Raw genomic sequence first — 57,671 nt, forward strand, 5'->3', positions numbered from 1 at the left:
CATTGTTGGTTAGGAATAGGAGTCCGTGCGTATCAATATCCAAGCGTCCAACAGGAAAGACACCCTTATGATGGGCTGTATCGTCCAACAGATCTAGAACCGTCCGGTGATGACTATCTTCTGTTGCTGAAACCACTCCTTTTGGCTTGTTGAGCAGGTAATAAACAAAATTTTCATGAGTCAAGGCCTGACCTGCTACCATAATCTGATCCACCTTCTCATCAATCTGGTGTTTGGGTGAGGTTTCCACTTGATTGTTGACCATCACCTGCTTACTTTTTAAAATCTTCTTGACTTCTGTTCGACTGCCAACACCACAATCAACCAAATACTTATCTAATCGCATGTCATATCCTTTTCCATTCTAACACAATCATACTGACTTCCATTAGCAGTTTGAAGAAACTGTTTCTTTTCGACAAAGCCGACTGCTCGATAGAGAGCCTGTGCCCGCTGATTGAATTTGGCCACCGCTAGGCAGATGCTATCTGGGGCATACTGTTCTTTTATATAATCTTCAATGGCCTGATAAAAAGCTCTGCCATTTCCCTGACCTGTCAAGGATGGTTTCATCCCAAGACCAATCTCTAAGCAACTTCCAACTAACTCCAGACGAAAATAGCCCATGAGAGCAGCATTACGGATAACAGCAAAAAAGCAATTCTCACGTGCCTCTGGCGAGATCAGCTCCGCATAAGCTTCTGGATTGGCGCTGACATTGTAAACATCATAGGGAGCTTCATAGCGCCACTGATTGGCAATCTCTAAAGCCAGATCCTGCTGCAGGGGCATGATGTAAAAATAGTCCATTCTACGGAAGTTTTTTATCAGATTTTTAATGCGCCGATTCTGAGTTGCATTGTTATCCGTTTGATAGACATAATCCACATAGCCTAATTGGTAGGAAGAAATCATGTTCTTAAAAATGAGCTGCACATCTTCTGGAAATCGGAGTATTAACTCATTTAACCGATTGTTTTCTAACATACTAAACCTCCTCTTCACCTATTATAACAAAAGGAGTCGAAAACGACTCCTACTTCCTCAACTGAACTTGTTTGTAAAATAAACTAGCACTAATCAGAGCACAGCCGATGGCATAAATTCCAAAGGCTCCTGTAGTTGTCGGATTGAGCTTTTCCAGATAAATAGGCAAAATTGCAGAGGTCGCTCCGCCTGTACAACATCCCATCAAAACAATTGTCATGACGGTATTAAGCAGAGACTTAGGAACACGATCTGCTACCTGACTAAATACAATCGTTAAAATAATACTATAGAAAAAACCCGAAATCATACTGCCTAGACCTAGAAGCCAGAGGCTACCAGCAACTGTAATACCGATGACAGCCAGACCATAAATCGCATAAGATACAGCCAGTAACCACCCCTTTAAACGCCCCATCAAAAAGCCAAAGAGTGTTCCAGCCACAATTCCCATAACCTGCATAAGACTGAGAATCAAACTAGCCTGTTGGGCTGTTCCTATCCCTTTTTCCAAAACGATTTGCGGAATACGGATGGTTAAAAAGGTATTGACATTGATAACAAAGAAAGCTAGAAAAGCTAAAATAATCCCCAGTTGCCACATGTATCTATCCAATTTTATTTTTGTCCCTGGCTCTTCAAGTTTGATTTCGCTGTGGGCAGCAAACTCTTCTTGTGGAACAAAAAGCACAAATAAAGCTAAAATCACCATAGCAAACAAATAGACCATGAATGCACGTTGCCAACCAAATTGAATCAGCCAACCAACCAGCAGGGTTAAACCAGCACTTCCTAAAACTTCTGCAGAACCACGTAGCCCCATCATCTGTACTCGTTCTTTTCCAGCAAAAAAGGTCCCTATGATATTGATAGCACGCGCATTGATCAAACCAATTCCCAAGCCTAGTAAAATTCTAGCGAGAAAAACAAGTGGGAAAGCTGAGAAAAGAACAGGCATAGATCCACCTGTTGCCATTAACAAAAGTCCTATGATGATGATAGCTCGTTCTGACAGGATACGAACGATGAAACCATTCAGTAAGAGGGTTACCATGATAGCAAAAGAGGTAATGGTCACCAAATTTTCTACCTGCCCAGCAGAAATTCCCTCCTTAGCAAAATGCTCAATCATTTGAGGTATGGCAGGTGAGACAGCAAAGGTTGATACCAACATGGTTGACAGAGCCAAGAGGCTCATTTTTTCTAAAATCCTTTTCATGATTTCTCCTTTTCATGATTCGTCTATTCATCCATTATTAGTATAACAGATTTGAGGCAGAATGGATAAAATCTCCAGTAAAAATCAACAAACAAGTAAAACAATCTACCAAAGGTTTGGTCAATTATAGGATCCGTATTCAATCTGTGTAGAGTATGGCTTTTATTCTCCCCTGTTTCGTGCTATACTTATCTAAAAAATAAATCCAAAGGAGAGAAATATGTCTGTACTTGAAACCTTAACAAAACCATCCCATCTGATTGATATGGACGATATTATTCGCGAGGGACATCCGACCCTCCGTCAGATTGCTGCCGAAGTCCAATTTCCCCTTTCCGATCAGGAAATCATTTTAGGAGAAAAAATGATGCAATTCCTCAAGCATTCGCAGGATCCTGTCATGGCCGAAAAGCTGAACCTTCGCGGAGGTGTTGGACTGGCAGCGCCACAAATTGACGTATCTAAGCGTATCATCGCAGTCTTAGTCCCAAATCCGGAGGATGAGGAAGGGAATCCACCTACCCAAGCCTATTCCCTCCAAGAGGTTATGTATAATCCAAAAATCGTAGCCCACTCCGTTCAGGAAGCAGCTATTGAAGGGGGAGAAGGATGTCTATCTGTTGATCGTGAAGTTCAAGGCTATGTCGTCCGCCATGCTCGTGTAACAGTAGATTATTTTGATAAAAATGGCAACAAACACCGTATCAAACTCCGAGGTTTCAATGCCATTGTAGTTCAACACGAAATTGATCATCTCAACGGAGTCATGTTCTATGACCGCATTGATCCCGAACACCCATTTGCAGTGAAAGAGGGAATGTTGGTCATTAAATAAACAAAAATTGACTGCATAAACATTCAGCTTGCTAAATAAACAAAAGACTTAAAACCTTGACTCCTAGAATCATGGCTTTAAGTCTTTTATTCGTTTGTTTATCTAAAATCACGCTTTTCTTATTGCAATATGACAGGAGAAATTTTATCTCCAAATAAAACAACATACAGTAGCAATGATAAGCCATATTTAATCATTATCTTTTTCATTTGTTACTGACTCCTTTTCTAATAGATCTATCAATAGAGACTGTGCTAAGTTTTTTAAAAGGTCATCTCCCTCTAAATCATATACAACTATTGCTTTCCGGACAATTTCTACCGCTTCAATATATTTTTCATATAATTATTTTAATAATGATTCAAACAATCTTTTGTTACTTAAACACATGAAAACTCCCCAAAGGGAATCAATCTGACTAAATCCACCATTCTTTTCCAATAGAACTGTTACAACAAAAAAAACGACCCTTTCGAGTCGTTTACTGGGGGGGTTATTCCACCCATTTTCTATTGATATGCTGACAAATACATCACGAGATTCTCAACAGTCTCTCTGTCCGAAATTGTTTTACTGATACCACTTGCCAGACTAATGGTGCTTTTTCAGCTCCTAACTGCTGCGACTTCGACCAAAAATCGCTATCAATAATATGGCGCCAAAAACAGAGGGCACTAAAGCCATACCTGCCAGTTGTGGTCCCCAATAACCAAATAGTAATTGTCCAATCCAAGAGCCCGCCAATCCTAGGATAATATTTCCCAAACAACCTCGGCGGTCACCTGAGGAAGTAATAGCTCCAGCAATGAGACCAATAATAGCACCTGCGATAATACTTGTAATCATAATATTACCATTCCTTTCATAAAAGATGGCCGCTCCCCCAGCCTCATACTACTTGCCATAATCTATCCATTTCCCTTAGATAGCCCATTCACCATCACGGAAAATTGGTACACGAGTACCGTCTGCACGGATACCATCAATATTCATCTGATTTGAGCCGATCATAAAGTCCACGTGGACATCTGAGCGGTTGAGTCCTGCTTCTTTCAACTCTTCTTGACTCATTTCTGTACCACCTTCAATAGAGAAAGCATAAGCAGAGCCGATTGCTAAGTGATTTGAAGCATTTTCATCAAAGAGGGTATTGAAGAAAGTCACGCCTGACTGAGAGATTGGACTCTTATCAGGTACAAGAGCTACTTCGCCAAGACCACGTGCACCAGCGTTATCAAAAACTAATTTTTTCATGACTTCATCACCTTTTTCAGCCGATACGTCAACGATTTCACCATCTTTAAAGGTTACCTTAATCCCTTCAATGATATTTCCGTTATAGCTGAGTGGCTTAGTAGAAGTGACATAACCATCCGCTACACGATAATCTGGTGCTGTAAAAACTTCTTCTGTCGGCATATTAGCAATAAATTTCTCACCTTGGGCATTGATAGAGCCAGCTGCTTCCCACAAGTGGTTTTTCGGCATACCTAGGGTCAAATCTGTGCCCGGCGCAGTGTAGTGAAGCTTAACGAACTGCTCGTCGTTGAGGACTTTGGCCTTGGCTACCAAACGCGCCTCATGTTCTTCCCAAGCCTTGATGGGGTCTTCTTCGTAGATACGGCATGTCTTGAAGATTTGATCCCAAAGAAGATCTACAGCTTCCTCATCAGAGGTCGCATTAGGAAAGACTTTCTTAGCCCATTCCAAGCCAGAAGCTGCACCAAGAGTCCAGCTGACTTTATTGGCTTGTGTTGCCTGGCGCATCGGATTGAGGGCTTGACTGAGAGCGCGTGCGTTGCGAGATAGTTTTTCTGGTTCAACTCCATCGTAGGCTCCTGGATCATCTGACAAAACAACCAGACGACTAGCCTTACGCTCCAAGAGGTAGTTCATCTCTGTGATGCGCTGTGGATGTACCTGTTCCAATAATTCCACATCAACATTCACCAACCGTTCACGCGCAATGACATCGTCCTGCCAATTGACAAGAACTTCTGCTGCACCGTAGGCATAGGCTTCTTTCACAATTAAACGAGCTAATTCAGCCTGTTCCACACTGATAGTCAATTGGACAGTATGACCCGGTTGTACATTGATACCAGTCGATACTAAGAGCTTTGCATATTTTGCTAGATTTTCTTTAAAATGAGGTAATACCATGATATTCTCCTTTGGCTATGATACTAGATTATTATACCATATTTTAAGATTGAACAAGTAAAAAAACTTCCCCGAGTAGGAGGAAGTTGAGCAAGGAGCTATATGTTTGCAAATGTTATCGAGTCATCAAGATGCCTCACCATTAAAAACATAATTGTCAAAACATGCTAGTTGCCAAATACTTTTACACGGTCACCATCTGCTATATAGTCCTTATCTGCCGCTGGAGCAACAATGCTACCAAATGGTGCCTGAGCACGGAGTTTCCAGCTTGCAGGAATCCCATATTTTTCAGTGACCTGTGCATCAACCAATGGATTATAATGTTGCACATTCATTCCCATATTCTTCTCTGCAAACGCCAGCCACACTGCATACAAATTGATACCGTGAGCTTGTTCGGACCAGATTGGGAAATTTTCAGCATAAAGCGGGAAACTTTCCTGTAAACCTTTCACCACATCTTGGTCCTCAAAGAATAAAATGGTTCCAGCACCAGCTGCAAAGCCAGCCAAACGATCTTTCGTTGCTTCAAATGCTTCTGCAAGTGTTACCTTTTCTAATTCACTATAGACGATTTCATTCCAGAAAGTATCCGACTCAGCACCAAAAAGAATAACTGCTCGACTTGACTGTGAGTTGAAAGCTGATGGTGCTTCCTTCATGGCTTTTTCAACAAGTGCTACCACTTCTTCATTTGATACTGGCAATTCTTTACCAAGTGTATAGATCGAACGACGATTTTCTTGTAGAGTTGCAAAATGTGACATAGGATTTCCTCTTTTCCTTTTATTACTACTTAGTAATTTTTTGATTGTATATAAATTATACAATTATCACTAAGTAGTGTCAATTATTTGACTCAGCACTCTAAAAGAAAATTGTATTCGTTAACAAAGAATCTGAGTAAAAATATTTTAATTTTTGGCTCCCTATATTATCTATAATAAATTATACATATAAAAAGTGAGCTTGGGACAAAAAGATTTTCAATTTTGAAAATCTCAATTATCAAGTCCTTTAGATCTAGAATTGAACAAAAAAGCGAACAAACCAAGATTCTGATTGTCAGAAAACTAGCTTTGTTCGCTTTTTATATATGAGATTGAACCATTGGCCCAGGCTCGGTTTTTGAGTACAGAGCCATGCTTTTATTCCAGACTCTGTTTAAAATAAATCATCAAAGAGACTGAGCTGGTTATCCTCTGGCATCTTGCCGAGAATCCCCATTTCGTCCATCTTTTCAACCAAAGTACCTGATAAACCGCCACGTTTACGAAGTTCGGTCTTGGAAAGGAACTCCCCTTCTTTGCGGGCTGCCACCAATTGCTTAGCAACGTTTTCTCCTAAACCATCCATGGCAACAAATGGCGGAATCAAAGTATCTCCTTCAATGAGGAACTCAGTAGCATCTGACTTATAAAGATCCAGTTTACCGAACTTGAAACCACGCTCCAACATTTCATTGACCAACTCCAATGTAGTATAGAGATCTTGCTCTACATTAGAAGCTTCATTGTTCTTCTTCTTGATGGTAATCTCTTCCATTTTGGCCTTAACACGGTTCAAACCACCAGACATAGTCGCCAAATCAAATGCCTTAGCACGAATGGAGAAGTAGGCACAATAGTAGTAGAGAGGATGGTGAACCTTAAAATAAGCTACTCGTAGAGCCATCATGACATAAGCTGCCGCATGAGCCTTGGGGAACATGTACTTGATTTTTCCACAGGATTCAATGTACCAATCCGGTACCTTGTTATCCTTCATCGCCTGAATATAGCCATTTCGTTCTTCTTCGGAAATTTTCAGCCACAAGCCTTTCCGTACCCGCTCCATGATATTAAAGGCCATCTTGGGTTGTAAACCTGCGTGCATGAGATACACCATGATGTCATCACGACAACCGATAACAGTTGATAGGTCAGCAATGCCTGCCTTAATCAAGTCCTGAGCATTGCCCAGCCAGACATCTGTACCATGTGATAGACCTGACAACTGAAGCAGTTCCGAGAAGGTCGTCGGATGGGTTTCCTCCACCATACCCCGAACAAAGTTCGTTCCAAATTCAGGAATACCAAGCATGCCAGTCGGTGTACCGATCTGCTCTGGCGTAACCCCCAGAATCTCCGTACCAGAAAAGAGAGCCATCACCCCCTTGTCATCGGCAGGAATCGTTTGTGGATCAATACCAGATAAATCCTGCAACTTCCGAATCATAGTCGGATCATCATGCCCCAGAACATCGAGCTTAAGGACGTTTTCATCAATATCGTGGAAGTTAAAGTGAGTAGTCTGCCAGCTAGCGGTTACATCATCAGCGGGATATTGCACAGGAGTGAAGTCGTAAACATCCATGTAGTTTGGAATAACAACGATACCACCTGGGTGCTGACCAGTCGTTCGTTTCACACCGGCCGCTCCGGCTGCTAACCGTTCTACCTCAACATCGCGATAGAGTTTACCGTAATCCCGTTCATAACCACGAACGAAACCGTAGGCGGTTTTGGCTGCTACCGTACCAACCGTTCCAGCACGAAAGGCATATTCTTCTCCAAAAATCTTCCGTACATCCAAGTGGGCGGATGGTTGATCATCCCCGGAAAAGTTCAAATCAATATCCGGTACCTTGTCCCCATCAAAACCAAGGAAGGTTTCAAATGGAATATCCTGACCATCTTTTTTGTACTTGACACCGCACTTCTCACATTCTTTATCTGGCAGGTCAAATCCAGAGCCGTAGGAACCATCTGTGATAAACTCACTATGTTGGCAGTTCGGACAGACATAATGCGGCGGCATCGGATTAACTTCGGTAATTCCAATCATGGTCGCCACAAAACTTGATCCGACAGATCCCCTGGAACCAACCAGATAGCCTCGCTCATTTGATCGTGTTACCAACATCTGCGAAGCCAGATATATCACAGCAAAGCCATTACCAAGAATGGAGGTTAACTCCTTCTCAATCCGCAAATCAATGATGTCTGGTAGAGGATTGCCATAGATTTCAAAAGCCTTTTGATAGGTCAACTCAGCAACTGTTTCTTCTGCATTCTCGATATACGGTGTATAGAGGTCGCTTTTGACAACTTCTACCTCTTCAAAGCGCTCTAGCATGACATTGGGATTAGTGATGACAATCTCTCTTGCTAGACTATCACCGAGAAAGGCAAACTCATCCAACATCTCGCTGGTCGTTCTAAAGTGTGCTTTTGGTAGAGGGGCAGGTTGAGCATTTTCACCGTGACCAATCGTTCGGTTGATCATGGCTCCTTGACCCAGAGAACGAACAATAATTTCACGATAAATCTCTTCTTCGGGATCAATATAATGAACATTTCCTGTTGCTAGAACGGGCAGACCAGCCTTACGACCAACTTCAATCAGTTTTTTGATGGTATCTTCAACTTCTGCCATATCTTTAAATTGCTCCTTAGCAATCATTGGAGCATAGAGTGCGGGAGGCATCACCTCGATAAAATCATAGTAAGCTGCTATCTTGGCCGCTGCATCAATGCCCTTGGACAGGAGTTCATCAAACACTTCCCCTTCCTGACAGGCTGTTCCCAAAATTAGACCCTCACGGTGAGCGTTTAATACCGTTCTTGGAATCCTGGGAATGCCTTCAAAATACTTGGTATTTGATAGGGAAACCAACTTAAAGATATTTTTCAAGCCGACCTGGTTGGTAACATAAAGCGTCGCATGTTTGACTCGGGCTTTCTTATAAGAATCCTCTGCAATCAACTCGGTATTGAGTTGGTTGAGATTAGTCAGGATGTGTCTTTCCAGAGCTTCTCTCAAAAAGATAAAGAGCAAGCGTCCCGTCGCTTCCGCATCATAGTTAGCCATGTGGTGGTGCTCCAAGGCTACACCAAAACGCTTAGTCAACGGTCCCAAACCATGGCGCTTATAATCCGGATAGAGGTTACGAGCAAATTCAAGTGTATCAATAACAGGTTGCTCAATTTGTGGCAAACCTGCTCGCTCATAATTGACATTCATAAAACCAACGTCAAAAGTCGCATTATGAGCTACCAAAATAGAATCTTGACAAAAAGCTTGAAACTCCTTCAAAACCTGTTCCAACGGCTTGGAACCACGTACGTGTTCATCTGTGATCCCTGTCAAATCGGTTGTAAACTGACTAAGCGGGTGTCCCGGATCAATAAATTCATCAAACTCAGCTACAATATTACCTTTGTGCATTTTGGATGCCGCTATCTGGATAAGAGCATTATTGACCGCAGAAAGACCTGTTGTCTCCACGTCAAAGACTACGTAGGTCGCATCCGACAAAACCACATCCGCTTCGTTATAAACAATCGGCACTGAGTCTTCAACGATATTGGCTTCCATTCCAAAAAGAGCCTTGATACCAGCCTTACGAGCGGCATGATAGCCATGAGGGAAAGACTGAACATTCCCATGATCCGTAATCGCTACCGCCTTGTGTCCCCAGGCTGCTGCACGCGCAATCAGGTCTTCAACTGCAGGAAGGGCATCCATAGTGGACATATTGGTATGGGCATGGAATTCCACCCTTTTCTCACCTTCTGGCATCAAATCCTTGCGAATCTCCCTTTTGACTTCCTGAACTTCTTGAACATTCATAGTCAAATCACGGGTAAAATGATTGGTCTCGATATTGCCACGCACACGCAGCCAATTTCCCTTCTTCACCATATCAAACTTCTGGGCTTCCTCTTCATTCTTAGCCCATTTCTGCAGAGTGAAGGACGAAGTATAGTCGGTCATCTTAAAGTTAATAATCACTCGCCCAGTCTTGGTAGTCTTCTGCTCCACCTCAAAGACAAGCCCCTCAAAAACGATACGGTTTTCCTCACTATCCACTTCAATCATCGGCGTAATCTCTGCCTTTTCAATATTGACCTTGGTAGGGCGATTTTTCTTAAATTCTGGGACAAATGGCTGAGCTACCTCTGGCGGTGGTGTCATTTGAGCCAGTTGTTCAAGAGCTGCCAGATTTTCCTCATTGGCCTGCTGATAAATTTCTTCATTCTGCGCATGAAATAGCTCGGCTTGCTGCTGTGTCATCTCCTGACAAACTTCAATATCTACCACCAGATTTGCAAAACCAAACCGTTTGTATTGCTCCACTAGATTGGGCAAATGATTCTTCCGAAAATGAGGTGTATCAATTGTTTCAGGACCTTTTATCCATAGAACTCCATCTCGATACTGAACAGTTAAGGGTTGGAAAAGGGTTTTAAAGCCTGCACTTTGACAAAGATCCTCAGTAAAAACTTCTGGGTAATAAGCCTCCACCAAGTCAGGATTGACTTCATCCATATCTGTCACTAGGACAAAGGTAGCCTTATTGCCTGTCTTTTCAAACTCAGTCACCAAACGTGCTTTAAAGAGTTGGTAGTCTAACAGGGGAAGAGGCTTAACAAAGCGAAAGGTAAATTCCCAGACTTTGCTGACCTTATGCAAGACCACTTTCTCAATCTTTGCAGTCGAAAAAGCCTCTGACTGTCGAGTAGTGAGAGGTATTCCAATTTGTTGAAGCAAGAGCTGAAACTTATCTGACATGACCTTTTCCTTTGAATGTAGTTAGGAATATTCTACCATAAATAGATAAATTTTTCTTGCTAAGAAAGAACTAAAAACAAAGCCCCACCATTTACTCAGTTGAAAACAGTGGGGAAATCGCCTATTATAGCTATTCATGATCCCGAGAAACAAGCCACTCAGGGAGTGACTGATTAGTCCCAGAAAATATATCGTACGATCCATCTTTTTTAATATGGATAAGGGTTGGAACACCCGCTATAGGGGATGTTGCTAGCAACCGCTGTTTGGCTTCCTCTCCGATCCCCTCAACACCATAATAATAGATGGGGATGTTCAGATTCAGTTTCTGTATTGTTTCCTGAAAAAAGGTAGAAAATCTCTACAATGCGGACAGTTCACTCTTCCTAGAAATACTAAACTATTTTTAGAAAAATCGCCAGCTAAGATTTGCTCAGTTGTCAAGTGCTGATAATTCGATACAATATCCTGATACCGTATAGCACTATCGCTCTTATTATCTGCAGCACCTTCTACAAGACTTGAACCCTCTGAAGCAGAAGCAACCGTCACTTTCTTATTAGAGGAACAGCTCCACAGCATAAACAGCGAAAGTAGCAAAAAGATGACAATAAGCCATATATTCCTTTTTCTTTTGGGAACTTGCTCTGTTAAAGCCATAAAAAGTTGAAGCAACAGGACAGAAACTGCTAGTACAGTAATCCATATAGAACGCTGAAACAGTCCATCTTTGAAAAATAGGATAAGATTGAACAGAAATAGATAAAACAACGGATTTCTATAAAAACTTCTATTGAATGAAAGTCCCATAGGCTCTCCTTTCACTTAGCCAAGTACACAGTTAAGCAGCGCTGGTCCAAACGTTTTTACAACCTGTTTCCAGGTGACCGGATTAGACCAACCTAAAATACCAATACATCATCTGCTATGACAGACATCGTTGCATGAATAAAAAGTTTAAAAATAATTTTTGTCAAGCCCCAGATAAAATGGACAGTTAAAAAAGTTAGGTGTTTAGAAGGTATGCTTCCCTAAATTCTAAGGGAGTCATACCTTTTAATTTTTCTTGTGGTCTGTGGTGATTATACCAGTCAATGTATTCCCTGATTTGATGGACGAGGGTTTCTTTATTCTCAGGTGGAAATAGTCTCAAGGACTCACTCTTCAAGTGAGAAAAGAAATTCTCACATACTGCATTATCATAACAATTTCCCTTGCCAGAATGAGATATGGTCACACCATATTGGTCTAATTTTCGGAGATACTGTTGATTGGTATATTGAAAACCTTGATCAGAATGCAAGACACAAATGTGTGTGGCATCCCAATTTTCATTGAAGACGAGGTCTAAATTTTCAAAAACGAGCTGATTATCGCTATAATCTGAAAGAGTATATGCTAGAATAGAGTTGTCATAACAATCTTTTATGACGCTAAGGAACATCCTTCCCTGTTTGTGGTAAACATAACTGACATCCGTTGTTAGTTTCTGGAGAGGACGTTCTGCTTTAAAGTTTCGGGCAAGCACGTTGTAGTGGACGTGTCTTGCCTTTTCATTTATCTCACGCTGCGTGCAAGAATGATAGCGTTTCTTTCGAATTGGCGACTTCAAACCCAGAATACGCATATAGCGTAGGACAGTTTTAGGATGACAGAAAATATCGTATTTTCTTCTCAGTTGATAACAAATGAAACGATAACCTTTCTGAGTCTCATTAAAAATAGCTGTAATGACTTGTGCTAGGTCAGGGTTAAACCGCTTGTGTTCAGGTTTTCCATTGCTTAACCAGAGGTAGTATGATGACCTAGGGAAACCCAAATAGGCACATAAACGGGAGATGGAATAACGTTCTTTCAATTGTTCAACGACTTGATAAAGGTGGACTCTTCTCACTTTCTGAGGAGAGTCCTTAAGGTTTTTAAAATGTCATTCTCCATACGAAGAAAGGCATTCTGTTCCTCTATTGTCATTTCATCAAGATTGGTTGATTTTGGGCGACCAGTTGATTTAGCACCTCTTAAATCTTGGTGGAGCAATTGTGGATTTTCGTGATATTTTCTAGTCCATGTGAGGACTTGATTGTTTGATTTCAAGCCATACTTTTTTACAATTGAGTCCATACCACCACTTTTCCCACTAAGATAGTCCTCGACTACTTGTATTTTGAATTCAGGTGGATACTTTGTAAATTTACTTCCTTTTTTAGCCATGAGAAAAGAACCTCCTTATAAGAACAGTATAGTACTTTTTATACTGTCCATTATAAGTGGTTCTTTTCATTTTCTAACAGTCTTTTTTGTTCCGATGGAAACCAACCACCTTCTGACTAAGCCATGAAGTACATCGGATTTCCTCCTCTCAAATATAATTTGTATCCGCTTACATTTGTTGCCGAAAAACAAGACAACTCAACTGCCAAGATGGTCCCTTCTCCGAATCCTATCTTGACATTATTATTTTCTCTCTGCCTTATCCAACTGATCTGATTAGGCTTGAGGAACAATTTATTCAACGGCACAAAAGTAACAATCTTCGCACCTCTCAAGTATTCTCAATACAAGAATACCACTAATTTTCCAAAAAAATCAAGTAAAATATAATACTCCAAAATCCTTCCGTATCCATTCTGAAAATAATTCACTTAGAAATTTTAAAGTGAACATCAAAAAATCCCTTAAAGATAGGAAAAAGTCCACTGCCACTTCGTTCGTGTCAATATCTCAGAACAGTGGTTGATTGACAGATTTGGTCGTGTTTTACACTCCAAATCTAACCATTACGACTGCTGCGAACAGAGTTGCCAACCTCTAACTGTCTCCCAGACAGTTGGAGCTATGCGGAAGGTGGACTTCAAAAGGTCTGGGGATAGACTATTTCAGATTAACAACTTGAAACGAGGAATTGGTGACAAACTTTTTCAATATGTCACCCCAAAAGACTTGGAAATGAGGCCAAGACAAAAGTTGGTTCTAAATTAAAACTCCTTTTTCCTGAACTCACTTTATTGAAAGACATCCATCAAAGAAAAGAAACAACTGCCCTCTACCTCTTACCAAGCGACTGCATCTGTATCAACCTGCAAATAGTCCAACCATAGCCTATCCTTCACACGACAAAGAGTAACTGAAATACCTCCCATATCTAAACTAGTCATAAACCGACCTGTCTTAACATAGGAAAGAATTAGCCCTTCCAACTCTAGAAATTGACAAATATCACTTAGGAAGATTCCCTGCTCAATCTCAGACATGGTTCCAAGATTGTTCACCAAGAGGATATATTCCTCTCCTTCTTTCCAACGGAATTTTAATTTTAATTTATTGACAATTTCATTGGCCAGTTGCTCTGAGGATTCAAAGGCTACTGTGCGATAGCCCTCTTCACCATGAATACCAATACCATAAGATATTTCACCTTCTTCCAAGTCAAATAACGGTAGTGCGGCATTCGGCAAATAAGCTGATTTGGTCGCAAATCCAATCGTTGCTATCTCTGTTGCCAGCGACAATCCTAATTGTTCCAAGGCATCTAAATCATAACCAGCAAGTGCAGCAGCTCCCAAGATTTTATGAAGGAGGATTGTTCCAGCCAGTCCTCTGTGCCGCATTCTAAAATTGTTTTTAGTATCCACTGAGATGTCATCATGAGAAATGATGTATTTAACAGCTATTCCCTCGTTTCTAGCTGCCTCTATTGCCTTACCAAAGGAAAGAAGATCAGCTTCAAAGTTTTTGACAATGAGAAAGACACCTCTTCCCTTATCTACCTCACGGATTGCTGTTATAATTTCTTCCTCAGTTGGAGGTGTAAAAATTTCCCCATAAACCGCAGCCGTCAGCATTCCTTTACCAACAAAGCCGACATGAGCTGGCTCATGCCCTGAGCCTCCGCCTGAAACAATGGGAACAAGTCGGCAGTCCTGATTCCTTTGTACGATAATCGGAAAATGTTCCACCCTCCTCAATTTGGAGTTGGTCCGACAGACACTTTCCATGTAATGCTCAATCATTTTTGCTTGTCTATTCTTAATAAAAACCATACGATACTCCTACAAGGTTGAAAATGAGGCTAAAACTACTGCTACCATTTGTTTCCAATAGCTCTGAATCTGGCAAGGTGACTGGGACAGACCTTCCTTTATCATTCCAATCCATGCACTGGAATGATAGGATATCAAAAACTGTCTCTCCTTTTCAGAAACATGCTTCCCTCCTTGGAGCTGATATTCGTTGATAATCTTTTCCATCAAAATTTTAAAATACCCTTCCAAATAGCTCACAAAATCATTCTGCCCCTTAATCTCAAAAAGCTGTTTGTAAAAAACCTGATTGTGCTCAATATAATAGAGCAACTCATCCAATAATTTTAGCCCACTGATGTAGGTCAAATTATCCGTTACCTGTTCCTGTAATTCTGTTTCAAAAATCCAGTCCAGTAACTCGTACTTATCCAAGAAATGATTGTAGAAGGTTTGACGACGAATCTCAGCTTCTTGCATGATATCAACAACCGAAATTTTATCAAAAGACTTGATTGATAACTGCTTTTTAAAAGCCTTGGCTATCCTTTTTTTAGTAATTAACGAAGTTGGCATGAGTCACCTCCTTTCGATACCTCTTCATTATAACCTATCATGCCTGACTTGAAAACAAAAGGGACACATTTGATAATCTGTCCCTTCCATTTTTATTTGGAAAACCTTATAATGAAAGCGCAATCAAAACAAAGGGGTTTTCTGATGAAAAAAATTATAAACCAACCTGAACGGGTCGTAGATGACATGTTGAAAGGGTTCGCCTTTATGCACCAAAATATCATAGAGCGCATCGATGGATTTGACATTATTGTTCGAAAGGATAAAAAAACGGGTAGAGTCGGTATTATTTCAGGTGGTGGCTCTGGGCATGAACCTTCTCACGCAGGCTTTGTTGGCAAAGGTATGCTTTCTGCCGCTGTCTGTGGCGCAGTATTTACTTCTCCAACACCAGACCAAATCTTAGAAGCTATCAAGGCTGCCGACGAAGGTGCCGGTGTGTTTATGGTGATTAAAAACTACTCTGGTGACATCATGAACTTTGAAATGGCTCAAGAATTAGCTGAAATGGAAGATATTGAAGTTGCTAGTGTCGTGGTAGATGACGACATTGCTGTAGAAAATAGTCTCTATACCCAAGGTCGAAGAGGAGTGGCAGGCACTATTTTCGTCCATAAAATTCTCGGCCATGCAGCAGAGCAGGGAGCATCTTTAGCAGCTATCAAAGCTCTAGCTGATCGTCTTGTACCACAGATTAAAACAATCGGTCTCGCCTTATCCGGTGCAACTGTCCCAGAAGTTGGAAAACCTGGTTTCATCCTAGAAGAAGACGAGTTTGAATATGGTGTAGGTATCCATGGCGAACCGGGCTATAAAAAAGAAAAGCTACAATCATCTGCTAAACTAGCCGAAGAACTGGTTGAAAAGTTAACTCAAGATTTCGATATTCAAACAGGTGAACACTATGGTATCCTCATCAATGGACTTGGTGCTACACCGCTGATGGAACAATATATCTTTGCCAATGATGTCGCTACACTACTAGCGAAAAAAGGTATCCTTGTTGACTATAGAAAAATTGGCAATTATATGACATCCATTGACATGGCAGGTCTTTCGTTAACGCTGATTAAATTAGAAGACCCAAGCTGGCTCGAAGCCCTACAGGCTCCTGTTGATGTTGTTGCTTGGTAGGAGACAGACTATGGAGACAAAAACTGCATTACTTTGGATGGAGAAATTTAACGAAAAAATACAAGCCAACAAAGATTACCTGAGCGAACTTGATTCTCCGATCGGAGATGGTGATCACGGTGGCAATATGGCACGTGGCATGGCAGCAGTCATGCAAGAGTTATCTGTAAAAGAATACGAAACAGCCGATCAGGTCTTCAAAGTCGTTGCCATGCAGCTACTCAGCAAGGTAGGAGGTGCTTCTGGTCCACTTTACGGTTCTGCTTTTATGGGAATTACCAAAGCTTGTCAAACTGGAGCTAGTTTAGCTGATACCTTACAAGCCGGTTTAGAGATGATTCAAAAAAGAGGAAAGGTCGAATTGGGTGAAAAAACAATGGTGGATATTTGGATTCCAGTCATCAGCGCCTTGCAGGCAGAAAACCTCTCTCTTAATGTTATCCAAGAAGCTGTTGAAGGCACACGAAACATCATTGCAACCAAGGGTCGAGCTTCCTATGTCGGCGAACGTTCAATCGGTCACATTGACCCTGGCTCCTTCTCATCAGGACTCTTATTTGAGGCGATGTTGGAGGTTGTTCTATGACAAGCATTGGAATCTTGCTCGTTTCACATTCCAAAAATCTGGCACAAGGCATTGTTGATTTGGTGTCTGAAGTAGCAAAAGATATTCCCATCACCCATTGTGGAGGGCTGGAAGATGGCAGTATTGGAACTAGTTTTGAGATCGTTCAAGATCGCATTGAACAAAACCCAGCTAACACCCTCCTAGCCTTCTTTGACCTAGGAAGCGCTCGGATGAATATCGAACTAGCAGCAGAATTTACAGACAAACAGATCCTCATACAAACAGTTCCAGTCGCAGAAGGAACCTACACCGCTGCTGCGCTGCTACAAGCAGGTGCCGATTTAGACACAATCCTTGAACAATTAAAGGAACTTACAATAAATAAATAGGAGGTTATTATGAATCTTATCGGAGAATTGCTTGGCACATTCTTATTGGTCTTGCTGGGAAATGGGGTCGTCGCCTCATGTATCTTATCCAAAACAAAGGCAGAAAATAGCGGTTGGCTAACGATTGTCCTCGGCTGGGGAGTCGCTGTAACCATCGCTGCCTACGCATCAGGTATTTTTAGCCCTGCCCACCTCAATCCAGCAGTGACTATCGCCATGGCTAGCATTGGTTCCCTTTCTTGGACAGAGGTACCCGGTTTTCTACTAGCTCAATTTGCAGGTGCCATGTTGGCATCCATCGTCCTCTATCTACATTTCTATCCACATTGGCAAGAAACCAAAGATAGCGCTACTATCCTAGGAACCTTTGCAACTGGTCCTGCCCTTCGTCACACTCCTTCAAACTTGCTTGGAGAAATCCTTGGAACCGCTGTATTGGTAATCGGAATCCTCGCAATTGGACCAAACAAGGTCAGCGCTGGACTTGGTCCGATTATCGTTGGTTTCATTGTTTTTGCTGTCGGTTTTTCTCTAGGCTCAACAACAGGCTATGCAATCAATCCTGCTCGTGACTTAGGACCACGTATCATTCATGCCTTACTTCCTATCCCTAATAAAGGAGACTCCGATTGGTCCTATAGCTGGATTCCAGTTGTTGGTCCGATCTTGGGAGGAATTATTGGAGCAGGTCTCTACACACTCCTCTTGAATATGTTGTAATAAATTGAAATCAAAACTGAGTGTATTGACAAGCAGGTCTAAACTGGAAGAAGCTCAAGCTATAGCAACAATACAATACTAATCGCAATAGAAAAGGTCTAAAATCAAGTTGTTTGAAACATTGATTTTAGACCTTTTTATTTTTAGGAGTTTTCTTGACTCCTTTTTTCTTATTGCTTAGTTAGAATTTGTAGTGTTTCAAGCAACTGATCAACATGAACTTCAACAGTATCGCCTGTCCCTTTGATTTTCACTTCAACGATTCCATCAACGGCTTTCTTACCAACAGTGACACGAATTGGCAAGCCAATCAAGTCGCTATCAGAGAATTTAACACCAACGCGTTCATTACGATCATCCGTCAAGACTTCGTAGCCTGCTCCAATCAAACTTGCTTCAATTGATTGGGTCAACTCCATAGCAGACTCGTCCTTGACATTGACTGGAATTAGATGGACATCAAACGGAGCCAATTCTTTAGGGAAATTAATCCCCCAAGCATAACGGTATTCACCTTTTGGAGTCTTATTGACAAAGAGACGAGCATGTTGCTCCAGAACTGCCGATAGAAGACGGCTAACCCCGATTCCGTAGCATCCCATAATCATTGGCATTGAACGGCCATTTTCATCTAAAATAGTAGCATTCATGCTATCTGAGTAGCGTGTGCCAAGTTTGAAAATGTGACCGATTTCGATACCACGCGCAAAGTTGAGAACACCACGACCATCTGGTGAAGGCTCCCCTTCCTTTACCTCACGAATATCAACATATTCTGTCACTTGGAAATCACGACCTGCATTAGCACCTGTGTAGTGGAAACCATCTTCGTTTGCACCGACTACAGCATTCTTCACATCCTGTACCTTACGATCAGCAATAATCCTCACATCTGCTGGCAATCCTACTGGACCAAGCGAACCAAAACCTGCTCCAAAGATTTTTTCTGCATCAGCCGGACTAGCTACATCAAAGAAATCTGCTCCGAGATAATTTTTCAACTTAACATCATTAACCTGATCATTACCAACAAGAAGGGCAACAACTGGCTCACCATCTGCCATAAAGAGCATGGTCTTGATAGTCTGGTCTTCTGAGACATTCAAAAAGGCTGCAACTTCATCAATCGTTTTCGCATCAGGTGTTGAAACTTTTACCAAGTCCTCTTCGGTAACAACGACTGTCCGTGGCTTGTACTCACTTGTCGCCATTTCCAAGTTGGCAGCGTATCCTGATTCACTAGAATAGACAATAGTATCCTCACCAGAAACAGCCCAAGCTAAAAGCTCTGCTTTAATCGCCTCCAGAACTTCCTCTGGGATTTCTTCAAAAGAGGAAACTGACTTGTCTAATACCACCCAGCGCTCCAAGTCAGTACGATCTGGAGTAATAGCCATGAACTCTTGACTGTCCTTACCACCCATGGCACCACCGTCACCAATAATCGCCTTAAATTCCAATCCAGCGCGAGTAAAAATAGTTTCATAGGCCTGTTTATAATCGTCATAAGTCTGATCCAAACTCTCATAGCTAGCATGGAAACTATAGCCATCTTTCATGATAAACTCACGCCCACGAAGTAGACCGTTACGAGGACGCTTTTCATCACGGTACTTGGACTGGATTTGGTAGATGTTAAGTGGCAATTGCTTGTATGATTGCACCGCATCACGCGCCAAAAGGGTCACCGTCTCTTCATGAGTCGGTCCCAAAATAAAATCTGAACCTTCACGATTTTTGAGTTTGTAAAGGTCATCACCATAAGTCTCATAACGACCAGATTCACGCCAAATATCAGCAGACAAAAGAGCTGGTGCCAAAAATTCAATGGCATCAATCTTGTCGAATTCCTCACGCATAATCTTTTTGGCTTTTTCAATCACACGGTTAGCAAGTGGCAAATAGCTATAAATACCAGCCGAAACTTGGCGAACGTAACCCGCTCGCAACATCAAGGCGTGGCTAATCACCGATGCATCAGAAGGCATCTCCCGCAATGTAGGGATAATCATTTTGGATTGTTTCATAGTTAAGTATAAGTGCGTCAAGAAAACAAAACGAAAATAAGGAGCCTAACTCGGAGCCTGTAGGCACTGAATAGGTTTATCTTTTTCGTAAAGTTTTTAACACGCATTCATCTCCTTTCATCTTTAAATCATTAGAAGAACATAGAGCCAGATGCTTGTATACAAAATGACTTACACCTTGAGGTATAGTTGAGACAGCCGCGTCTCTTTTTACACAAGTTTCAGCCCATGTTCAATTCCGAAAAATAGCAGAATCGCATTCATTCCTTTTTCATCCGTCTAAAAGAAAACCTTCAGAATATCATTCCAAGTCACTACTAGCATAAGAACTACCATAAAAGCAACACCCGCTAGTGTAATATAGGACTCTATTTCCGGTTTTAATGGCTTTCTACGGATAGCTTCCAAGATATTCATCACAATTTTCCCACCGTCCAAGGCTGGAATGGGGATAAGGTTGAAAATACCTAGATTGATAGATAGCATAGCCATCAGACCCAGTACGGAAGTCCAGCCAAATTCAGCAGCCTGTGCGCTGACATTGTAAATAGCGACAGGACCACCTAATTGCTTAACATCAAAATGGGCAATTAGATTTTTCAATGCCGTAACAATTAAAAGAGCCCTCTCTCCAGCTTCCTGAATTCCTCCAATAACCTTATCAAAGAAACCTGTCTTCAAGATGGGTGAAATACCAATCCGATATGCACCATCCACCTTCTCAGCAATTACTGTCACATTTTTAGTTTTTCCTTCATGCTCAACCACTAGGTGAAAGCTCGGAGCGGAAGTTGCTTCTTTAGCAGCAGCGCTGATGATGGTAGCAACTTGTTTGTAACTGCTAGTCACCTCACCATTAACAGATAAAATCTTATCTCCGGTAACTAGCCCAGCTGCCTGTAAAGCACCACCGTCAGTAATGGTCACAGCATTGTTGGAGATATCTGCTACTCCACCCTGCATAAACATCAGCAGGATAAAGACTACAATTCCCAAAATAAAGTTATTCATAGGACCAGCAAAATTTGTCATCAAGCGTCCCCAGACGGTTGCATTTTGGTATTGCACATCTAATGGAGCAATACGAACTTCCGTTCCATCTTCCTCTACAATGGTTGCATCGTGGTCCACCTTATACGTTTTACTTTCTTCTAATACCAGCCCTGTGATTTCTAACTGTTTCTCAAAATCAAAACTGGTTACACTCATAGGTAAGGCAAGATTGTCAAGCTGTTTACCAGACAAGTTAATCCGAGTGACAACACCAGTCTCGTTCAGGCTAAGACTAACAGGAGTCCCCGTCTTAATCTCCGTCTTATCCTCACCCCATCCGGCCATTCGGACATAGCCACCAAGAGGTAGCATACGAATCGTGTAAAGGGTCCCATCTTTTCCTGTGTGAGCGAAAATTTTAGGTCCCATTCCAACCGCAAATTCTCTTACCAGAATACCGGCCCTTTTAGCAAAATAGAAATGACCAAATTCATGGACAACCACAATTACACCAAATATAAATATAAATGCTAAAATTCCCTTCATAGAATCTCCTTAAAATAATCCAAAGAAGTGCATAATTGGGAAGACAAAAATCATACCGTCAAAGCGATCCAAGATACCACCATGCCCCGGAATCACCTTGCCAGAGTCTTTGACACCAAAATGACGTTTTAGAGCACTTTCAACTAGATCGCCAAATTGTGAAAAAACTGAAAAAATAGCAACAAATCCCAACATCATGCCCAAAGAATACCCTGTCAGCAGGGATTTGTCAAGTAGCAAGAAGATGAGGGCTACAACCACAGCAGAGAGGATTCCTCCCACAAAACCTTCAATAGTCTTATTTGGGGATACTTTTGGCAATAGTCTTCTCCGACCAATTTTTCGCCCGACAAGGTAAGCACCAATATCCGTTGCCCAAACTATACACAGAGCAAAGAAAACCTTATTAAGGCCATCCATGCGCGCCAGTATCAAGCTGTGAAAACCAATTCCTACATAGAAACTAGAAGCAATCGGAAAGACCACATCCGAGTAATGATAGCGACCGACATTGAAAACTGTTGAACCTAAAAGAAGGAAAATCACAATGGCATAGGCAGTGTAATTTCCATCTGTCGGCAGGAAGGTCAGGTAATTCTGCAAGGGAAGAGTCAATACAAGACTAGCCAACATAGCTAAAACTCCCTCAATAGAATTTGGAGCAAGACGATGCATCTTTATCAATTCAGCTGTCGCTATAATAGCCAGTAGCCCTACGAAAAACTGAAAAACCATTCCACCTTTCAATAAAAAGGGAAGAAAAATAGCAAGGGCTATCCCACCAAAAATCACTCGTTTCTGTAAATCATTTGTCATACGTTCTCCTTACACACTGCCAAAACGTCTGTGGCGTCGGTTGTATTCTCTAATTGCTAGTTTAAGAGCCTCCCCGTCAAAATCCGGCCAAGCAATATCGGTAAAATAAAGCTCGCTGTAAGCTGTTTGCCAGGGCAAAAAATTACTAAGCCGAATCTCACCACTAGTCCGAATCACCAAATCTGGGTCACGAAGAACCGGCGAAAGACCGCCTGTATAAAGATAATCTGCTATCAATTGCTCATCAATATCCCCCGGATTAAACTTGGCATCCAACACATCCTGAGCAATTGCTTTAACTGCTTTTGTCACTTCATCACGACCACCGTAATTCAAAGCAAAATTAAGAATCAAACCTGTGTTATTCTTAGTTTTCTGCTCTGCTTTCCGAAGGGCGCCCAAAGTTGCTTCCGGCAATCTAGAATGGTCACCGATCATTTGAATTTTGACATTGTTGGCATGGAGTTCGGGGACATATTTATCATAGAATTCAACAGGAAGATTCATGATAAACTTTACCTCCTTTTCCGGCCGAGACCAATTCTCCGTAGAAAAAGCGTAGACTGTCAAGACCTTTACTCCCAGTTCCGAAGCTGTTTTGGTAACTTTTTGCAGAGCATCCATACCAGCCTTGTGCCCCATAATGCGGGGTTGCATCCGTTTTTTTGCCCATCGACCATTGCCATCCATAATGACTGCAATATGCTTAGGGACTTCAATCGCTGTCTCAATGCTTTCTTTCTTTTTAAACTTAAACGTAAACATGCTATTTTCCTCAATATATGATCGTTTCATTATACCATATTTCTAGTGAGGATAGCAAAATTTGGATAAGGATAGAGTCATAACCACCCGTGAAAACGGGCGGCTTGTACATTGGCTGTAGTCCATTCTCTCCAGCGATGTCTAAAGACGTTCGCTGAACTTCTTTCAGGTTAGTGCTACGATTACTTGACTAATGCTCACAACAACGGGCTTTTATCTTGTTCTAAAACTGCCATCTGAAAATGGATCTTCGTACTCTTTAACACCCAAGAATCAAACGCTATACGATGTATAACTCACTTTCTAAATTTAAGCTCATGAAGAAATCATCCACTGGATAATTTTTCTCCTCCTTTCGCTTTACAATTGCTTAAACACCTTTATTGTATTGCGCTTGTTTTTTTGTATAACCTTCGTCACGTCCCCTACAGAGCGTGACGGACTAAAAGTCACATAATGAAAAGGCCTTATCCAATAAATATTGGAGCAAGACCTTAACTGAATCCCTCGGTTTCTAATACCTACTCTTCAATGACAGATGCTGAAGTTGCTTCTGTTGTTTCAACCACTGTCTCTTCTGCAACCACAGGAGCTGTATTGGCAGTCGCCACTCGATTGCGGATCGCTCCACGTTCAAAAGTCAAATAGACACCATCTACATCAAGAACAACCTTTTTATCGTTGATTTCATCAACAATCCCAAATAGGCCACCAATCGTCACAATTTCATCACCTTTTTTAATCTGACTGAGTGCTTCCTGACGCTGTTTTTGTTGTTTGCGTTGCGAATAAAACATAAAGCCAATCATGGCAACCATGACAAGCGGTAAAAATAAATTTGGCATTTGCTTACCCCTTTTGTTGTTTGATAGTCTTGATTATACCAGAATATAAGTAATAAAGCAAAGTTGGGCTAAGGCATAATACTTTTAACATTAAAATACAATAGCTATTGAATACGAAAAAATCAAACAAGGCAAGCTAAGTTGCTACCCAAATAGGCGACAGATCATTTAGGATGAGAAATATAATGCGTGAATACACCTTAGAGTCAGCAAAAGGAGCTAATATCATGATAATAAAATGACCAAACAACGGTAACAAAAAGACCGGACTTTCATCCAGTCTCAATACAATTATTTTACGCTCCAGACACTTTCAAGAATATTGGTTTGTTCACGACCAGGTCCTACTGAGAAGGTTGAGATACGTACACCGACCAACTCACTGATGCGACGGACATAATTCCGAGCCGCCTCTGGTAACTCATCCAAACTACGCACACCTGTGATATCTTCTGACCAACCCGGCATTTCTTCGTAGATTGGCTTGCAGCGCTTGAGTTGTTCTAAGCTTGCTGGATAGTGGTGAATGCGTTCTCCATCAAGGTCGTACGCCACACAGATTTTCAGTGTTTCAAGTCCTGACAGAACATCAATAGAGTTAAGAGAAAGGTTAGTAATACCTGATACACGACGACTGTGACGCATCACAACTGAATCAAACCAACCCACTCGACGTGGACGACCTGTTGTCGTACCATATTCCTTACCAATTTCACGAATACGATCGCCGATTTCATCGTGCAGCTCTGTTGGGAATGGGCCGTCACCGACACGACTCGTATAAGCCTTACATACACCGACAACCTTGTCAATTTTGCTAGGACCAACACCGCTACCAATCGTTACACCGCCAGCAACTGGATTGGAAGAAGTAACGAATGGATAGGTACCCTGATCAATATCCAACATTACCCCTTGAGCCCCCTCAAATAAGACACGTTTACCTTGATCTAAGGCATCGTTAAGAATGACAGAGGTATCAGTCACATACTTCTTAATCTCCTGACCATAGGCATAGTACTCTTCAAAAATCTCATCAAATGAGATTGGTGTTGAGTCGTACATTCTTTCAAAAAGTCTGTTCTTCTCAGATAGGTTGATCCGCAAGCGCTCTGCAAAAATGTCCCTATCCAAGAGGTCGGCAATACGGATTCCCACACGTGCTGCTTTGTCCATGTAGGCAGGACCAATTCCCTTATTGGTCGTACCAATCTTATTATCACCCTTGGATTCTTCTTGCAACTGATCTAGCTTGATATGATACGGCAAGATAACATGGGCACGATCTGAGATGCGCAAATTATCAGTCGTCACACCTGAGTCATGGAGATAGTTGATCTCCTTTACCAGCGATTTAGGATTGACAACTACACCATTACCGATGACCGAAATTTTTTCTGGGAAGAAAATTCCTGACGGAATCAAATGCAGCTTGTACTTGGTACCATCAATCACAATAGTATGTCCTGCATTATCACCACCTTGATAGCGTGCAATGACCTCGGCATTAGCAGACAGGAAGTCCGTAATTTTACCTTTACCCTCATCGCCCCATTGGGTTCCTACAACAACTACTGATGTCATATCCACTCTTTTTCTGAACCATACGGTTCAGCCTTTCTTCTACTTCTGGCGGGAATTTCACCCACAAGTTTCGTTCCACACATCATTTTATCAAAAAACGAACATTTTTTCAAGATTTTTAAATATATTTGCAAATAACGGACTTTTTTTATATTTTTAAATCATTTCACTCTAAAAAACGATTGAATATGCGTTTGTTGCTCGATTATTTTAGTTTTTGGTACAGATTCCCGAAGTCCTTTTCTTCTCGTTAGTAGCAAGCTCCATTTTTAGAAAAACGTAGCAAAAATTTGTATTTGCTTGCCAATCTAGATAAAATGAGAATAAGAATTGACAGAACAGAAAATATGAAGGATCTAGATTCAGTATGTTACACAAATTACCCTCAAATAGCCCTATTCTTCAAGCTACCTTTGGCATTGAGCGCGAATCTCTCCGCATCAATCGAGAAAATCGGGTAGCTCAGACACCTCATCCCCCCGAACTAGGCTCTCGCTCTTTTCATCCCTATATCCAGACAGATTACAGTGAGTCACAGTTAGAATTGATTACACCTATAGCTCACTCGACCAGAGAAGCTCGACGATTTTTGGAAGCTATTACGGATGTGGCTGCCCGTTCTATGGATAGAGATGAATACCTTTGGCCCTTGTCCATGCCACCTATTGTCACAGAAGAGGATATTCGGATTGCTCAACTGGAAGACGACTATGAGTATCAATACCGGGTCGGCTTGGCCAAACGCTATGGCAAGCTCCTCCAGTCTGTGTCTGGTGTTCATTATAACTTCGAGCTGGGCAAAGACCTAACTCAAAAACTCTTTGAAGTAAGTGAACAAACAGATTTTATTGCCTTTAAGAACGCTCTTTATCTCAAATTGGCACAAAATTTCCTCAACTACCGCTGGTTCTTAACTTATCTATATGGAGCAAGCTGTCTGGCAGAAAAAGGTTTTTTTAAAGATAATATCGGTTGTGTTCGTTCTATCCGTAACTCTAAATATGGCTATGTCAATGCAGAGGATATACATATTTCTTTTTCTTCTTTAGAAAAGTACGTATCCGACATTGAACAGGCTGTGGCGACCGGACAACTCTCTGCTGAAAAGGAATTTTACTCAGCTGTCCGTCTAAGAGGTGCCAGAACGAGCCGAGACTATCTCAGTGAGGGGATCTCTTACTTGGAATTTCGTACATTTGATCTCAACCCCTTTGATCCACTTGCTATTAGTCAAGAAACTCTTGATACTGTTCACTTATTCATCTTAGCTCTTCTCTGGTTAGACCAACTAGGAGACATTGATACTGCTTTAGCAGAAGCCGAGCAATTGAATAATCTGGTTGCTCTTAGTCATCCATACAGCCCACTACCAGTCCAAGCGGATACCACTCCTATCCTAACTGCTATGAAGGCTATCGTGACTCACTTCGGACTAGATGATTACTATAGCCAGCTCATCGCTCAGGTGGAGGCGGCTCTTCTCGACCCTCGTCTGACCCTTTCTGGAAGAATAGCAGAGCTAGTTGAGAACGACTCTTTGGAAACATTTGGTCAGCAGCAAGGCCGAGCTTTTCATGATTATGCTTGGACAGCCCCCTATGCTCTAAAAGGCTACGAAAACATGGAACTCTCAACCCAGATGATCCTCTTTGATGCTATTCAACTAGGCTTACATGTTGAGATTATGGACGAAGAAGACCAGTTTCTCAAACTTTGGCATGGCAACCATGTCGAATATATCAAAAATGGTAACATGACTTCCAAAGATAACTACGTCATTCCACTAGCCATGGCCAACAAAGTAGTTACCAAGAAAATCTTGGACCAGGCCGGTTTTCCAGTACCTACGGGAGCAGAATTTTCTAACAAATCCGATGCCCTGCGTTATTATGGACAAATAGCTAGCTCTGCCATTGTTGTCAAACCAAAATCAACCAACTTTGGTCTAGGTATTTCCATCTTCCAAGAGCCAGCCAATCTATCAGACTATGAAAAAGCACTAGATATCGCTTTTTCAGAAGATAAGCATGTGCTGGTGGAAGAGTTTATCGCAGGTACCGAATACCGCTTTTTTATCCTTGATGGTAAATGCGAGGCCGTCCTCCTTCGCGTCGCAGCCAATGTAGTCGGGGATGGACATTCTACCATCCGTGAATTGGTTGAGAAAAAGAATCAGGATCCACTTCGTGGCTATGATCATCGCTCTCCTCTTGAAATGATCCATCTAGGTGCCATTGAACTCCTGATGTTGGAACAGCAAGGCTACCAGCCAGAAACCATCTTGCCAAAGGGAAGTCAGGCCTTTCTGCGTGGTAATTCTAATATTTCAACCGGTGGAGATTCTATTGACGTGACCGACCAGATGGATGATAGCTACAAGCAATTGGCAGCAGACATGGCAACGGCCATGGGAGCTTGGGTCTGCGGTGTAGACCTGATCATTCCTGACTTGAATCAAGTATCAACCAAAGAGCAGCCAAACTGTACCTGTATCGAGCTAAATTTTAATCCGGCCATGTACCTGCACACCTATACCTATGCTGGCCCAGGACAGGTTATCACTTCTAAAATACTGAAAAAATTATTCCCAGAACTATGATGTCTTTGCATCGAGATACTTTTCTACTATCTCGGTGCTTTTCTATTTTTTATGAGATGTTTTCCCATTCTTATTTGTTTTTCATTCGTTTTTCACTCCAATTTCAACTATTTTCTTTATATTTTTTTATTTATTTTCAAAAAATACGGATTTTATCTAAAAAAACATATCCAAAATGACTTATTTTTTGTTAAACTATATATATCAGAACTACAGATGTTTCTACAGCATCATTCAGATAAAAGGAGTTTTAGTATGAAGATTAGAAAGCGCTCTCTCTTCTCTACTGTCGGTTCTATAGTGGTGACGGCTGGATTATTATTCAGCTTAACTTCCCCAACCATAGCCTCTGTCCATGCCACTGAGGTAGCGATAGAAAACTATCCAACGCTTGCCACTACAAAGTCAGAAGTGACTGTACAAGGTTATCTTATTGCTCCACTCAACAGTAGTGGAACAGCTTTTGATTCAAGTAATAAGACCAATCTTGCTCTCGGAGCTAGTATGGACACAGCCGCTTCTAACACCATTCCTGTTCAATTAAAAGAGCCGCTGCGTTCCCAATTCAACCTCGTTGATCATCCAGAATTGATTGGAAAACTGGTCCGTATCACAGGAACTAGCGATACCTATATGAAACGAGCTGGGATTAAGCCAGCTACAAGCATTGAAGTCGTTGACAATTCTTCAGCAACTATTCAACCAGTAGCTGACAAAGGGTTACCAGAAGAAGCAAGTAGTCTAGCTTCTACTCCGCTTACTACAGTTCGTTCAGGAAAGCAAGGGACAGCATACACCGTCTCTGGTAAAATCATCAGTCGAGTCAACGGTTGGGGCGGCAATGGTTTCTATCTTCAGGGAGCTGATGGAGCTGGAATCTACGTCTATCCTGGTTCTGCCTTAGGCTATCAACTAGGCGATACAGTCCAGTTGACAGGAACTCTCGGTGGATTCCACGGTGAACTTCAATTAACTAAAGTTAGCCAGCACAAAAAAATATCTGAAGCCATCAATACTCCCACTGCGGAAACAAGTATCGCTCAATTATCAACCAATCAGCAAGCAACATTGGTTGCTCTAAAAAATGTAACAGTCGGTGATATACAAAGTGACAGCTACCAAAATTCAACCTTTACCGTTACAGATTCGCAAGGGCAGTCTGTTGAAGTGCGTTTGGATAGCCGAACTGGGATTAAGAGTGCCGAGCTTTTAAATCATGTTGGCAAGGGCGATAAAATCAATCTAACCGCTATTCTCTCCACGTATGATGGCAAGGTGCAACTCAAACCATTTGACCTTACACATTTTGAAGTACTCAAAAAAGCACCGACTGAAACAGAACCTAGCAAAACTGAAAGTGTGACTGTAGGTCAGATTCAAGGCGCCAGCCACCAATCTCCCTTCATCAATAAATCAGTCACTATTAAAAACGTTGTAGTGACCTACGTTGCTTCTGCCAATAACTTCTACGTTCAAGACATTACACCAGATGGAGATCCAAAGACATCTGATGGAATCAATATCTTTACTGATAAATTGAAGACCCAAGTTAAGGTTGGAGACGTATTGACAATCACGGGTAGGGTTGAGGAATACCTAGGAAAAGGCTATGCTGAACGTGATAAAACGGATTTGACCATCACCCAAATCCGTGCAAATAAAGTCACTGTTGACGGGAATGCACCGGTTCCGGCGCCGGTAGTAATCGGTAAGGATAGAAACATTCCAGCAGATATTATTGACAACGATGGCTTTGCTCAATTCGATCCTGAACAAGATGCACTTGACTTTTGGGAATCTCTTGAGGGAATGGTTGTAGCAGTAGACGATGCCAAGATCCTTGGACCTATGAAACACAAGGAAATCTATGTCACTCCTGCCAACAGTCCATTTATTTTAAACAACGTTGGCGGTGTTAATTTACGCCCTGATGGTAATAATACCAATATCATCCCGCTTCTTCTAAAAAATGGAAAACAGATCATCAAATCAGGAGATTACTTCACTGGTCGTATTGTAGGACCTGTCACTTATTCCTACACCAACTACAAGGTGTATGTGGATGATAGTACCTTACCTGCTCTGCACGAAGGACCTACAAAACCTGAAATAACCCATATTGTCCCAAGCGAAGACAAACTAACCATCGCTTCTTACAACATCGAAAACTTCTCTGCCAATAGCAAGTCTACCTCAGATGCTAAAGTTCAACGCATTGCTAAGTCTTTTGTTTCCGATCTCCATTCTCCAGATATTATCGGTCTGATTGAGGTACAGGACAACAACGGTGCGACCAATGACGGAACAACCGATGCAAGTCAAAGTGCCGCTCGCCTAATCGCTGCTATCAAAGCCATCGGAGGACCTGATTATACTTACGCTGATATTGCTCCCGAAAATAACAAAGACGGTGGACAAGAAGGTGGAAATATTCGTGTTGGTTTCCTCTACAATCCAAACCGCGTCAGCCTCTCTGATAAACCTATCGGTACTGCAACCCAGGCTGTAGCTTGGGAAAATGGAGAACTCAACCTCAGCCTGGGTCGAATTGCTCCAACAAATCCTGCTTGGACTGCTGTTCGCAAAACTCTAGCTGCTGAATTTATCTTCAAAGGAGAAAAGGTAATCGTTCTTGCCAACCATCTCAATTCAAAACGGGGAGACAACGGTCTCTACGGAAAAGTTCAACCTGTTTCCTTTGCTTCCGAAGCAAAACGCCATATTTTATCACAGTTACTCGCTGATTTCACAAAAACAGGTCTGGCTCAAAATCCAAATGCCAATATTGTTATGTTAGGCGATTTTAACGATTATGAATTTAGCAAAACAGTTGAAATTATAGAAACTGGTGGTATGGCTAACCTCGTGAGTCGTCATGATGCAGCAGATCGCTTCTCCTACTTCTACAATGGCAACAACCAATCGCTGGATAATATACTGGTTTCTACAAACTTATTGAACCGTTACGCTTTTGATATGGTCCACGTTAATTCTGCCTTTATGGAAGAACATGGCAGAGCTTCTGACCATGACCCGCTATTAGTCCAGCTTGATCTTACAAAAGCCCAAAAACCAGCTAATCCAGCACCGGACAACAATCATACAGGTGCAAATACCAAAAATTCTAAACCTAATACGGATAACACAAATGTCGGTATTAAAGATAAGGATACCAATAAATCCAATAAGCAAGTCACTAACCCTACTACAATAAGAACAGACAAAAAAGCCACTCAAAAGAAAGTTCTTCCACGAACCGGACAGCAAACTAGCTTTATTCTGATTTCCCTCGGTCTTTTGACCTTGAGCCTTGCCTTCACCAACAGCCGGAAAGACCCCTAAGTATTGTTGGGAGCAAGAAATAACTCGGCAGATAGAAAAAGTTCGCCAACTAGTCTTTCTATTTTAGTTGTCGAGCTAAAACGGTCTACTCCTAGACCCTTTCAACTCTTACTCTCACATAACTTCAAGAGATTAGAAAACCTTTCGATGATTAGAAATGGAGCGAACAAAATTCGCTCCATTTTTATACGGTAACTTTTGAAGTAGAAAGCACAAATTATGAAGGTTTTCCTCATACATCTCTCCAACTTAACAGTCTACTAAATTGTAAAAGCCATTCACTGTGCCAAAAGCGCGATACGAACAGTAAATAATGAGATTGGATTTTTTCCAAGCTCATTTTTCTACCTCCTCTACCCCGACTTATGCTATAATAATCCCTATGGATAAACTTATTAAAACATTATCAAACAGTGGCCATTTTCGGGCCTACGTACTCGATAGCACACAAACCGTAAAGACGGCTCAGGAAAGACATGATACCATGGCTTCATCAACCGTAGCACTTGGTCGGACTCTGATTGCCAATCAGATTTTGGCAGCCAATGAAAAAGGCAATACCAAAATCACTCTAAAAGTTTTAGCTAGCGGTGCAATGGGAGCGATTATCTCAGTAGCCAATACCCAAGGACAGGTCAAAGGCTATATACAAAATCCTGACTTGGATTATAAACGGACCGCAACAGGTGAAGTGATTGTTGGTCCTCTAGTAGGCAACGGGCAGTTTCTGGTTATCACCGACTATGGAACCGGCCACCCATACAATTCAATGACACCTCTAATTTCGGGTGAAATCGGTGAAGATTTTGCTTACTTCCTGACTGACAGCCAACAGACACCTTCGGCGGTGGGACTCAATGTCCTGCTAGACGAAGAAGATAAGGTCAAGGTTGCTGGTGGTTTCTTACTTCAAGTTCTACCAGGAGCAACAGAAGAAGAGATTGCTCAATTTGAAAAACGTATCCAAGAAATGCCTGCCATCTCAGGCTTGTTAGCTTCTGAAAACCACATTGAAGCCCTATTGTCTGCCATTTACGGAGATGATGACTTCAAACGTCTATCAGAAGAAGAAATTGGCTTTGTCTGCGATTGTTCAAAAGACCGCTTTCTTGATGCTCTAGCTAGTCTACCGAAATCCGACCTGCAAGAAATGAAAGAAGAAGACAAGGGGGTAGATATTACTTGCCAATTCTGCCAGATTCATTATCACTTTGACGAACAAGATTTGGAGGAACTCATCAATGGCTAACCTTAATACTTCTTTCATGATTGGCGATGTTGAAATCCCCAATCGTTGTGTACTAGCTCCGATGGCAGGTGTGACAAACTCCGCTTTCCGTACCATCGCCAAGGAAATGGGAGCTGGCTTGGTTGTCATGGAGATGATTTCCGAAAAAGGGCTCCTTTATAACAACGAAAAGACCCTTCATATGCTTCATATTGACGACAACGAATACCCCATGTCCATCCAACTTTTCGGTGGCGACGCTGAAGGACTCAAGCGTGCTGCGGATTTCATTCAAACCAATACCAAGGCCAACATCGTAGACATCAATATGGGATGCCCTGTTAATAAGGTTGTCAAAAACGAAGCCGGAGCCAAATGGCTCAAAGACCCAGACAAGATTTACCATATTATCAAGGAGGTAACCTCCGTCTTAGACATTCCTTTGACAGTCAAGATGCGAACAGGTTGGAACAATCCAGACCTAGCAGTTGAAAATGCCTTGGCAGCAGAAAGTGCTGGTGTGTCAGCACTTGCCATGCACGGTCGGACTCGCGAGCAAATGTACACAGGAACCGTTGATTTGGAAACATTAGCCAAAGTAGCTGCTAGCCTGACTAGTATTCCATTTATCGCAAACGGTGATATTCGTAGTGTTCAGGATGCTCGTCAGCGTATCGAAGAAATCGGGGCCGATGCCATCATGGTTGGACGAACCGCCATGGGCAATCCCTATATCTTTAACCAAATCAATCATTATCTCGAAACAGGACAAGTTTTACCAGACCTCTCTTTTGAAGATAAGCTTGATGTTGCTTTCGAACACTTAAGCCGCTTGACCAAGCTCAAAGGCGAATCCATTGCCGTCCGGGAATTTCGTGGACTAGCTCCCCACTATCTCCGTGGATCTGCCGGTGCTGCAAAAATCCGTGCCGCTGTTGCACGAGCAGAGTCCATTGAGCAAGTCCAAGAGCTCTTCAACCAAGCTAGATTAGCTTATCATAAAAAATACAAAAAAGAATAGAAACTAGAAACCTATACAAAACGAATACTCAATGAAAATCAAACTCAGATCAGGCCTTAGGAGTATAGATAAACGCAAGTTCATCAATCCAAGCCAACGAAGTCTGAGTATTTCTCAAAGAATGTAACCAATAAAAAACACCGAAGAAATTGACTTGATCTACTTCAAGAATCCGATTTCTTCGGTGTTTTTTCATTTTTTAGAACAAGACAATTCCTAAAGATAAAAATAGCTTCCCTCAATGGGGGATATCCATTTTTATATGCCAGAAACTAATTTTTCAAGTTGCTTGCTTCTCTCTAAAAAAGGAACGAAATGCAGGAGCTATTTGCTCCAGATATTTTTTGGGATTTTCCCGAATCATAGTAGCAGAAATCCCGAACTTCCTCGGACCACAAGCAGCTTGATACCCCCTATTTTCTAGCTCTTGGGCATATTCTTCCTCAGAAACATAAAAAATAGGTTGTTCCATACTTGTCAATTCAAGCAAGTTCAACAATCGATTCAGCCATTGTTTCCAACCATGTGGGTAGGGGGGCAAATCCGTTTCATCCAAGGCACAAACCGTCACTCGACTATCAGCTTCAAATTGTATCTGGATACAGTTCAATCGCTGTGATAGACTCATACCAATCCTATCCCCACGATCCCCCTCGTAGCCCGAAACCACTACATACACTCGACCGCAAGCGACCTTTGCTCGCTCAATCAGATCTAAATGTCCCTTATGCATAGGTGCAAATGTCCCAAAAACAACCGCAACTGATTTCTGCATACCTCACCTTTTATCTTCTATGTTCATATATAACCGAGAAAAAGGCAAGTTGATTCTCACCTTTTTGTCACACTCACTTTTCAGCACGGAAAATCATTCCATATCTGGAAAATTAGGGACTTCCCTCACTTGATAAGCAGGACTGAAACATTCCACTATCTGAAAACCATACTCATTAGTATAGGAGTGAATATTTCAGACTTCAAAATTGGAATACGAACTTCCCAAACTACCAAATCTAAGTTTTGTTCGAGAGCCTGCTAGATGTTCAAGCCCAATCCCTGCGCCATTCCTTATCTATCTTATAGCACAGCTTACTTAATTCACAATATCAAACCTAATCTGAGCTCCCTTAACTCCAACCTTCAAGGTTGAACCAGTAGGTAGCTCTCCACGAAGTAGCATCTCCGCCAAGGGATCTTCCAATTTGGTTTGTAGTAAGCGACGGAGTGGACGAGCTCCCATTTCCGGATCATATCCTTCTTTGGCAAGCAGTTTAAGCGCTGATGGTTGAAGTTTGAGCCTAATCCCTTTATCTGCTACCACAGCAATCAATGGCTGTACCATAACCTTGACAACATCCTGCATATGACTTTCTGTCAGGCTATGGAAGACGACCTTTTCATCGATACGGTTGATAAATTCTGGACGGTAGGCTTTTTTGAGTTCTTCAAAGATTCGTTTTTCCACATGTTCATGGCTACGCGATAAATCAAGCGCTCCAAAACCAACTGTCTTGTCATCACGCAAGGCTGTTGCCCCAAGGTTGGAAGTCATGATAATGATGGTATTGGAGAAGTCAACCTTGCGTCCCTTGCTATCGGTCAAGACACCGTCATCCAATACCTGCAAAAGAACATTGAAAATATCAGGATGAGCTTTTTCTACTTCATCAAAAAGCAGGACAGAATAAGGCTTATTGCGAACCTTCTCAGTCAATTCGCCACCTTCCTCATAACCCACATATCCTGGTGGCGCTCCATTCAAGCGACTAGCGGCGAATTTCTCCATGTATTCGGACATATCAAACCGAATAAGGGCTGACTCATCATCAAAAAGTACTTGAGCCAAGGCCTTAGCCAATTCTGTCTTACCAACTCCTGTTGGCCCCAAGAACATAAAAGAACCAATTGGACGACGACCCGTACGAATGCCCGACTGATTGCGACGAATAGCTCTGCTAACTGCTGAAATAGCAGCATCTTGTCCAATCACACGCTTATGTAATTCCTCTTCAAGGCTCAAGTACTTCTTAGTCTCTGACTGACTAAGTTTAGCTACTGGAATACCTGACAGGCGACTGAGCGTTTCCAAAATATCTTCTTCAGTCACTTCTAGGTCATAAACCTCACTAGTTTCATCTTCTTCCCTCATTTTGAGTAAAAGTTTGCTGACGGTCTTATATTTTCTTGCCATCAAAGCCTTATCCAAACTGGTTAAGCCTGTTTCTGTAGACTGTCCCTTGATACGATTTTGAACCGTCGCACTAGCTTCATCCAACAAATCAATCGCAGAATCTGGTAAATTTTTACTGGTTAAATAGCGTTTTGCATAAGATACTGCAACCCGAACAGTATCCTCCCCAATGCGGACCTTATGGTATTTCTCAAAGGTTCCTTTCAATCCTGTCAAAATAGCAATGCTATCTTCCACTGTTGGCTCCTCAATCGTCACCTTAGCAAAACGTCGAACCAAGGCAGCATCCTTTTCAATATGCTTCTGATACTCGCCCTGCGTTGTAGCTCCCACTGTCCGGAGAGTCCCACGAGCAAGAGCAGGTTTAAGGATATTTGCCGCATCCAGCGTCGAATCAATTCCCGAACCAGACCCCATAATCGTATGCAATTCGTCAATAAAAAGGATGACTTTTCCATCTTCTTCAATATCATTGACAATATTGTTCATCCGTTCCTCAAAGTCACCACGGAAACGAGTCCCTGCGATGACACTCATCAAATCCAACTCCAAGACGCGCATATCAAGCAGACTAGTAGGCACGTCACCATCTGCTACACGTTGAGCAAGACCAAGAGCAAGAGCTGTTTTTCCTACACCAGCCTCCCCAACCAAGACAGGGTTATTCTTCGTTTTACGAGACAGGATTTGAATCATTCGAGAAAGTTCCGCATCCCGACCGATGACAGGCTCTATCTTGCCATCACGAGCCAAAGCTGTCAAATCCCGAGTATAGTCCTCAAGACCACCACTTTGAGGAGTAGGAGGCATTCCCATCATTTGCCCCACATTAGCTGGTCTAGCCTTTCTCCCCTTCATAACACTACGGATGGCTTTTAAATCTTCCTTGGAGAATCCTGCACGAGCTTCTAAATTTTTACGTAAATCCAGAAAGCGAATCTTATCATCTGAGTCCTCAAAATGAAAGCCAACCTTATCTAAAATCTGACTAGCTGTGGAACGCTTGTCCAATAGCATGGCCATAAAAAGATGTTCCGTACCAAACTGTTTGGCCTTGAGCACTTCGGCAATCTTCTTAGCCAAACTAGTTGTTTCATCCAAACGCTTAGACAATGGTAAAATGCGAAGAGGCTTCAACTCCTCACGGTACACCTTACCTGTCACTACAAAAGTAGCATGTTCATAGTCTGAAACAGAAACTGGATACTCTGCTAGAACAGCTCCTGCCACCGTATTATGATTAAACACGAAAGACAAGAGTAGATGCCAAGTTTCCAAATAATCACAAGCATAACGATGGGCTACCAACTGTGCATCTTCCAGCGCCTGTCGCAAACCAATTGAAGTCTTCATAAATCTTAATCCTCTTTCCTATCTAAACGCCGTAAAATCTGGCGCATCATTCGTGCTCGAATACTATCTGCTTCCTTGCCCAGAACCTCATCAGTTCCAGCAGCTAAGAATAAATTGCCTTCGCGTTCTGTCATCAATTTTTCATCAAACAAGAGCTGTAAGATGTCCGCATAAACCGTAGCAGACAATTGGCTTCCCATATTTTTTAACAAATCATGCACTAATTCATGCTTATCTGAAAATGTAATCCGGCCAATACGGATATAGCCACCACCTCCACGCTTACTCTCAACAATATAACCCCGACTGGCTGTAAAGCGTGTCTTAATCACATAGTTAATCTGGCTAGGAACTACCTCAAACCGACTAGCCAATTCACTTCGACGCAACTCAGCTACACTGACCTGTTCCAAAATTGCCTTGATATGCTCTTCAATATAATCTGATGTATTTTTCATCACCATCGAATCGCCTCTTTCTTTGACTTTCTTTGACCATTATACCTTAAAATGACGAATTTTGAAAGCAAAAGCCTAGCAACTAGCGTAGCAGAATTTTGAAATCTTTCTCCAATTTTTCTATAATAAAAAGAAAAAGGAGAAAACAATGAACTTTCAAGACTATATCCAAGATTTTACAAGTGTGACTGTGGAGCAAGCACAAAGCCTCCTAACTGCCAAAGAGGGAGCTATCCTCTTCATCGGACGAGCAAACTGTCCTTACTGCAACCGCTTCGCTCCAAAGCTTCATAAGGTAGCCCAAAACAAGCAAGTGACCGTCCACTTCCTCGACTCCAGCCAAATCAGTCCAGAACTCCAGACCCTTCGCGACCACTACCAAGTTCCTACCGTCCCAGGTCTCCTCGTCGCTAAACCTACTGGAGTCCAAGTCCGCTGCGACTCCAGCATGACGGAAGAAGAAATTGTGGCTTTTATTCAAGACTAATGCTAGACATTTCCTACCAAGCCAACACCTTCCACATCTCTTATCAAGGAAGACCACTCGGCAAGATTCACAGCTACCAAAATCCCTACCACCAGACCAATATCTATCTGCGACTAGATTTGGTTGATTTCGATTGCACCATAGCAGAGCAGCTCTTCCAGTCCCTACAGACTTCCTTAGGCGGAAAACCTCTTCAAGTTATGCTCTCCTCTGCAGAGCAGGAAAGAATCCATTTCCTTACCGCAGCTGGCTTTGTCTGCAAGCGGAAATGTTATGAGTTCGAAGTGACCAAGCAAGACTATCTCAGTCAAACAGGCACTTCCAACTTAAGCATAGTCCGCAAAGGCACCGCACCTTATCAAATAGCCTGTCAGCAAATTTTTGACCACTATCAAACAGTCCACCAAGACATCAATCCTTGGACTGCCAGTCAAGAAGAATTTGAAAAAGGCTTACCTGATCTGGTTTATACAGATTCAAAAAATTGTGCCTTCATAGATACCGATGAAATTGCCTACGTATGCGGAAAAGATGAACAAAGCTTTGGTTCCTTCATCCAAGCAGTTATTTGCCAACTATTTGAACAGTATGAGCAAATTAGCTTTGAGGCTGATGACTGCGATCCTATCGCCATGCATTTAGCTGACCAATTCCGACAACCAAACAAGCCTAGCTGGGATACTTATATTTTAGAAATCTAACAAAAAGCACCGACCACAAGGCCGGTGCTTTTTAAGGAGATTATGAAAAATATTTAGGATTGATATCAGTATAACCTAACCAAGCATATCCGACATCCGCCCTAGGACCGATTTTACAAAAAAGAACTCCCTTTCGGAAGTTCTTCGTTATCTAATTATTTACCAAGAGCTGCTGCCATCGTTGCTGCAACTTCTGCTTCAAAGTCATTTGAAGCTTTTTCAATACCTTCACCTACTTCAAAACGAGCAAACTCTACTACAGAAGCATTTACTGAATTCAAGTAAGCTTCAACTGTCTTGCTGTCATCCATGATGTAAACTTGTGCAAGAAGAGTATAAGCTTGGTCAACTTGAGTGTTATCAAGCATAAAGCGGTCCATTTTCCCTGGGATGATTTTGTCCCAGATTTTTTCTGGTTTGCCTTCTGCTGCTAATTCCGCTTTGATTGCTTCCTCAGCTGCTGCAATCACTTCGTCAGTCAATTGAGCTTTTGAACCATATTTTAACAATGGCAAGGCTGGTTTATCAACCATTGCACGGCTTTCGTTGTCTTGCTCAATTTTATGGTTGATTTGTGCCAACTCATCTTTAACAAATTGCTCATCCAATTCTGTGTAAGAAAGAACAGTTGGTTTCATAGCAGCGATATGCATTGAAATTTGTTTTGCAAGAGTCTCATCGCCACCTTCAATAACTGAGACAACACCGATACGACCGCCATTGTGTTGGTAAGCACCAAATGCTTGTGCATCTGTTTTTTCTACCAAAGCAAAGCGACGGAATGAGATTTTCTCACCGATTGTTGCAGTTGCATTTACGTATGCTTCTTCAAGGGTTTCACCTGAAGGCATTGTCAATTTAAGAGCTGCTTCGTTATCTGCTGGCTTACCTTCTGCAATAACTTTAGCAGTAGTGTTCACCAACTCAACGAATTGAGCGTTTTTCGCAACAAAGTCTGTCTCAGCATTCACTTCAACAACTGCTGCTACGTTACCATCAACATAAACACCAGTCAATCCTTCAGCCGCTACGCGATCAGCTTTTTTAGCAGCCTTAGCCATACCTTTTTCACGAAGCAATTCAATCGCTTTTTCGATATCGCCTTCCGTTTCAACCAATGCTTTTTTTGCATCCATAACGCCAGCACCTGATTTTTCACGCAATTCTTTAACGAGAGCTGCTGTAATTTCTGCCATGTCTATTCTCCTTGTTTGTTTTTTTGAAAAATAGAAGGACCGGGCTCAGCCCTGCCCTTCTAGGTTTGTTTATCAGTTTGTAAGCTAAATTGTACTCGAGCGAAAGACTTTAAAATTTAGACGATTTGTTCAGCAAATCAGAATTTGCTGCCAAGTCCCTAAAATTCAGTCGTCTTCTTAAACGCTCTTAGTTATTTAATTGTACTCAGGCTAAAATCTTAGTGAAAAAGATAAACTTCCTTGTATGCAAGCATATTGCGTCAGTTTCCTATTTCCATACAGATTTTCAAACGCCTTCGTTACTTATTTTCCTTCAACTACTTCAACCAATTCTTCGATTGACTCTGTAGATGCTGGTTCAGCTGCCAATTCAGCTTCAACCGCTGCTACACTGTCTTCGCCTTGATTGCCTTCAATGATAGCATCAGCCATCTTCGCTGTAATCAATTTAACAGCACGGATAGCATCATCGTTCGCTGGAATGATAACATCAATGTCATCTGGGTCAGTATTTGTGTCAACCATCGCTACAACTGGAATACCCAATTTTTTAGCTTCTTTAACAGCGATTTGCTCTTTGTGTGGGTCAACAACGAACATCACGTCTGGAATACGTGGCATATCAGCGATACCACCCAAGAATTTTTCAAGACGAGCACGTTGTTTGTTTAACAATGCTACTTCTTTCTTAGGAAGCACATCAAAAGTACCATCTTCTTCCATACGGTTGATTTCTTTCAAACGAGCGATACGTTTTTGGATTGTACCCCAGTTTGTAAGAGTTCCACCCAACCAACGGTGGTTGATGAAGTATTGACCAGCACGGATAGCTTCGTCTTTAACAGCTTCAGCAGCTTGTTTTTTAGTACCTACAAACAGGATAACTGCTTCGTTTGCTGCGGCATCACGGATGAAATCGTAAGCTTGATCAGCCAATTTTACAGTTTGTTGCAAGTCAATAACGTGGATACCGTTACGCTCTGTAAAGATGTACTTAGCCATCTTAGGGTTCCAGCGACGAGTTTGGTGACCGAAGTGCACACCAGCCTCAAGAAGTTGTTTCATTGAAATTACTGCCATGAGTATTTTCTCCTTTTTGTTTTTTCCTCTCCCGAACTTCAGCTTGCAGCCCAACCTTTCGGCAACAGAACCACAATGGATCCGAGATGAGTATTTGTTGCTACAGCAACTCTATCATGATACCAAATTTTTTCTCATTTGACAAGCAAATTCCCTCTTGACGAATGCGTTTTTTTTCGATACAATATTCTTTGTTATGGCGGTATAGCCAAGTGGTAAGGCATGGCTCTGCAAAAGCTTGATCGTCGGTTCAAATCCGTCTACCGCCTTTCAGTACCTGAATTAACAGGAATTAACCGATTGAAAAGTCCGATTTTGCGGGCTTTTTTGATTTTCCGTCAGGTTAAATCAGGCTAACTTTAAAAATAATTTGGGGCGAATTTGGGGCGGACGGTTTTTCATAGGTCAATTTTTGAAAAGTATTACTATCTATTTTCATGATTTTTTATACAGAAAAAAGCGGCCATCTTTGACCGCTCTTTCTTATACTTGCAATTCCTCACGGATTGCTTTTTGCAACAGTTGGCTAAAATTGACCTTGTTTTCTTTTCCAATTTCAACAAGCCAGCTTGGTAGTGTAACGGTCTTATTGACGATTTTAGAGCGTTCACGCTCACGGACAAGTTCAGTATCAACAGAGATAGCCTGAATCACATCATCATCGCTTGCTAGATTGCTTGCAAGTGCCTTAAATGATGATGGTTTAGGAAATTCTTTACCCTCGTCTTCGAACATGATGGTATAGATTTCAAGAACTTCACGAGCGTTGAAAATAGCTTCGCTTAGATTGTCAGCTTCGCTAAATGCTCCAGGGAAATCAGGGAAAGAAATGCTGTAGCCACCATTTTCCTTATCTGCTTCAAACAATGCTAAATAATTATATTTCATAGTGATCGATTAAGCCAATGATCAGAGTAACCCCTTTAGGGGTACAGGGAGGAGTGCCCTCACTCCCCATACAAGACTTTGAGAATGTTGCTTAGTGTGCCTGGTCTGTAATCCTTTTCTTTTGGTTTAGGTATCGTCACTGTCCGTCCGTCTGGATGTTTCCAAACCTCGTGAGACCCTTTGCCAAAGTTTGTTTTACTGAAACCTTGCTTCTTAGCAATCTTCTTAAGCTCTCGCTCTGTCATTGGCTTATCTCCTTTCCTTATCTTTAATTATATTATACACTTGTTTTTAACACTTGTCAACAAAAACACTTGTTTTTAACAAATATTTTTTAAAAAAACATTCCATCACAACAGACATTTTCAAAAATGTCCATCATAATAGAAAATAGCCCCCAGCATTGCTGAGGGCTTTGTTTGTCTATTAGACTGGTTTCTTTTTCAGCTTGTAAGTTTCACCATTGATGATGACTTCGATACCTTCGGCATTGATTTCAATCTCATCAGACTGACTGACATCTGTAACGGTCTGTTGGTCGTACTTAGCAAGCGACCCGTTTTCCGACTCAATAGCTTTCAGACGACTTGACGCTCCGACAATATAGCTGTCAAATCCGCTAGCGGCATAATCATAGACTGCATCACCAATCCTAAACATCCCCTTGACAGCTTCTGAGAATGTCTTAGCTCCTGATACCTTGTAAGAACCACCAGCACGCAACAGATAGAACCAATCTGTCAAGAAGTCCTCAATCGTTGCGTAGTGCATATAGTGACCGCCCTCATTGGATGGACGGGCAAGACCTCTAGTTACTGTTACACCGCTTGGACGTTGAATGGTGTCCGCATCCGAGGTCATGGTCATACCGCCCCAGTTATTATCTGCCTTACCTACCGATGAGGTGCCCCAAAGCCCCTCAAAGTGTAGGACAGTGATGGCATAAGATGGCAGGATGTCATGCTCCTTACATTTTCGCAAAATGATATCCAGAACAGACTTCTTGAGAATTGCCCCGTTAAAGGACAAGTCACCGTCTTCTTTGGTTTGGACCGCCTGTGGCATATTTGGGATAGTTTCAGACGGTCTGGAATCGCCTTTGAGTATTTCGTTAACCTTTGCCTGAACCGCACCATAGCGAGGTCCTAGCGAGTGCTTACGCTCTTCTCCAAATCCGTGCAGACCAGCGATGACTTCTTGAGCTAGTTCCTCATCTGTCTCTTGATTGGATGTGGTAGTTTCGGATTGGTCTTTCAAGCGATAAACATAGTAATATGGACGTCCATCATAAGCCCACGTTGTATCATGTTCGTTTACGCTAATACCGTTATGAGCATAATTGCAATGAATGATGTTATCACCATCAACAAAAATACCCGTATGTCCACCAGCTCCGGCTGACTCCCCACGTCTACCCCAGATGAAGACGTCACCACGTTTTGCATCCCAAGCTGTATTTTCTGCAACCAACTCAAATCCGTTATTCATTAGCCAGTCATGCTCGTATTCAGTATTGACTGCCCAACCAGCAGAAATAGCCCCGCCAGCCGTGAGAGCGTAATAGACTGCGCTAGAACAATCATAGCTATCCGGACCGTTACGATGGTCCATGGAATAGCTAACTTTTCCAGCTCGTGATGACATCCAACGGATGGATGTTTCAATATTTAATGCCATGTCCTACTCCTTCCACGAATCATTCATCTGTTTAACTGCTGACTCGATAAATGTCTCAAGCTGCCCTTCTGTCATATTGATATTGTATTTTGCCAATTCGCTAGTAACACGACGCTTGGCCATATCTAACTTATCAATATGACGAGGATTGGCGTCCGTTTTGGTAATCTGTTCAACCGCATTAACAGCGTTTTTGGCCAAAATTTCTGTAATTTCAACTGCTCGCTTACCACCTTTGGTTAGTAGGTACTTCTTAACCTCACGGACAACGATACCTGCCACAACTGTTAAAATGCCCAGTGCTGAGCTGGCGATAATTTCTGTAATTTGGTTCATGATTATTTTCCTTTCTCAATTTCATCCATACGGTCATTCATGCGGACTAACTCTTTTTGAACATCTCCCACAGTATGGGAAATAGCTCTCAATTCAACGGTAGTCTGGTCTAAATGATTCATCAGACGGTCTTCACGTTGGTTGGAGTCGCGCTTAGATTGCTCGTGAAATTCCATTAGCTTTTTCTCTCTTTTGTCTGACGTTCGAACTAGATACCCTACGACTATGCCAAACAAAAGAATAAAGAGAATAGCCCAGACGAACTGTGACTGGGCTATTCTTTCTGCCTGTTCAATTGGCATAGACTATTCTCCTTTCGGTACGTAGTTAACAACTTTCTCATCAGCCAATTCCGGATGTCCCATCAGCTCCAATTGTGCCTTAACTCGTTTCTTAAAGATGCGCGGTACATCTTTAAAAGAAAAATCAAAATGCTCATCTACTATATTCATTGCCATTAACATTACCATCATTTTATTGCTCCGTTTCTGTATTTTTGTTATCGGTAGAATTGTCGCTACCGTCGACATTAACATCATCTTTAAGACTTTCATCTTCCGTGACCTCTTCTGCTTTCGAGTAAAGTTCAGTTAATATTTCCATAACTGAGCCATTCAGGATTTGGAACTTCGCTTCGATTGCTTTGAAGCGCGTCTCCCGTTCTGCTTCGGCGGTCTCTTGACGACTTTTGATGGCTTCAAATTCTTGATTGGCTTCCGCCATGAAATCTTTTGCTTTCTTAGCGACTTGGTCCAACTCTTCTATCTTCTGAACACTTTCAGCCATGGCACGGTCGGCATATTCCCCTTTAAAGTGGGCATCTCTGGCTAATTCAACCAATTCCGCATCCGTCTTAGCCATTTGATTCCCGAGAACGCGCTCAGTATAGGTCGCATAGCTGCCAGTCGTTGACGCAATTGTGATTTCTGTGTGGCTAATCTCACCATCCGTATAGACGGGATATTTCCCTACAACACTCCAACTTCTCATGGCGCTACCTCCTCAGGTTTGGTAGCCTCATCTAATTGCTGGGTCAGCTCATCAATGGTTTTTCGAGCCTCTGTAAGTTGGACGGCTAGTAGATTCTTAGACGACAGCTCGTCTGCCAGCTTGGCTGTTAATTCCTGAATTGTTAAGCTCAAAGCCTGATTGATATGTTCTTGGTTCATATTATTTCCCCCCTATACTTTACTTGGTAATGTGTAGCTGTAACTATTTTCGGTTGTTTTGTTAGCATGGATCAGCGCTAGATTGTCAATAATGAGATTGAGAGTTTCTTTCAAACTTGAATAGGTTGTAGGACCTCCCCACAACCAAACATCCCCAATTTTCACTCTTGAAGATACTCTGTGATTAACATTGTGCGCATCAATTTCGAGTTTGTTCGGCAAAGTAACTACATCCCAACCATCGGATGAATCATAAGCAGAGCTAGCTAGACGGATTTTGTCTCCAACCAAATCAAGAGCATCGATGTTTGATCCATTCCAAATGCGCATGCCAACAAAACCTCCATCGTTAGAACTTTCAGTTCCGTTTCGATTAGAACCTATGACAGTTACCCCTGCGTGCCCTTTGCCGTCTATAAGTCCGGTCGCAAACTTAATGAACTGAGTGGGGTATCCGCTTAAAATTCGTTTCAAAGCCGCTTGGTCAGTGTAGTAGAGGATTTGACCTGCGTTAAGGTTAAATTCTGCGGCACCGTTTGTCGCTCTGAGAAGGCCGCCTGTTATCTGACTTGCGGACACTTTAACGGATTGTACGCTAGTGATGAACGCATTTTGGGCAAATAATTGTTTGAGATAGGCTTCGTTCGCTGCGAACTTGTTGATTAGAGCTTGGTCCACAACCATCTTGTCACCCGTTATAGAATTAGCGCCGATGACATTAGCGTTTAGCTTTCCAAAGGTTCCGTCTGCTACGAATAGCCGGTTAAATTTCCCGTCAATCGCTTGGATTTCGTCAACTAACGTTTTCCCTTTCAGTCGAATTTTAGATGCTTCAAGCAGGAATTGAGTGGGGGACAGATTGGCTTGCGCCAATATATCGCCAGCGCTACTGATGTGTTGCACCGCCCAGGAACCTGCCAAGGCACTGACTTGCGTTTCGGCAGCTAACTGCATGGCGGAGGTATTGTCCATAAAGCTGGTTGGCGGTACTTCTCCTCGTACGATTGAGATTTGACCAATTGCAACCGAGCCGTTCTTTCTCAGCCAAACGTGCAGGCCGAAATCATCTGTGGTAGTTACTGTTCGGCTCACTGTGAATGTCCCTGTGTAGATTTGATTATTGCCTGTTTTTGTGAGTTGTATAGAAAACCCAGCGATACTTGATCCACTTTTTATTTCAACTCCAAAAACGTCATCGGGCACCGTATCAACCCAAAGATTGATACGGTAGCTTAATTTCTCCCCTTTGATAAACTTTTGACTGTGGAGCGGCATTTGAAACCCTCCCCAAACATGGGTTGTCACGCCTGTTCGAGTGATACGAATCATCTTGTATTCATCCGTACCAATCATAGCTAACTGTGCGCCGCCGGGTCTTGCTCGGTATTTTGAGTAATTAGTGGGGTCGTATACCAGGTTTTGGCCATCTATCAGATTGGATACACGAGTCACCAAGCCTTTAGCGGTCTGAATGGTCTCGGATATGGCTGTACCATCACCGATAGTGCGCTGATAGAGATTAACAGCTTCTTGCACCTTCTGGAAAGCTACCTGATCTGCTTTTTCTGTTTGCAAAATCGCAAAGCGACCGTCCACAGTTTGTTTAAACTCTGCGATTTTACTATCAGTATCTTCTGGAGCAGGGCCTGCATCTATACCCCCCTCTCCTTTAGTCAACTCAACTTTCCTGAAAGAGAGAGAACCTATCTCGCTGTAGCCTAAAATGATTTGACGATGCCCGAAATCTGAGTTAGGCTTAAAGACACCCGAAATTGAGTACCGAACCCATTCATTAGAAGCAGTTAATGTTTCTCTAGCTCCCCCTATGTGGGTTACGACATGTTCGTAATCCGCGAGACCATTATCCCGAACTTCTAGCCAAAAATTAGGATTCCCGGAATTACATTTTGCTTCAACGGATAGCGTATAGAGTTCGCCCGCCTTTAATTCTAGTAGCGCAGTTGAATCTTTTTTTCCTCCCAGACGAGCGCCGCTTTCTGAGTGTATTTGAAGCTGCTTCCAGACTTTAGTAGTTCCGGAGACAGTGTAGATTCCGTTACTGAAATTAACATTTTTAGAAGAGGAATCACCTTGGGAATATTCCCATAGTCCGCGGCTAAAGTCATAATCTTCTGCGTAGTTCCTTACCCCTTTTCGTAAACTTTCAAATCGATGTGTGATACCACGAACATCTTCCTCATATTTCGATTTGGATACATAACCATTAGCCACTGCTGTGCGTTCTGCCGCAATCTGCCGGGCTGTCTCCTCTCGCATAGCTGTGAAGTACTGATTAACTCGTTTCCCCTCATCGCTTTGATAAGTTTCCAGAGATTCCAGACGTGTTCGTAGACTATTCGCTGTTTGCTCGACAGCAGTCTTGTACTGTTCGGTCTTGCCATTAAGAACACGCAATTGGCGTGTTAATTCAGCGGAATTCTCTTCGGCAGTGCGCTTATAGGCAGCGACTTGCGATTGAAGGTCCATGTCGGGTAGATGGTAGTCTGTCGGAATTGTGCCTTTTTCGAATTGAACTTTTAGATTGGGGGCTTCTCCAAATACGTCATCACTAAAGCTAAATTGGATATATTTAGCGTTCGGCAGAATAGAGATATCACGTTTAAAGTACAGCGACGTTTTGCTAGGGTAGATAGTAAGATAGCTATTTTCGATAACTCGACCTTCGCTATCCAGCTGAATAGCACCAATCCAACTAAAATCGTTAATTGACTTTGACCATGTCTGCAAGATATATGTTGCGCTGCTATCGACAGCGAGGGGCTCTCCGTGAGCGTAGCGCGCACTGGCTATACTCTCGCCTTTGGTAAACTTGTAAAAACCTTTGGTAGCGCCGGACAAGCTAAATAGATTGGTAGCACCAATTTGTAAATTTCCGAATCTTTCAGTAATTCCAGCTAAGTTAGATTCAATTGAGCTGGTTCTGCCGCTCATCTCTGACCGTAGCAAGCCAATTGATTCTTCCGCTTGGCTTGCTTTGGCCGCAGCTGTATTGACTAGTTCTGTCAAATCACTTTTACTTTGGTCTAGTTCAGATTTTGCTTCTTCAATCAATTTCTTGGCAGTAGATGATTGTTCCAAAATCTCAGCTATCTGCGCATCCTGAACCATCTTCTGGGCTTGGTACTGTCTGTCGGATTCGGCCATCTGGCCAACTATCTCTTCTTTGATTGCATCTGCATAGACCTCGGCATCTGCTTTGGACTGTTCAATACCGTCATAGATTTTCTCAGCACGTTTATCAAACTCTGCATCAAAAGCAGCATTAGCATTTTTCACAGCCCTTTTAACAGCAACGTCCTGAGCTGTGGCACTTGCTCCAAGTATGGCATCGGCAGCATTGGACAGACCACTGGATACCCCAGAGCCCCCAACCCCTGGCTTATCGTCAAAAGTGATGGAGATATACTCTTCTGTCAGAGCGTTGAACTCATAGGCAATGGCCTTCTTATAGAGGTCAGCACTGTGCTTTCTGCTCTTGAGGTTAACCGTGTCGCCCAGATGGACAACTTGACCGTCAAGCTCATAGGCCTCAATCTCAATGGCATCAGAGACCTTGTCAATGCCCTCATTGGTAAACTTAGCCTCAGCCCACTTTCTCAAGTCTTCAACGGTTTCAACGTTGTTGTTCTCATACTCTTTCTCGTTGATATAGGGATAAGAGTTAATAAGTGGACTATCAACAGTCACTCTGAGCGTCACTTCGTCTTCAGCACCATCTGGCTTAAAAGTTGACCGTGCATGAATCCTTGTGACAACACCCTGAGAGTTCTTGGTACGCTGATAGGACTTGAGGTTCTTGTGTGTCGTGATGACAACCCCACGATCAGCCCCACGGCTACGCTTGATAGAAAGAGCAAAGTTATCACGGACAAGCTCACCCTCCCACGTTCCAACGATACTGTGTTTACCGTCCATAAGGACAGAGTAGAGCGTTTCCGTTTCAGTCGTGTTATAGGTCCGACTGTCCATGATGTCACTAGTAAAGGAGAAATCACCTAGACCAGTCTTAGCATTCTGAACCATCTGAGACAGTGCCATAGCACAGCCTTGACCCACCACAGAAACAGGAGTGATAGACCGCTTCATGATGTCATCAGAGACATGATAGGCAGTGATGTCCAGACTATCATCATTCTCAATAGGCTTCTTGATTCTAAACAGCTGAGCGCCCAACACAGGCACAGGCGACTTAATCAGCATATCCTCTTTGATAAGCTGATAGATACCTGAATCCGTGATAGGATAGCGAACAGTCAGGTAGAAATCACCGTTGTTTTCTTCTTTGACAATGGCAGAGCTGGCTTCATGTAGTGGAATGCCATTCCATTTGACCGTTCTTACATTTGCATCAAGTAAAAAGAGCAACTATGCCCACCCCCAAACTGTTTCAAATTTCAAGGACGTTATGCCAGCACCTAAAACAACACCGACATTCTGCCCCTTGGCAGTATCAACTGTGATAAAATCACCATCCCACTTAATGAGCTTGCCACTAGCCGTCTTAAAGCTAGGATTGTCAGGATCATTAGTCATCACAAGCGATTCTGAGAGCTTTTCAAGTTTAATCACTTGATTACCTACCGTAAACGATGTCTCAGAAGCGCTCTGACCAACCACTGTAATCTTCGGAAAAGCAAGAGCTGACCCTTGCACCCTCAAAACCCCATTCCCAGTTAATGTCTGGGTGTCAGTACCTTTGAAAAACTTGGTAGGGTGGCAGATGAAGGTAACATCAACCACCCAAGCACCAAATCCATCTTTTCCAATCTCAAAGCTATCAACCTTATAACACCAAAGCCTAATAGTTGGTTCCTGTTCATTTTCCAACCAGAACTTTTCACGGTTCAAAAGAGCAGAAAAGCGATAAATTTCTTCATCGCTTGGCTCAATTAAAGTGATATGATAAGGCTTCTCAATTAGTCCACGGTGTCGGTTCGATTGCACAACTGCACCACTAATACCGTCATGCTCTAATAGAGCTGTCTTGGAGCTGGAGACAATGACATTTGGTCTAGTTTCAACCAATACATCACACTTAAACGATGATGTTTTCACACCGTCAATAGTAAGTTCATTGATTTTTGTCATGCCATTCCTCCTCTCAAATTAGTTTTACGTTGCAATTCTTCAGCAATACGATTTCCAACCACGTTAGCCAGTCTGTTTAGATCAGCTTCTTCCCTGATAGTGATATCAGAGAAGTTGACGTTGATATTGTTCGATGTGTTCATCGTGTTTGCAATACTTTGACCAATTGCCCCCAGGGTTGACTTATTCAATGGCAAGATGGCTTCAGCGCCAGCCTCACCGCCAACCATGGCACGGTTTCCATTCATGCCAAATAGAGTTGGTTTGGTCATGATACCGCCCTTGGCATACCAGTCAATGCCGATACTTGGCAAGCCACCTTTTAGCCAATCCAGAGGGTTAGCAGAACCACTCACACGGAAGTGAGGTAGTGGAATATGAGGCCATTTAATCTGGAAGTTAAACAGATTCTTGATGGCATTGACCCCGTTGGACACTGCATTTTTCGCCCCGTCTATCGCATTGGAAATAGTGGATTTTATGGAATTCCAAATATTACTTGCTGTTGAAAGTATCCCATTAAAAATTCCTGAAATCGTGCTACTCAAATTATTAAACAAATTTGACCCAGTTGAGACCAGTCCAGACCACAAATTGGAAAGAGTGGAAGTGAAACTTGACCACAGAGACTGAGCACCTGAAATCAAACTTGAGAAAATATTGGACAAGGCACTAGTAAAGCTAGACCACAAAGACTGTCCAGTTGAGACTACTGAAGACCAAAGGCCAGAAAGCCAGGCAGTGAAATTTGACCACGCTGTGGTGGCAGTCGTGACTATGTTAGTCCACAATTCAGAAAGCCAGGCAGCACAAGAATCCCACGTTGACTGAAGCCATTCAGATATGGCTCCCCAGTTCATGATGGCCTGAATGATAAGTGTGATAGCGGCAATAGCTCCTACTATTGCCGCCACTACAATTCCGACAGGCGCACCTATTGCCCCTATGGCAATGACCAGCGGTGCAATTGCACCAAGCAACATCATTACAGCAGTTGTAACTAGGCCAAGAATCACGATAGTCTGTTGATCAGTTTCATTTAGGCTAGTAAACCAATTAACAGCAGATTCAAGCATACCCATCAAAGGTTCTAAAGCTGGTATGACAGTCTCAAGCAATTTACCGCCAAGTTCTGCCATTCCCTCTTTTGCTTGGTTAGAATACTGAGTCAATTTGTCTATTGGGTCAACTGTTTCATCAAATGTGGTGGAGACAGTACCAGAGGAACTTTTAGCTGCTTCAGCTAAGTCATCAAAGCTAAAAGCACCACGCTGAATGGCATCGACCATTCTAGGAGCAGCCTTACTACCAAATATTTCTGAGGCAATACTTAAAGCCTCTGTCTCACTGGTAGAATTTTGAATAGCACTAACAGTCTCATTCAATCCATCTGTCAAAGTCTTACCGTCTTTAGCATAGTTAACAGCTGCCTTCGATAGAGAGGATAGAGCAGCAGATGAATCCACACCGCTTTTCTCAAACTTACCAATCAGTGCAGCACCTTCTTCAAAAGAAAGCCCCAAACCTTTAATCTGAGGAGCACCGTCGATAGCTTTTTGAACAATCGTATCAACTGATTGTCCTGTGTCTTGAGCGGCTTTGGTCACATTGTCTAAGACCATTCCCAAGTCTTCAGCTGTCAAACCATAAGCTTCAATAGCTTGTTTAGCAGAAATAGCAGAACTTGAAATATCTGTTTCGTTAATCTTGGCATACTTGATGAGTAATTCAGACGCTGATTTCAGTTTTTCCCCAGTAAAACCGAACTGAGTATTCAATTCCCCAACAGCATCACCAGCATTCTTAAAGCTGGTAGGCATACCAGTAGCAATATCTTTAGCAATTTCCTGAAGCTCTTCTAGGGCATCACCAGTCAGCCCCGTTTTGGTTGTGACGGTGTCCATCGCTTCATCTATCTCAGACCAAGCATCTACTGTCATTTTCCCAGCAGCAAGCATTTTCTGGCCAATCTGACCAGCCTTATCTGCAACATCCATCATGACATCAGCTCTTAAATAGCTGGTTGCCTCTTTGATGTCTCCAGTTGCAGAACGGCTTGACTCACCAAGATTGTCCATTGCACGGTCAATCTTTAGAACTTCAACTTCAGCTTGACCGATTTCATTTTGAAGTTGACGCCATTCTTCTGTACCTATTTTCTCATCGCCAAGGGCAGCTTGTTTTTTCTTTAATTCTTGGACTTTATCCCCAGCCAATTCCGACTGTTTGCCAAGTAGTTTCATTTTTTGCTCTGCTAGTTCGACATTGTCAGGGTCTAGCTCAAGCTTTTGATTGACAATATCAAGCTCTTTAGCAACATTATCAAGTTCTTTGTTAAGATTCAGAATAGACTTTGGGTCTCCTACATCTTCAATGTGTTTCTTTGTTGACTCCATTGCCTTATCAACAATCTTCATCTGTGATTCAACCTTAGCAATTTCAAGTTGAAGCTTATTCCACTGTGCTGACCCAACTTCAGATTCTCCCAGTGCCTTCTGTTGCTTTTTGAGTTCAGCAATTTTCATAGCACCAACACGAGTCTGTTCTTGCAAGTTAACCAACTTACGATTCAACAAGTCAACATTGTCTGGATCCATCTTCAATTGTCTGTTGATGTTATTGAAATCTTTTTTCAAACTAGATAGGGCATTATTGATACCTTTTACAGACCTATCAAATTCAACAGTATTAGCACCAAATTTGACGTATAAGCCTTCAAACGTTTCAGACATAAATTTCCTCCTTTCTTTTTAATCTGACATTACGCTAAGTAAATCAGCGTTTGACAAGGTTTTCTTTTCTTCATGATTGATGCTCATTTGGTGAAGAGTTCCCATCAAATAGTTAAAGTGTTGGGATTCTGCCCAAAAAACATCCATCCGATTTTCAAAGACAACCTTATAAATTTTTTCAGAAGTTACTACTTCTGAAGAGGCTTTTTTTTATCTTGTGGCACCTTTGCCCTGCTTCGGTTAAATTCATAGAAGAGGTCTGAGAAGAATCCAATATCAATCAAATCACCAAACCAAGGAGCCAATGAGGCTGTTTCAGCAGTCAACTCATTCTGTACCAGGCGACCATTTTCAACCTCACCGTAGAGGCAAGGGATAACTTCAGTTAAGAAGTTCATGAAATCTGACTCCATAAGTAAAGGCATTAGTTTGATTTTTTCTTCATCAGTTAAGTCAGATAGGCTACCAGTTACACCGGTTGCGAGGGCAAGCCGTGTGTAAGCCGTGAGTGCTTTTTGGTTGTCATCAAAGAAGTTGCGACCTGTTCGCTGTTCATACATCTTGATAGCTGGTAAAGAGTAAAGAAAGCGCACTGTTTCAGTGTGCTCCCTTTCTTCACCATAACTATCAAACGCTGTGAATGATAGTTCTTTTTTTATCATTAAACGCCTCCGCTAGTAGTTGTGGTAGGTGTAGTGGTTGTTCCAAGCGCTTCATTGATGAAATCAATCAGCTTGCCTGGTGACTTGTCAGCAAACAACTTGTCAAACTTCCCACGGACAGTTCCTTTGCTGTCATCACGCCATACAATTTCTGATACAGGTTTCTTTTCAGAATCCACAATGAAGTTATTTGGAGAGGCAGTACAAGGGATTTCAATTTCTTTTGGTGTTGCTGATGTTTCATCAGTTGATGTGCTGCCTTTAGGTGCAGATGCCTTAACGTTCGTCCAAATGTGGAACTCTTCAATCTCAGCTCCAAACTCATCTGTAACAGTTTCAGCATAACCCCAAATGAAGTTAGTATTGACACCAGTATCAATCAAAGCTGGTGGTGTAGAGTTAGTAAGTTTTTTACCTAAGTGATCAATCATAAACTGTTTAGGAATCTGATAGGTTGTAATAGACCCTTCTGTGGATTTTTTACCTTGCAAACGGACATGTTCCACATTGTCTGCATAGTAGGCATTTGATTCCTGAGAAGTTTCAAAAGATGTGCTTCGTAGCCCAGTAAAGGGATAAGGTTTCTGCAAGTCCAAGGCACCAGCATCAGTTTTAGCAATTTTGGCATAAAAACCATTCGCATTACCGTGAGTGACTTCCCTTGTATCGTATTGATAAGTCATGTAAGACTCCTTTCTTATTTGGGTGTGATTTTAATGGATTTCATATCATTAAGGAATTTCTCCTTATTCTTGAGGTAGGCTGGTCTGATATGCTCTCTAGGGGCAACAAAGCCACCGTTTTTAGTGGCACGACCATTCTCTAATAAGTGGGATAGAGATTTTTCTTTGCCATTGTTATGAACAATAGCGGCGTCATCTATGATATCGTGTGTCCAACCCTTTTCGTAAACACCGTTTCGTCTAGGGCTTCCAGTTCTAATGTCATTTTCTGTACTTTGAGCAGCCTTCTTAATGTTCTCTAAAACTTGATTCTTGATATCGACCTTTAGCGGTGTCATCTTCACGCTACCACTGCCCATTTGTAAACACCTCAAGTCTATAAGTTGTCAGTAGATAGTCAGTGTCAGGTTGTTTTAGATTCAACTGATTTGGCTCACACATAAAATTAGACAGCATCAAATCTTCAATGCTGTCTAGTTTCTTCTTGTGGTAGTGACTAACTTGAACAGTCACTTTTCTCATGTGTACTCTATCATCAGCAGTAATGCTACTGCCTGGTGTTAACCGATAATACAAAATGACATTATCAGGAGAAGATTTCTCCTCACGCTCCATGTAGAAAACCTTAGCCTTCAAATGGTTTGCTTCAAGGATAGCTTGAATATCTTGTCTAGTGAAAAATTTCTTGGCCATTATTTCAGTTCTCCAAGTTCGATGATAGTGTAATGACCATCATCTGATTCTGTCCCAATGTTAACCTTATACTCTTTGCCATTGTATTTGACATAGTCCAGAGTATCAGTCACATAATTGGAACGAACACTAAACCTAGCAGTCAGAACTTGACCGTCTGCCATAGCTTTATCAAGCCTTCGCTGATAGATTTTCTCTTTCTCAGCTTTGACTTTCTTTTCTACGGTCTTTTTCTCCCAGACACCTTTTTCAACCTCAACACGCTCATCATAGCAAAGAATGATAGCCACTCTTGAAGATTTCATGTCTTCCCTTCATAGATTGCCTTGAGTTGATACAAAAGATTTGTCATCTCTCCGTCAATCCATTCCATAGTAGCAGCACTGCCAGTCATCAAAGATTTGTCAAAACGTTGAACACATCTCAGATGTAACCAGTCAAGCACTGTCTCCCTATCTTCTTCCTTAATGTCTGTCCATCCCTCTAACTCCGTTTCTTTATCGATACGGATAACCGGAATAGCATTTCTTTGTAAATATGAAATCCCACTGTTGATATATCGTAAAAGTTGGACGTCAAAGATATCCTCTTCAACGTCAACCTCTACCATTTCTTTGATTGTGTTAAGGATTGTCATTTAGACTCCCCTTTCTATCTTTAACCTGCTGGGTTTGTAAACTTAACCGCTGATTTGTACTGAGCCAAACGACCACCCATAACACTAGCAAGCTCAATGTGACGGCGGTTGACTGTTACATCATAATCATCAAAGCGGTCAACGGCAGCCTCATCACCAATCATCTTATAAGCTTGGTCAGCAAATGCAATGATTGGGTTAGTTGCACCGTCCATCCAATCGTAGATGTAAACTTGGAAACCAGCAATAACATTTCCATTGGTTGCAATTGGAGCAAATGGCTGAGGATCGATGTAGCGACCTTCTGCATCTTTGACCAATTTCAATTTACGAGCAATGGCTTTTGAAGTGACAAGGATTGGAGTAGTATTCGGAACCATCTTATCAATACCAGCAACCAGCGTTTCAAGAACAGCATTGTCAAAGACACCAGCAACGTTGATTTCTTGTGTCTCAAAGAGGTTCACTTCAGTTTCTTCAGCAATTGATTTGATTTCAGTGATTTTGTCTTCAGCACTGTTAGATTTTCCATCACCAATAACAACAGCACGTTCAATAGTTCGGATGAAGCCTTGAGCAAGTTCTTTCATCACATAGTTGAAGTAAGCGCCTGTTGTATCTTTCTTCAAGTCAGCATATTCAAACGCATATTTGATATAGACTGTTGCAGAGTTGATAGTGAAATCCAAGAATGTGAAGTCTTCATCTTTCTTAGTCTTACCAGCTTTGTGTCCTTTAGCTTGAGATACTTGAGTTTGAAGAGCAACACGCACCGCATAACGTGGATCTTTTGAAACGTGGTTCAATATTCCATTATAGTTAGTAAAGGCATCTTGAATAGCGATAAGAACAGGTTCTGGAAGAATCTTAGTGAGGTTAGTCACTCCTTTTTCAACAAGGTTAGCTTCCCACGCTTTACGGGCGCTGTTGGCACTACCTTCGTTGTCCATCAGAATACGGACAAAGTCAAGAGCAGCGGCTTTGGTTTTCAAATAATCCATAGGTGTATTACCTTTCTGTTTTTCTTTAATGATTTTAGCAGCTTTGCTGAGTTCTTCTTCAGTTTCTTCAATGTCAGAATCCAGCCCAGCAATTGTTTCTTTAATAGCTGTTGCTTGAGAAACTAAACTTTCTGCATCAGTTTTCAACTGTTCCAAGTCATCGTCTTCAATGGTTGAAGATTTCATCTTGGCTTCAATAGTGGCTTTTTTAAGCTTTACCTCAGCTAGTTCATCAGTTGCTTTTTGACGAGCTTCCAAAAGCTCAACGAGTGATTTTTTCATCATGTCTCCTTTAAATTTTTGCAAGTTTACTCATGATTTCTTGCCTCATGTTCGCCTGAGCGATTCGCTTATCAACCGCTGACATATCAAATTCCTTAATATTATCAACAGTTGCTTGAGGGTTAGCTGGAACGGTCACAACAGAAATTTCAAAGATTTCAACTTCCTTGAAAATCAATCCGCCGTAAGGCTGCTTAGCGTCAATAGGCTCATAATCTTTGATAAAGAACCCAATACTCAGGCTATCCAATGCCCCCATTTTCATGAGGTCATAAGTTTTCTTAGCCTCTGGATCACTAAGGTTAAATGTTGAACGTGTTCGCAAGCCTTTTTCATCCACAGACAATTCATGCTTACCAATAACACGGTTACGGTCATGATTAAGACACATAGGGACAACA

53 protein-coding genes and 1 tRNA gene (2 of these 54 running past the window's edge) are annotated in these 57,671 nt (G+C 42.0%); 12 read left to right on the forward strand and 42 right to left on the reverse strand.

The window, feature by feature from the left end; translation table 11 throughout:
- The 3 genes in view from BZG42_RS08455 to BZG42_RS08465 are tightly spaced (at most 49 nt apart) and all read right to left on the reverse strand, a layout consistent with a single transcriptional unit that may run on beyond the window.
- Positions 1–346, reverse strand: partial view of a pseudouridine synthase gene (locus BZG42_RS08455; protein WP_155995742.1) — the beginning only. It extends 383 nt beyond the left edge of the window; the window shows 346 of its 729 coding nt (coding positions 1–346); it begins with the start codon at positions 344–346; the stop codon falls past the left edge of the window.
- Positions 337–987: a GNAT family N-acetyltransferase gene (locus tag BZG42_RS08460; protein ID WP_155972416.1), complete on the reverse strand. Its 651-nt coding sequence runs from the start codon at positions 985–987 to the stop codon at positions 337–339. The genes BZG42_RS08455 and BZG42_RS08460 overlap by 10 nt, the downstream gene beginning before the upstream one ends.
- A 49-nt stretch (positions 988–1,036) precedes the next feature.
- Entirely contained in the window at positions 1,037–2,206 is a 1,170-nt protein-coding gene (locus tag BZG42_RS08465; protein WP_155972418.1) for an MFS transporter, read from the reverse strand.
- 220 nt (positions 2,207–2,426) lie between these two features.
- On the opposite strand from BZG42_RS08465, the gene def reads away from it, so the two are divergent.
- Complete coding sequence (gene def / locus BZG42_RS08470) at positions 2,427–3,041, forward strand: peptide deformylase (protein ID WP_120172239.1); 615 nt, start codon at positions 2,427–2,429, stop codon at positions 3,039–3,041.
- A 612-nt stretch (positions 3,042–3,653) separates the two neighbouring features.
- Here the strand turns inward: def and BZG42_RS08475 are convergent.
- From BZG42_RS08475 to dhaS, 9 genes are all read right to left on the reverse strand, one after another.
- Positions 3,654–3,887, reverse strand: a complete 234-nt coding sequence (locus tag BZG42_RS08475; protein ID WP_024531785.1) for a GlsB/YeaQ/YmgE family stress response membrane protein — start codon at positions 3,885–3,887, stop codon at positions 3,654–3,656.
- A gap of 75 nt (positions 3,888–3,962) precedes the next feature.
- On the reverse strand, positions 3,963–5,204 hold the full coding sequence (locus tag BZG42_RS08480; protein WP_024531786.1) for an aminopeptidase: 1,242 nt from the start codon (positions 5,202–5,204) through the stop codon (positions 3,963–3,965).
- A gap of 167 nt (positions 5,205–5,371) precedes the next feature.
- Positions 5,372–5,974, reverse strand: coding sequence for a nitroreductase family protein (locus BZG42_RS08485; RefSeq protein WP_155995740.1), 603 nt, complete (start codon positions 5,972–5,974; stop codon positions 5,372–5,374).
- 397 nt (positions 5,975–6,371) lie between these two features.
- Complete coding sequence (locus tag BZG42_RS08490) at positions 6,372–10,763, reverse strand: PolC-type DNA polymerase III (protein WP_155995738.1); 4,392 nt, start codon at positions 10,761–10,763, stop codon at positions 6,372–6,374.
- 321 nt (positions 10,764–11,084) lie between these two features.
- Positions 11,085–11,573, reverse strand: coding sequence for a hypothetical protein (locus BZG42_RS08495; RefSeq protein ID WP_155995736.1), 489 nt, complete (start codon positions 11,571–11,573; stop codon positions 11,085–11,087).
- Between the two features lie 196 nt (positions 11,574–11,769).
- The gene (locus tag BZG42_RS08500) at positions 11,770–12,657 is read right to left on the reverse strand and encodes an IS3 family transposase (RefSeq protein WP_201443296.1); all 888 of its coding nucleotides are present in this window, start codon (positions 12,655–12,657) and stop codon (positions 11,770–11,772) included.
- Entirely contained in the window at positions 12,654–12,974 is a 321-nt protein-coding gene (locus BZG42_RS08505; protein ID WP_120171198.1) for a transposase, read from the reverse strand. The genes BZG42_RS08500 and BZG42_RS08505 overlap by 4 nt, the downstream gene beginning before the upstream one ends.
- Before the next feature lie 839 nt (positions 12,975–13,813).
- Positions 13,814–14,803: a DhaKLM operon coactivator DhaQ gene (gene dhaQ, locus BZG42_RS08510; RefSeq protein WP_120172251.1), complete on the reverse strand. Its 990-nt coding sequence runs from the start codon at positions 14,801–14,803 to the stop codon at positions 13,814–13,816.
- Positions 14,804–14,812: 9 nt separating this feature from the next.
- Complete coding sequence (gene dhaS, locus BZG42_RS08515) at positions 14,813–15,358, reverse strand: dihydroxyacetone kinase transcriptional activator DhaS (protein ID WP_024531792.1); 546 nt, start codon at positions 15,356–15,358, stop codon at positions 14,813–14,815.
- A 144-nt stretch (positions 15,359–15,502) separates the two neighbouring features.
- On the opposite strand from dhaS, the gene dhaK reads away from it, so the two are divergent.
- The 4 genes from dhaK to BZG42_RS08535 are packed head-to-tail and all read left to right on the forward strand — an operon-like array spanning position 15,503 to position 18,169.
- Entirely contained in the window at positions 15,503–16,492 is a 990-nt protein-coding gene (gene dhaK / locus BZG42_RS08520) for a dihydroxyacetone kinase subunit DhaK (RefSeq protein ID WP_155995715.1), read from the forward strand.
- A 10-nt stretch (positions 16,493–16,502) separates the two neighbouring features.
- Positions 16,503–17,078 carry a dihydroxyacetone kinase subunit DhaL gene (dhaL, locus tag BZG42_RS08525; RefSeq protein WP_155995717.1) on the forward strand — a complete coding sequence of 192 codons (576 nt, stop codon included), beginning with the start codon at positions 16,503–16,505 and terminating at the stop codon, positions 17,076–17,078.
- Positions 17,075–17,449, forward strand: a complete 375-nt coding sequence (gene dhaM, locus BZG42_RS08530) for a dihydroxyacetone kinase phosphoryl donor subunit DhaM (protein ID WP_155995719.1) — start codon at positions 17,075–17,077, stop codon at positions 17,447–17,449. Before dhaL ends, dhaM begins: the two co-directional genes overlap by 4 nt.
- Before the next feature lie 9 nt (positions 17,450–17,458).
- Positions 17,459–18,169: an MIP/aquaporin family protein gene (locus BZG42_RS08535; RefSeq protein WP_155995721.1), complete on the forward strand. Its 711-nt coding sequence runs from the start codon at positions 17,459–17,461 to the stop codon at positions 18,167–18,169.
- A gap of 170 nt (positions 18,170–18,339) precedes the next feature.
- Here BZG42_RS08535 and BZG42_RS08540 read toward each other — a convergent pair whose 3' ends face one another.
- The 6 genes from BZG42_RS08540 to BZG42_RS08565 all read right to left on the reverse strand — a co-directional run bounded on the left by BZG42_RS08540 (position 18,340) and on the right by BZG42_RS08565 (position 25,745).
- Positions 18,340–20,196: a proline--tRNA ligase gene (locus tag BZG42_RS08540; RefSeq protein ID WP_155995723.1), complete on the reverse strand. Its 1,857-nt coding sequence runs from the start codon at positions 20,194–20,196 to the stop codon at positions 18,340–18,342.
- Between the two features lie 279 nt (positions 20,197–20,475).
- Complete coding sequence (gene rseP, locus BZG42_RS08545) at positions 20,476–21,735, reverse strand: RIP metalloprotease RseP (RefSeq protein ID WP_120172261.1); 1,260 nt, start codon at positions 21,733–21,735, stop codon at positions 20,476–20,478.
- 9 nt (positions 21,736–21,744) lie between these two features.
- Positions 21,745–22,551 (reverse strand): phosphatidate cytidylyltransferase, encoded by an 807-nt coding sequence (locus tag BZG42_RS08550; protein WP_024531799.1) that lies wholly within the window; start codon positions 22,549–22,551, stop codon positions 21,745–21,747.
- A gap of 9 nt (positions 22,552–22,560) precedes the next feature.
- On the reverse strand, positions 22,561–23,316 hold the full coding sequence (locus tag BZG42_RS08555; protein WP_024531800.1) for an isoprenyl transferase: 756 nt from the start codon (positions 23,314–23,316) through the stop codon (positions 22,561–22,563).
- A gap of 521 nt (positions 23,317–23,837) precedes the next feature.
- On the reverse strand, positions 23,838–24,161 hold the full coding sequence (gene yajC, locus BZG42_RS08560; RefSeq protein WP_155962378.1) for a preprotein translocase subunit YajC: 324 nt from the start codon (positions 24,159–24,161) through the stop codon (positions 23,838–23,840).
- A 291-nt stretch (positions 24,162–24,452) separates the two neighbouring features.
- The gene (locus BZG42_RS08565; protein ID WP_024531802.1) at positions 24,453–25,745 is read right to left on the reverse strand and encodes an adenylosuccinate synthase; all 1,293 of its coding nucleotides are present in this window, start codon (positions 25,743–25,745) and stop codon (positions 24,453–24,455) included.
- 367 nt (positions 25,746–26,112) lie between these two features.
- On the opposite strand from BZG42_RS08565, the gene gshAB reads away from it, so the two are divergent.
- The 4 genes from gshAB (at position 26,113) to dusB (ending at position 33,935) form a co-directional block, all read left to right on the forward strand.
- The gene (gene gshAB / locus BZG42_RS08570; RefSeq protein WP_155995725.1) at positions 26,113–28,344 is read left to right on the forward strand and encodes a bifunctional glutamate--cysteine ligase GshA/glutathione synthetase GshB; all 2,232 of its coding nucleotides are present in this window, start codon (positions 26,113–26,115) and stop codon (positions 28,342–28,344) included.
- Positions 28,345–28,599: 255 nt separating this feature from the next.
- Positions 28,600–31,686, forward strand: coding sequence for a DUF6359 domain-containing protein (locus BZG42_RS08575; RefSeq protein ID WP_155995727.1), 3,087 nt, complete (start codon positions 28,600–28,602; stop codon positions 31,684–31,686).
- Positions 31,687–32,068: 382 nt separating this feature from the next.
- Entirely contained in the window at positions 32,069–32,935 is an 867-nt protein-coding gene (hslO, locus tag BZG42_RS08580) for an Hsp33 family molecular chaperone HslO (protein WP_120172269.1), read from the forward strand.
- On the forward strand, positions 32,928–33,935 hold the full coding sequence (gene dusB, locus BZG42_RS08585) for a tRNA dihydrouridine synthase DusB (RefSeq protein WP_120172272.1): 1,008 nt from the start codon (positions 32,928–32,930) through the stop codon (positions 33,933–33,935). The genes hslO and dusB overlap by 8 nt, the downstream gene beginning before the upstream one ends.
- Before the next feature lie 280 nt (positions 33,936–34,215).
- On the opposite strand, the gene BZG42_RS08590 is transcribed toward dusB, so the two are convergent.
- The 3 genes from BZG42_RS08590 to BZG42_RS08600 all read right to left on the reverse strand — a co-directional run bounded on the left by BZG42_RS08590 (position 34,216) and on the right by BZG42_RS08600 (position 37,943).
- The gene (locus BZG42_RS08590) at positions 34,216–34,710 is read right to left on the reverse strand and encodes an adenylyltransferase/cytidyltransferase family protein (RefSeq protein ID WP_155965256.1); all 495 of its coding nucleotides are present in this window, start codon (positions 34,708–34,710) and stop codon (positions 34,216–34,218) included.
- Between the two features lie 318 nt (positions 34,711–35,028).
- Entirely contained in the window at positions 35,029–37,479 is a 2,451-nt protein-coding gene (locus BZG42_RS08595) for an ATP-dependent Clp protease ATP-binding subunit (RefSeq protein ID WP_155962370.1), read from the reverse strand.
- Between the two features lie 5 nt (positions 37,480–37,484).
- Positions 37,485–37,943, reverse strand: coding sequence for a CtsR family transcriptional regulator (locus BZG42_RS08600; RefSeq protein WP_024531809.1), 459 nt, complete (start codon positions 37,941–37,943; stop codon positions 37,485–37,487).
- 142 nt (positions 37,944–38,085) lie between these two features.
- On the opposite strand from BZG42_RS08600, the gene traF reads away from it, so the two are divergent.
- Both traF and BZG42_RS08610 read left to right on the forward strand, forming a co-directional pair.
- Positions 38,086–38,424: a conjugal transfer protein TraF gene (traF, locus tag BZG42_RS08605; protein ID WP_155995729.1), complete on the forward strand. Its 339-nt coding sequence runs from the start codon at positions 38,086–38,088 to the stop codon at positions 38,422–38,424.
- Complete coding sequence (locus BZG42_RS08610) at positions 38,424–39,125, forward strand: GNAT family acetyltransferase (RefSeq protein ID WP_155995731.1); 702 nt, start codon at positions 38,424–38,426, stop codon at positions 39,123–39,125. The genes traF and BZG42_RS08610 overlap by 1 nt, the downstream gene beginning before the upstream one ends.
- Positions 39,126–39,280: 155 nt before the next feature.
- On the opposite strand, the gene tsf is transcribed toward BZG42_RS08610, so the two are convergent.
- Together tsf and rpsB are read right to left on the reverse strand one after the other, a co-directional pair.
- Complete coding sequence (gene tsf, locus BZG42_RS08615; RefSeq protein ID WP_024531812.1) at positions 39,281–40,321, reverse strand: translation elongation factor Ts; 1,041 nt, start codon at positions 40,319–40,321, stop codon at positions 39,281–39,283.
- 303 nt (positions 40,322–40,624) lie between these two features.
- Positions 40,625–41,401, reverse strand: a complete 777-nt coding sequence (gene rpsB / locus BZG42_RS08620; protein ID WP_024531813.1) for a 30S ribosomal protein S2 — start codon at positions 41,399–41,401, stop codon at positions 40,625–40,627.
- A gap of 198 nt (positions 41,402–41,599) precedes the next feature.
- On the opposite strand from rpsB, the gene BZG42_RS08625 reads away from it, so the two are divergent.
- Positions 41,600–41,670: transfer RNA gene (locus BZG42_RS08625), tRNA-Cys, on the forward strand.
- A gap of 214 nt (positions 41,671–41,884) precedes the next feature.
- Here the strand turns inward: BZG42_RS08625 and BZG42_RS08630 are convergent.
- From BZG42_RS08630 to BZG42_RS08720, 19 genes are all read right to left on the reverse strand, one after another.
- A complete protein-coding gene (locus BZG42_RS08630) occupies positions 41,885–42,289 on the reverse strand; it encodes a type II toxin-antitoxin system HicB family antitoxin (protein WP_029185623.1) in 405 nt (134 codons plus the stop codon).
- A gap of 59 nt (positions 42,290–42,348) precedes the next feature.
- Positions 42,349–42,534, reverse strand: a complete 186-nt coding sequence (locus tag BZG42_RS08635) for a type II toxin-antitoxin system HicA family toxin (RefSeq protein WP_024376845.1) — start codon at positions 42,532–42,534, stop codon at positions 42,349–42,351.
- A 181-nt stretch (positions 42,535–42,715) separates the two neighbouring features.
- Positions 42,716–43,966, reverse strand: coding sequence for a peptidoglycan amidohydrolase family protein (locus BZG42_RS08640; RefSeq protein ID WP_159780122.1), 1,251 nt, complete (start codon positions 43,964–43,966; stop codon positions 42,716–42,718).
- Positions 43,967–43,969: 3 nt separating this feature from the next.
- Complete coding sequence (locus BZG42_RS08645) at positions 43,970–44,302, reverse strand: phage holin (RefSeq protein ID WP_024532980.1); 333 nt, start codon at positions 44,300–44,302, stop codon at positions 43,970–43,972.
- A 2-nt stretch (positions 44,303–44,304) separates the two neighbouring features.
- Positions 44,305–44,604, reverse strand: coding sequence for a hypothetical protein (locus BZG42_RS08650; protein WP_155971575.1), 300 nt, complete (start codon positions 44,602–44,604; stop codon positions 44,305–44,307).
- Positions 44,605–44,607: 3 nt separating this feature from the next.
- On the reverse strand, positions 44,608–44,775 hold the full coding sequence (locus tag BZG42_RS09980) for a CD1375 family protein (RefSeq protein ID WP_201443297.1): 168 nt from the start codon (positions 44,773–44,775) through the stop codon (positions 44,608–44,610).
- A 1-nt stretch (position 44,776) separates the two neighbouring features.
- The gene (locus BZG42_RS08655; RefSeq protein WP_155996282.1) at positions 44,777–45,292 is read right to left on the reverse strand and encodes a hypothetical protein; all 516 of its coding nucleotides are present in this window, start codon (positions 45,290–45,292) and stop codon (positions 44,777–44,779) included.
- Entirely contained in the window at positions 45,289–45,471 is a 183-nt protein-coding gene (locus tag BZG42_RS08660) for a hypothetical protein (protein WP_155996281.1), read from the reverse strand. The genes BZG42_RS08655 and BZG42_RS08660 overlap by 4 nt, the downstream gene beginning before the upstream one ends.
- Before the next feature lie 12 nt (positions 45,472–45,483).
- Positions 45,484–49,857, reverse strand: coding sequence for a phage tail spike protein (locus BZG42_RS10140; protein ID WP_155996280.1), 4,374 nt, complete (start codon positions 49,855–49,857; stop codon positions 45,484–45,486).
- Positions 49,858–50,580 (reverse strand): phage tail protein, encoded by a 723-nt coding sequence (locus BZG42_RS08670; RefSeq protein ID WP_155996279.1) that lies wholly within the window; start codon positions 50,578–50,580, stop codon positions 49,858–49,860. It abuts the gene before it with no gap.
- The gene (locus BZG42_RS08675; protein ID WP_155996278.1) at positions 50,577–53,312 is read right to left on the reverse strand and encodes a phage tail tape measure protein; all 2,736 of its coding nucleotides are present in this window, start codon (positions 53,310–53,312) and stop codon (positions 50,577–50,579) included. The genes BZG42_RS08670 and BZG42_RS08675 overlap by 4 nt, the downstream gene beginning before the upstream one ends.
- A gap of 188 nt (positions 53,313–53,500) precedes the next feature.
- Entirely contained in the window at positions 53,501–53,974 is a 474-nt protein-coding gene (locus BZG42_RS08685; protein ID WP_155996277.1) for a hypothetical protein, read from the reverse strand.
- On the reverse strand, positions 53,974–54,657 hold the full coding sequence (locus BZG42_RS08690) for a phage tail protein (RefSeq protein WP_155996276.1): 684 nt from the start codon (positions 54,655–54,657) through the stop codon (positions 53,974–53,976). Before BZG42_RS08690 ends, BZG42_RS08685 begins: the two co-directional genes overlap by 1 nt.
- Positions 54,658–54,671: 14 nt before the next feature.
- Positions 54,672–55,016 carry an HK97 gp10 family phage protein gene (locus tag BZG42_RS08695; protein ID WP_155996275.1) on the reverse strand — a complete coding sequence of 115 codons (345 nt, stop codon included), beginning with the start codon at positions 55,014–55,016 and terminating at the stop codon, positions 54,672–54,674.
- Complete coding sequence (locus tag BZG42_RS08700; RefSeq protein ID WP_155996274.1) at positions 55,003–55,350, reverse strand: hypothetical protein; 348 nt, start codon at positions 55,348–55,350, stop codon at positions 55,003–55,005. Before BZG42_RS08700 ends, BZG42_RS08695 begins: the two co-directional genes overlap by 14 nt.
- Positions 55,350–55,655 (reverse strand): head-tail adaptor protein, encoded by a 306-nt coding sequence (locus BZG42_RS08705; protein ID WP_000842788.1) that lies wholly within the window; start codon positions 55,653–55,655, stop codon positions 55,350–55,352. The genes BZG42_RS08700 and BZG42_RS08705 overlap by 1 nt, the downstream gene beginning before the upstream one ends.
- Positions 55,652–55,987, reverse strand: coding sequence for a phage head-tail connector protein (locus tag BZG42_RS08710; protein ID WP_155996273.1), 336 nt, complete (start codon positions 55,985–55,987; stop codon positions 55,652–55,654). The genes BZG42_RS08705 and BZG42_RS08710 overlap by 4 nt, the downstream gene beginning before the upstream one ends.
- Before the next feature lie 20 nt (positions 55,988–56,007).
- Complete coding sequence (locus tag BZG42_RS08715; protein ID WP_155996292.1) at positions 56,008–57,270, reverse strand: phage major capsid family protein; 1,263 nt, start codon at positions 57,268–57,270, stop codon at positions 56,008–56,010.
- A 10-nt stretch (positions 57,271–57,280) separates the two neighbouring features.
- Positions 57,281–57,671 carry the 3' portion of an HK97 family phage prohead protease gene (locus BZG42_RS08720; protein WP_155996272.1) on the reverse strand. The gene runs 152 nt beyond the window's last position, so the window shows 391 of its 543 coding nt (coding positions 153–543); its start codon lies beyond the right edge, outside the window — the gene reads right to left on this strand; its stop codon occupies positions 57,281–57,283.

The organism is Streptococcus sp. DAT741 (assembly GCF_009866825.1).
In the GTDB taxonomy this organism is placed as follows: domain Bacteria; phylum Bacillota; class Bacilli; order Lactobacillales; family Streptococcaceae; genus Streptococcus; species Streptococcus ruminantium.

Bases quoted from the DNA above. Each gene is read 5' to 3' on its own strand.
- BZG42_RS08460 (WP_155972416.1), bottom strand. From the start codon at position 987: ATGTTAGAAAACAATCGGTTAAATGAGTTAATACTCCGATTTCCAGAA.
- BZG42_RS08465 (WP_155972418.1), bottom strand. From the start codon at position 2,206: ATGAAAAGGATTTTAGAAAAAATGAGCCTCTTGGCTCTGTCAACCATG.
- def (WP_120172239.1), top strand. From the start codon at position 2,427: ATGTCTGTACTTGAAACCTTAACAAAACCATCCCATCTGATTGATATG.
- BZG42_RS08475 (WP_024531785.1), bottom strand. From the start codon at position 3,887: ATGATTACAAGTATTATCGCAGGTGCTATTATTGGTCTCATTGCTGGA.
- BZG42_RS08480 (WP_024531786.1), bottom strand. From the start codon at position 5,204: ATGGTATTACCTCATTTTAAAGAAAATCTAGCAAAATATGCAAAGCTC.
- BZG42_RS08485 (WP_155995740.1), bottom strand. From the start codon at position 5,974: ATGTCACATTTTGCAACTCTACAAGAAAATCGTCGTTCGATCTATACA.
- BZG42_RS08490 (WP_155995738.1), bottom strand. From the start codon at position 10,763: ATGTCAGATAAGTTTCAGCTCTTGCTTCAACAAATTGGAATACCTCTC.
- BZG42_RS08495 (WP_155995736.1), bottom strand. From the start codon at position 11,573: ATGGGACTTTCATTCAATAGAAGTTTTTATAGAAATCCGTTGTTTTAT.
- BZG42_RS08505 (WP_120171198.1), bottom strand. From the start codon at position 12,974: ATGGCTAAAAAAGGAAGTAAATTTACAAAGTATCCACCTGAATTCAAA.
- dhaQ (WP_120172251.1), bottom strand. From the start codon at position 14,803: ATGGTTTTTATTAAGAATAGACAAGCAAAAATGATTGAGCATTACATG.
- dhaS (WP_024531792.1), bottom strand. From the start codon at position 15,358: ATGCCAACTTCGTTAATTACTAAAAAAAGGATAGCCAAGGCTTTTAAA.
- dhaK (WP_155995715.1), top strand. From the start codon at position 15,503: ATGAAAAAAATTATAAACCAACCTGAACGGGTCGTAGATGACATGTTG.
- dhaL (WP_155995717.1), top strand. From the start codon at position 16,503: ATGGAGACAAAAACTGCATTACTTTGGATGGAGAAATTTAACGAAAAA.
- dhaM (WP_155995719.1), top strand. From the start codon at position 17,075: ATGACAAGCATTGGAATCTTGCTCGTTTCACATTCCAAAAATCTGGCA.
- BZG42_RS08535 (WP_155995721.1), top strand. From the start codon at position 17,459: ATGAATCTTATCGGAGAATTGCTTGGCACATTCTTATTGGTCTTGCTG.
- BZG42_RS08540 (WP_155995723.1), bottom strand. From the start codon at position 20,196: ATGAAACAATCCAAAATGATTATCCCTACATTGCGGGAGATGCCTTCT.
- rseP (WP_120172261.1), bottom strand. From the start codon at position 21,735: ATGAAGGGAATTTTAGCATTTATATTTATATTTGGTGTAATTGTGGTT.
- BZG42_RS08550 (WP_024531799.1), bottom strand. From the start codon at position 22,551: ATGACAAATGATTTACAGAAACGAGTGATTTTTGGTGGGATAGCCCTT.
- BZG42_RS08555 (WP_024531800.1), bottom strand. From the start codon at position 23,316: ATGTTTACGTTTAAGTTTAAAAAGAAAGAAAGCATTGAGACAGCGATT.
- yajC (WP_155962378.1), bottom strand. From the start codon at position 24,161: ATGCCAAATTTATTTTTACCGCTTGTCATGGTTGCCATGATTGGCTTT.
- BZG42_RS08565 (WP_024531802.1), bottom strand. From the start codon at position 25,745: ATGACATCAGTAGTTGTTGTAGGAACCCAATGGGGCGATGAGGGTAAA.
- gshAB (WP_155995725.1), top strand. From the start codon at position 26,113: ATGTTACACAAATTACCCTCAAATAGCCCTATTCTTCAAGCTACCTTT.
- BZG42_RS08575 (WP_155995727.1), top strand. From the start codon at position 28,600: ATGAAGATTAGAAAGCGCTCTCTCTTCTCTACTGTCGGTTCTATAGTG.
- hslO (WP_120172269.1), top strand. From the start codon at position 32,069: ATGGATAAACTTATTAAAACATTATCAAACAGTGGCCATTTTCGGGCC.
- dusB (WP_120172272.1), top strand. From the start codon at position 32,928: ATGGCTAACCTTAATACTTCTTTCATGATTGGCGATGTTGAAATCCCC.
- BZG42_RS08590 (WP_155965256.1), bottom strand. From the start codon at position 34,710: ATGCAGAAATCAGTTGCGGTTGTTTTTGGGACATTTGCACCTATGCAT.
- BZG42_RS08595 (WP_155962370.1), bottom strand. From the start codon at position 37,479: ATGAAGACTTCAATTGGTTTGCGACAGGCGCTGGAAGATGCACAGTTG.
- BZG42_RS08600 (WP_024531809.1), bottom strand. From the start codon at position 37,943: ATGGTGATGAAAAATACATCAGATTATATTGAAGAGCATATCAAGGCA.
- traF (WP_155995729.1), top strand. From the start codon at position 38,086: ATGAACTTTCAAGACTATATCCAAGATTTTACAAGTGTGACTGTGGAG.
- BZG42_RS08610 (WP_155995731.1), top strand. From the start codon at position 38,424: ATGCTAGACATTTCCTACCAAGCCAACACCTTCCACATCTCTTATCAA.
- tsf (WP_024531812.1), bottom strand. From the start codon at position 40,321: ATGGCAGAAATTACAGCAGCTCTCGTTAAAGAATTGCGTGAAAAATCA.
- rpsB (WP_024531813.1), bottom strand. From the start codon at position 41,401: ATGGCAGTAATTTCAATGAAACAACTTCTTGAGGCTGGTGTGCACTTC.
- BZG42_RS08630 (WP_029185623.1), bottom strand. From the start codon at position 42,289: ATGAAATATAATTATTTAGCATTGTTTGAAGCAGATAAGGAAAATGGT.
- BZG42_RS08635 (WP_024376845.1), bottom strand. From the start codon at position 42,534: ATGACAGAGCGAGAGCTTAAGAAGATTGCTAAGAAGCAAGGTTTCAGT.
- BZG42_RS08640 (WP_159780122.1), bottom strand. From the start codon at position 43,966: ATGGCATTAAATATTGAAACATCCATCCGTTGGATGTCATCACGAGCT.
- BZG42_RS08645 (WP_024532980.1), bottom strand. From the start codon at position 44,302: ATGAACCAAATTACAGAAATTATCGCCAGCTCAGCACTGGGCATTTTA.
- BZG42_RS08650 (WP_155971575.1), bottom strand. From the start codon at position 44,604: ATGCCAATTGAACAGGCAGAAAGAATAGCCCAGTCACAGTTCGTCTGG.
- BZG42_RS09980 (WP_201443297.1), bottom strand. From the start codon at position 44,775: ATGATGGTAATGTTAATGGCAATGAATATAGTAGATGAGCATTTTGAT.
- BZG42_RS08655 (WP_155996282.1), bottom strand. From the start codon at position 45,292: ATGAGAAGTTGGAGTGTTGTAGGGAAATATCCCGTCTATACGGATGGT.
- BZG42_RS08660 (WP_155996281.1), bottom strand. From the start codon at position 45,471: ATGAACCAAGAACATATCAATCAGGCTTTGAGCTTAACAATTCAGGAA.
- BZG42_RS08670 (WP_155996279.1), bottom strand. From the start codon at position 50,580: ATGACAAAAATCAATGAACTTACTATTGACGGTGTGAAAACATCATCG.
- BZG42_RS08675 (WP_155996278.1), bottom strand. From the start codon at position 53,312: ATGTCTGAAACGTTTGAAGGCTTATACGTCAAATTTGGTGCTAATACT.
- BZG42_RS08685 (WP_155996277.1), bottom strand. From the start codon at position 53,974: ATGATAAAAAAAGAACTATCATTCACAGCGTTTGATAGTTATGGTGAA.
- BZG42_RS08690 (WP_155996276.1), bottom strand. From the start codon at position 54,657: ATGACTTATCAATACGATACAAGGGAAGTCACTCACGGTAATGCGAAT.
- BZG42_RS08695 (WP_155996275.1), bottom strand. From the start codon at position 55,016: ATGGGCAGTGGTAGCGTGAAGATGACACCGCTAAAGGTCGATATCAAG.
- BZG42_RS08700 (WP_155996274.1), bottom strand. From the start codon at position 55,350: ATGGCCAAGAAATTTTTCACTAGACAAGATATTCAAGCTATCCTTGAA.
- BZG42_RS08705 (WP_000842788.1), bottom strand. From the start codon at position 55,655: ATGAAATCTTCAAGAGTGGCTATCATTCTTTGCTATGATGAGCGTGTT.
- BZG42_RS08710 (WP_155996273.1), bottom strand. From the start codon at position 55,987: ATGACAATCCTTAACACAATCAAAGAAATGGTAGAGGTTGACGTTGAA.
- BZG42_RS08715 (WP_155996292.1), bottom strand. From the start codon at position 57,270: ATGAAAAAATCACTCGTTGAGCTTTTGGAAGCTCGTCAAAAAGCAACT.